Genomic DNA, 57,671 nt, shown 5'->3' on the forward strand with positions numbered 1-57,671 from the left:
CCCCGATACTGGTGGTATCGGGGCGATCCCGACAACGCCGCGAGGGTGCGTGCCAGGCGTCGCCAGGCAGACGGGACTTTCACAACACGCCCTAGGCGCTTTCGACCTGCGTGGACGCGCCGGGCCACCCCTCGCCCACTGCCTGCGAGAGGCGTGGCGATGAGGTGCCGGGCGGCCGTCCTGCGCGCGGCCGACGCCCCGTTCACGGTCGAGGACGTGGTCCTGAGCAGTGAGCCGGCCCCCGGCGAGCTCCTGGTCGAGATCGCGGGCTGCGGGATGTGCCGGACAGATCTCGCCGTCCGGCGGTCCGGCGGCCGCAGCCCGTTGCCGGCCGTCCTCGGGCACGAGGGCGCCGGGGTCGTGGTGGGGGCGGGGAGCGGCCCTGACGGCGCGATCGAGGTGGGCGACCATGTCGTGCTGAGCTTCGACTCCTGCGGGCACTGCCCCAACTGCCGGGGCGCGGCCCCCGCCTACTGCGACTCCTTCGCCTCCCTCAACCTCTTCGGGGGGCGCGAGGAGCGACCGCCGCGGCTGACCGACGCGGCCGGTGCGGCGCTGGCCCCCCGCTGGTTCGGGCAGTCCTCGTTCGCCCAGTACGCGCTCGTCGCGGCTCGCAACGCCGTCCGGGTCGACCCCGCGCTGCCGCTCGAACTGCTCGGGCCCCTCGGCTGCGGCTTCCTCACGGGCGCCGGAGCCGTCATGAACACCTTCGGCGCGGGTCCCGGCGACACCCTCGTCGTCCTCGGCGCGGGGGCGGTGGGCCTGGCCGCGGTGCTGGCGGCCACCGCCGCCGGCGCGCTGACCGTGGCCGTCGACCGGCGGCCCGGGCGGCTGGCCCTGGCCGAACGGTTCGGCGCGGTCCCGCTGCCCGCCGCGACGGCCGCGCTGCCCGAACGGATCCGCCGGCTGACCGACGGCGGCGCGCGGTACGCCCTGGACACCACGGCCTCGGGCCCGCTCATCAACGCCGCGCTGCACGCGCTGCGCCCCACCGGCAGCCTCGGCCTGGTGGCACGCCTGCACACCCCCCTGACCCTCGAACCGGGCACGCTCGACCGGGGCCGCAGCGTCCGCCACATCTGCGAGGGGGACGCCGTGCCCGCGCTGTTGATCCCGCGGCTGACCGGCATGTGGCGGGCCGGTCGCTTCCCCTTCGACCAGCTGATCCGCACCTACCCGCTGTCCGACATCAACGAGGCCGAACGCGACTGCGACGCGGGCCGCGTGGTCAAGCCCGTCCTCCTCCCGGAGGGGACGCGATGAGGCACGGCACGCGGAACCACGGCTTCCCCTCATCGCACGCACAGACACCCCAGCCCTCACTCCCGCCAACGGAGGAACCATGGCCGGCACGGCGCCGCAGCGGACCGACGCGGAAGGTGTGGACGGAGGTGTGGGTCTGACCGCCCTCCTGGTCGCCGCCGTACGGGCGATCGAGACCCACCGCCACGACAGCCTCGCCCAGGACCCCTACGCGGAGCACTTCGTGCGTGCCGCCGCCGCCTGTGCGCGCTGGCCGGTGCGCATCGAGCAGGTGCCCGAGGGGGACGGCGACCCGCTGTGGGGGCGGTTCGCCCGCTACTTCGGCCTGCGCACCAGGGTCCTCGACGACTTCCTCCTGCGGTCGGCCCGTGCGGACGCCCGCCAGGTGGTCCTGCTGGGGGCCGGGTTGGACACCCGGGCCTTCCGGCTGGACCTGCCGTCCGACCGCGTCGTGTTCGAGATCGACCGGGCGGGCGTCCTCGCCTTCAAGCAGCGGGTGCTCACGGACCTGTCGGCCGCCCCGAGGGTCAAGCGCGTCCCCGTACCGGCCGACCTGCGCGCGGACTGGGTCAGCGCCCTGACCGCCGCCGGCTTCGACCCCGCCGCACCGAGCGTCTGGCTGGCCGAGGGCCTCCTCTTCTACCTGCCGGGCCCCACCGAGACGCACCTCGTCGACACGGTGGACGGGCTCACCACCCCGGGCAGTGCTCTGGCCTTCGAGGCCAAGCTGGAGAAGGACCTGCTGGCGTACCGCGACAGCCCGATCTATGTGGCGACGCGCGAGCAGATCGGCATCGATCTGCTGTGCCTCTTCGACAAGGGGCCGCGGCCCGACTCCGCGGGCGAGCTGACGGGCAGGGGCTGGTCCACCTCGATGCACACGCCGTTCGAATTCACCCGACGGCACCGGCGTGGCCCCCTCCCCGAGCCGAACGACGCGCTGGAGGGGAACCGGTGGGTGTTCGCGCACAAGCGGCGGCCGAGCCGCTGACGGACCGCGTCAGACGTTCCGGGCGGCCATCAGGCGGTCGCCCGGGATCCCGGCCCGGTCCGGCGCGTAGTAGTCCTCGATGCCGTCGGCCCAGGTCGCGACGGTGATGCGGTCCTCGGCGTCCGGGCCGAAGGCGTCGAAGAGGGCGTGGATGTTCGCCTCCTCGAAGCCGATCGCCCTCATCAGCGACACGAAGAGCGGGCGCTCGATGAGACCGTCGCCGTCCGGGTCGCCGAGTGCGGAGAGCGCCGTGGCGAACTCGGTGACCGTGGGGCCGAAGCGCTCGGGGTCGAGCACGAACGGGCGGAATTCGTCCACGGTGATCACGCCGTCGCCGTCGGCGTCCAGCTCCGTGGCCAGCGACGTCCAGTAGCGGCGGAACGCGGCGCGGATGGCCGCTTTGGCGCTCTCGTCCGACGCGGTGGCCGCCGCCAGGACGCGGTCCGTCATGAGGTCGAAGTCGTGGGAGTCGATCACTCCGTTGCCGTTGGCGTCGAAGAGGGAGAAGACCAGCTCGATGCGCTGGGCGGCTTCCGTTCGCATGTCCGTCACCTGATTTCCGCGGCCGGTCGGTTCCCGGGTCCCGCTGATTGACTGCTCCCACGTAACCGTGCGGGAGGGCGGGCGCGCGGGTGAGGCGCTTTTCATCACCGGAACAGGTGAGTTCACGGGCCGGGCGTCGACGGGCCGAGGCCCTTGCTGCGGGTGGCCGTCACCGCGGCGAGGGCGACCAGGGCGGGGAAGACCAGCATGGCCGGTGTCGGGCTGAAACGGGCCAGGAGGACGCCGGCCAGGGCGGGGGCGAGCGCGGCGGCGGAGCCCGCGGCGAACAGCACGCCGCTGACCACGCGCCCTTGCAGGTGGTCCGGTGTGACGGCGGCCTGGTGGGCGAAGAGCGCCGCGTTCGCGGTGGGCCCGAGGAAGACGGCGGCGGCCAGCGGGACGGCGGCCAGCACGCTGCCGGCCAGCAGGGTGCTCACCGCCATCAGCGCGGCGGTGGTCCAGCACAGCACCCGCAGCAGGACGGGCAGCCGCAACCGGCGTTGCAGCGCGGGGGCCACGAGGGCGCCGAGGAAGCCGCCCAGCGCGAAGATCGTGCCGGCGAGTCCGACCAGGGCCGGGGGGACGCCCGCGTCGAGCAGGGCGAGCGTCATCGCGAAGATCATGCCGGTGAAGGCCATGTTCAGCGGTGCGGCGATCACCAGCAGGGCGCGCAGGAAGGGATGGCCGAGGAGGAAGCGCAGGCCCTGCGCCGCGGAGACGGCGGCGGACGGGGCCGCCTCCTGCCGGGCCTCCTGGAGCGGCCGCCGGATGCAGGTGACGGCCACGAGGGAGAGCAGATGGCTCAGCGCGTTCCCGAGGAAGGGCAGGGCGCGGCCGAGCCCGAACAGCAGGCCGCCCAGCGGTGGACCGCTCAGCGAGACGGCGTACGCGCGCGCCTCGTTGCGGGCGACGGCGGCGGTGAGCTGGTCGGGGCGGACCAGATTGCGCACCGAGGCGTGCTCGGCGGTGCTGAAGACGGCCGTGGCCGCGGCGCCGGCGATCACCACCGCGACGATCACCGGCAGGCTCGCGGCGCCCGTGGCCACCGCCCAGCCGAGCAGCGCGTACCCCGCGAGCCGCAGCACATCGCAGATGATCATCAGGCGGCGCCGGTCGACGCGGTCGGCGAGGACACCGGCCGGCAGCCGGCACACCAGGGTGGTGACGAGACCGGCGGTGCCGACGAGCCCGGCCTGCGCGGGTGACCCGGTCTGCTGGAGCACCAGCAGCGGCAGCGCCAGTTCCACCATGGCGCCGCCCAGGTCGGACAGACACTGCCCGCTCCACAGCAGGTTGAAGTCGCGGTTGCGCCACAGCCCCGACGGCCGGTCGCCGGCCGCCGCCTCGACGGGGCCCTCGCCGACGGACGGTCGGCTCACACCGGGTCCCCGGCGGACGCGGTCCCGGGCGTCCCGGCGGCGCCCTCCGTGACCGGGATGACCATCATCTTCGTGACGGAGCCGTCGTCGCCGACGACGTCCCGGACGTGGCGGAAGCCCATGCGGCGGCACAGGGCGAGACTGGCGGTGTTCTCGGCGCCGACCATGCCGTACGCCTCGCTGAGCCCGAGGGTGTCGCCGGCGTACCGGAGCAGGCCCCGTACGGTCTCGCCGCCGAGGCCGCGTCCCCAGTAGGCGGGGGCGAGCGCGGTGATGAGTTCATGGCCGTCGACGTTGCCGGTGGGTTTCACCTCGGCGTGACCGACGTAGGCGTCCGCGAGCCACAGGCCCCACACGTCGAACCGGTGCTCGGGGTAGACATCGGTGAGGATGGCGCGGAACACCTCGCGCAGTTGCGGTTCGGGCGCGCGGTCCTGGCCCATCCAGCGGCACACCTCCTCGTCCCGCAGCAGCGCGACGAAGTGGTCCTCGTGTTCGGGTCGGTAGGGGACGAATTCCAGGCGTTCGGTACGCAGGACGGGGGTCATGGCGGCTCCTCGGGGGTGTTGCCGTGCGGTGGTGGGCCGAGGGCGGTGGGGCGCCGGAACGGCACTGGGTGGGGGCGGGCGCCGGGCCGGCGCGGGTGCGGCCGGCCCGGCGGGTGGAGCGAGGGGCGGTCAGGCGCCGGCGTTCTCCATGCGCTCGCGCAGGCTCTTGGGCCGCATGTCGGTCCAGACCTCGTCGACGTAGGCGGAGCACTCGGCCTCGGTGCCCTCCTTCCCGACGGGCCGCCAGCCCGCGGGCACCTCGATGTCGGCGGGCCAGAGCGAGTACTGCTCCTCGTCGTTGCGCAGCACCTGGTAGCGGGTGTTCTCGTCCATGTCGCCTTCTCTCATTGCCGGTTCGGGTGGTTGATGGGGTTCGGGCAGTCGGTCGGGGCGCGGGGTTCGCGAGGGCCGTGCCGGGCGGTGCGCCGGGGCGGTGCCTCGCGGGACCGGGGTGGGGTCACCGGCCTCCCCGGGCGTGCCGGGCGAGGTGGCGCAGGGCCTCGGCGAAGTCCTCGGCCGCCCGGCGCACGGCCGCCGTGTCGTGCAGGCCGGGCCGGTGGTGCCAGGTGAAGGCGAGCCGGCCGTGCTGCACCGCGCCCACCACCTCCACCGGGTGCGAGCCGGGGTCCCTGGGGTCGTGGTCCTGTCCGAAGGAGCCGTGTTCGGCGCGGACCAGGCCGCCGTCCGCCGTCTCGGGGCGCGCGTCCCACTGGCCGAGGTAGTTGAACACCACCTGGCTGTGGGCCTGGGCGCCGAGGCGTTCGCGGACCTCGGGCGGCCCGAAGGTGCGCAGGGCGCCGTAGCCGATGCCGTTGCCGGGCACGGCGCGCAGCTGGCGGCGGACCGCCTTGACCAGGGACCGCCAGTCGCGGTCGGGGCCGAGGTCGCCGGGGCCCGGCACCTGGATGGCGACCGGGTAGACGGTGGTGAACCAGCCGACGGTGCGCGAGAGGTCGACGCCGTCGAGCAGGTCCTCCCGGCCGTGGCCCTCCAGGTCCAGGCGGACCCGGTCCTGGCCGGTCCAGCGGGCCAGCGCGAGGGCGAGCGCGGCCAGCAGGACGTCGTTGACGCGGGTGCGGTAGGCGGTGGGCGCCGAGCGCAGCAGCGCCGTGGTGTCGTCCTCGTCGAGTTCCACGCTCACCGTGGCGGCCGGCCCGCCTCCGCTCGCCGTGGCCGGGTCCGCCGGGGCGGGCTCGGCGCCCACCGTCTGCTCCCAGTGCGGCAGTTCGCTGTCCAGGCCGCCCTCGGCGACGTGCGCGGCCAGGCGCCGGGACCACTCGCGGAAGCTGGTGCCGCGCTCGCCGAGCGCGACCGGGTCGCCCTGGCGGGCCTGTCGGTAGGCACTCTCCAGGTCGTCGCGCAGGACGCGCCAGGAGACGGCGTCCACCACCAGGTGGTGGGCGACGAGGAGGAGGTAGGCGGGCCGCTCCGGGTCCCCGGTGAACAGGGCCGCCCGCAGCTGCGGGCCGCCGGCCAGGTCGAAGCCCGCGTGGAGTTCGTCGGCGGCCTTGGCCATCGCCGCGTCGGCGTCCTCGGTGGACAGACCGGTCAGGTCGTGGCGTACGAGGATCTCGGCGCCCGCGGCGGGCGGCGGGTTGAACTGCCGCCAGCCGTGCTCGTCCCGGGTGAAGCGCATGCGCAGGGCGTCGTGGTGTTCGAGGAGGGCGTCGAGCACGGCGCGCAGCGCCCGGGGGTCGGGGGGACCGTCGAGTTCGAGGAGCGCCGACTGGTTGAAGTGGTGGTGGGCCGCGCGGGGTGTGGTCAGGAACCACTCCTGGATCGGGGTGAGCGGCACCTCGCCGGTGACCGGGCCGTCCGCCGAGGGCCGGGGCGCGGCGCGGACCACGGTGGCGAGTTCGGCGACGGTCTGGTGCGTGAACAGGTCCCGGGTCGCGACGTGCAGTCCGTCGCGGCGCATCCGGGAGACGACCTGCATGCTGAGGATGGAGTCGCCGCCGAGCGCGAAGAAGTTGCCGTCGGCGCCGACCTCCTCGATGCCGAGCACGTCGGCCCAGATGCGGGCGATGCGGCGTTCGGTGTCGGTGCGCGGCGCGGTCCGCGGGCCGTCCACGGCCTGGGCGGGCCCGGGTGCGGGCAGCGCCCGCCGGTCGGTCTTGCCGCTCGGGGTGAGCGGCAGCCGATCGAGCGGCACGAAGACGGAGGGCACCATGTGCGGGGGCAGCGTCCCGCCCAGGTGCAGCCGCAGTTCCCCGACGGGCAGCGCGGTCCCGGCCGCTCCGGTGGCCGAGGGGGCGGCGGCGGACGGTCCGGGGTCGGCGGGGGGGGTCGGCGGGGCCGGTACGACGTAGGCGACGAGCCGGGCCGGTGCGCCGGGCCCGTCCCCGGCGCGGACGACCACGGCCGCGTCCCGCACCAGCGGGCTGCGTCGCAGCGCGCTCTCCACCTCCCCGGGTTCGATCCGGAAGCCGCGCAGTTTGACCTGGTCGTCGGCGCGGCCGGCGAACCGCAGTCGCCCGTCGGCGGTCCAGCGCACCAGGTCCCCGGTGCGGTACATCCGCTCCCCCGGCGTGCCGAACGGGTCGGGCAGGAACCGCTGGGCGGTGAGTCCCGGCCGGCCCAGGTAGCCGCGGGCGAGGCCGGGTCCGGCGAGGTACAGCTCGCCGGTGACGCCGGGCGGTACGGGACGCAGAGCGGCGTCGAGCACGTACACGCGGGTGGCGCCGGACGGGCGGCCGATGGTCGGCGTGCCGGTGCCCGGGGTCAGCGGGCCGGTCCAGGTGGCGACCACGGTGGCCTCGGTGGGGCCGTAGGAGTTGACCATGCGGCGGCCGGCCGCCCAGGTGTCGACCAGGTCGGCCGGGCAGGCCTCGGCGCCGACGATGAGGGTGCGCAGGTGGGGCAGGTCGGCGGCGGTCTCCGGCGCCAGGGTGGCCAGCGCCGCCGGTGGAATCAGCGTGTGGCTGATCCGCCGGTCGGCGAGCACCTGCGCCAGCCGCTCGCCGACCAGGGGGCCTTCCTCGCCCGTGACCAGCGCGGCCCCGCTGAGCAGGGAGACGCACAGTTCCAGTACGGAGGCGTCGAAGCTCGGGGAGGCGAACTGGAGCACCCGGTCGCCGGGTCCCGCGGCGTACTGTTCGGCGGCCGCCGCGGCGAAGGAGGCGAGGCCCCGGTGGGTGACCACGACGCCCTTGGGTGTGCCCGTCGAGCCGGAGGTGTAGATGACGTACGCGGGGTGGGCGGCGGTGAGCGCGGCGGTGCGGTCGGCGTCGGTGAGCGGTGTGTCCGGCCCCTCGGTGGACCACACCTCGGCCGGGTCGTCGACGACCAGGTGGGCGCCCGCGTCCCGGATCATGAACTCCCGCCGCTGCGGCGGGTAGTCGGGGTCCACGGGCAGGAAGGCCCCGCCGGCCTTGGCGACGGCGAGCTGCGCCACCACGGCGGCCGCCGAGCGCGGCAGGGCGAGGGCGACCACGCGCTCGGGTCCGACGCCGTCCCGGACGAGGCGGTGGGCCAGCCGGTCGGCGGCCCGGTCCACGTCGGCGTAGGTCATCTCCCGGTCGCCGTCGATCAGTGCCGGGGCGTGCGGGGTGCGTGCCGCCTGCTGGGCGAACAGGGCGGCCAGGGTGGTCTCGGGCACCGGGCGGAAGGTGCCCCGGCCCTGGGCCGGCAGGTTCGCTCGTTCGTCGTCGGAGGCGAGCGGGAGCGCGCCGAGCGGGCGGCGGGGGTCCTCGGCGACGGCGTGCAGCAGGACGCCGAGCTGTCCGGCCATGCGGTCCGCCGTGGCCGCGTCGAACAGGTCGGTGTTGTAGGTGAGCAGGGCGTGCAGGTCGCCCGATGCGGTCTCGGCGAACTCCAGGGTGAGGTCGAACGCGGTCTGCTCCGAGTCCGGTTCGACGTCGGCGACGTCCAGGCCGGGCAGGTCGAGGGCGGCGGCCGGGGTGTTCTGGAGGACGACCATGACCTGGAAGAGCGGGCTGCGGCTGGTGTCGCGGACGGGCTGCACCTCGTCCACGACGCGTTCGAACGGTACGTCCTGGTGGGCGAAGGCGTCCTGGACGGTCTGCCGTACGTCGCCGAGGAACGCGGTGAAGGGCCGGTCGGCCTCGGCCCGGGAGCGCAGCACGAGGGTGTTGACGAAGAAGCCGACGAGGGCCTGTGTCTCGGGCCGGTCGCGGCCGGCGTTGACGGTGCCGACGGTGATGTCCTCGGCGCCGGACAGCCGGGCGAGGTAGGTCTGGGCGGCGGCCACGAGTGTGGTGAACAGGGTGGTGCCGTGGTCCCGGGCGAGGCGGGTGAGCCGTCGGGCGGTGGTGGCGGGCACCACCAGGCGGGCGGTCGCGCCGGCGCTGGTGCGTACCGCGGGCCGGGGCCGGTCGGTGGGCAGCTCCAGCGGCGCGGTGTCGGCCAGTTGTCCCTTCCAGTAGGCGAGATGCTCGGCGGTCTCGGTGTCGCCGGCGGTGCGCTGCCAGTGGGCGTAGTCGGCGTACTGCACCGGCAGCGGCGCCAACTCGCTCTGTGTCACGCCGAGTTCGGCGCGGTAGAAGTGCGCGAGGTCGCCGAGCAGGACGGAGGTGGACCAGCCGTCGGTGACGATGTGGTGCAGGGTGAGGGCGAGGACGTGCTCGTGCTCGGCGAGCCGGAGCAGGCCGGCGCGCAGCAGCGGTCCCTCGCGCAGGTCGAAGGGGTTCAGCCGTTCCTCGTTGAGCAGGCGGCGCAGGGCCGCTTCCCGCTCCCCCGCACCGAGCCGGGTCAGGTCCCGCAGGGGCAGGGGTACGTCGTGGGGCGGGTGGACGCGCTGGATGCCGTGTCCGTCGACGCTGTCGAAGGTGGTGCGCAGCGACTCGTGCCGGGCAACCACGGCGCCGAGGGCGGCGCGCAGCGCCCCGGCGTCCAGGGTGCCGCGCAGGCGCAGGGCGAGTGTGGTGACGTACTCGGCGCCGTCGGGCTCGAACTCGTGCAGGAACCACAGGCGTTGCTGGGCGTGGGACATCGGGGCGACGGCGTCGCGGGCGACCGGGACGAGCCCCGGGCGGCCGGTGCCGCGCCGCTCGCCGAGCAGGCCGGCCAGGGCGGCCGGTGTCGGGTGCGTGAAGACGGCGCGCGGGGTGACGTCGGCGTCGAAGGCCTCGGCGAGGCGGGAGGCGAGCCGGATGCTGAGGATCGAGTCGCCGCCGAGCTGGAAGAAGTCGTCCTCCACGCCCGGCGGTTCACTGCCGAGGACCTCGCCGAAGACGTCCGCCGTGCGGCGTTCGGCCTCGGTGCGGGGCTCGACCCGTTCGCGGCCCGGCACGGCGTCCGGGGCGGGCAGGGCGGCCCGGTCGACCTTGCCGTTGCGGCTGAGCGGCAGTGCGGCGAGCGGGACGACGGTGGTGGGCACGAGGTAGTCGGGCAGGCTGCGGGCGGCGAACGCCCGCAGCTGCTCGGCGTCCTCGCCGGCCCCTCCGACGACGTAGGCGACGAGCCGCTTGGCGCCGGGGCGGTCCTCGCGGGCCAGGACGGCCACGTCGACGACGTCCGGGTGGGCGGCGAGCGCGGCCTCCACCTCGCCGGGCTCCACCCGGAAGCCGCGGATCTTGACCTGGTCGTCGGCGCGGCCGAGGAACTCGACGGTGCCGTCCGGGCGCCGCCTGGCCAGGTCGCCGGTGCGGTACATGCGGGCGCCGGGCGGGCCGAGCGGGTCGGCGAGGAAGCGGGCGGCGGTGTCGCCGGGGCGGCCGAGGTAGCCCCGGGCGACGCCCTCGCCCGCCAGGTACAGCTCGCCCGGGCAGCCCGGCGGTACGGGCCGCAGCCGGGTGTCGAGGACGAGTACCCGCATGTCGTCCAGCGGCCGCCCGACGGGGATCGTGTCGGGCACCGCCGCCGGGTCGCCGAGGGCGTGGGAGGTCGCGAAGGTGGTGGTCTCGGTGGGGCCGTAGCCGTCGACGACGGTCAGGCCGGGGCAGGCGTCGAGGACGCGGCGCACGGCCTGTGCCGGTACGACGTCACCGCCGGTCCACACCTGGGCGAGGCCGCGGAAGCAGTCGGGCGCGTCCTGGGCGAGCAGCCGGAAGAGACCGGCGGTCAGCCACAGCGCGGTCGGTGCGCCGTCGGCGGCGGCGAGCCGGCGCAGCGTGGCCGCGTCGACGGTGTCGCCCGGGGCCACGACCACGCAGCCGCCGTTGAGGAGGGGCGCCCACACCTCGAAGGTCGCGGCGTCGAACGCCACCGGTGAGTGCAGCAGCACGCGGTCGCACACCCCGCCGGCGAACCGGCTGTCGGTGGCCAGCGCCGCCACGTCCCGGTGCCGTACCGCGACCGCCTTGGGCAGTCCGGTGGAGCCGGAGGTGAACATCACGTACGCCAACTGGTCGGGATCGGCGGCCGGCAAGGGGCCCGTCCCGCCGTCGTGCGGTTCCGTGGGGGCGGGGCGGGCCGCCGCCACTTCCGGGGCGGTCAGCCGACGGGTGGCGCCCGCCTGGGTGAGCAGGGTGCGGCGGCGTTCCTCGGGGGCGCGGGTGTCGACGGGGACGTAGGCGCCGCCGGCCAGGAGTACCGCGAGCTGGGCGACGACCAGTTCGGCGGAGCGGTCGAGCAGGAGGGCCACCCGGTCCTCGGGGGCCAGTCCGTCGGCCCGCAGGCGGTCGGCCAGTGCGCCTGCCCAGTCGTGGAGTTGATGGTAGGTCAGGCGGTGTTCGCCGTCGTGGACCGCGGGCGCGTCCGGGGTGCGTCGGGCCTGTTCGGTGAAGAGGTCGACGGGGCTGTGCGGCACGGTCCGGCGGGCGGTGGTGTTCCAGGCGGCCAGCAGTTGGCGGTCGGCCGGGGCGAGTACGTCCAGGTCGCTCAGGTCGGTGTCGAATCCGTCGGCGAGGGCGGTGAGCAGTCCGGCGAGCCGGTCCGCGGCGCGTTCGGCGGTGGCGGCGTCGAACAGCTCGGGGTCGTAGGACAGGTCGAAGCCGAGCCGTTCGGCCAGGTGGGCGCGGAGGCACCAGGGGAAGGTGGTGGCGTCGTCGGCGCGCACTTCCTCGACGCGGACGCCCGTGCGGGCCGTCGCCGACTCGTCGACGGGGTAGTTCTCGAACACCAGCATGCTGTCGAACAAGGCCTCGCCGGGCGGAACTTCGCTCACGGACTGGATGCGGGGCAGGGCGAGGAAGTCGAAGCGGCGGGCGTCGCTCTGCCGTTCCTGGAGGTCGCGCAGCCAGGGCAGCACCGGCCCGGCGGGTATGCGGACCCGGGTCGGCACGGTGTTGATGAACATGCCGATCATGCCCTCGACGCCGGGCAGTTCGGCCGGGCGGCCGGAGACGGTGGTGCCGAAGACCACGTCGTCGCGTCCGCCGGAGCGGGCGAGGAGCAGCGCCCAGGCGCCCTCCACCACCGTGTTCACGGTGAGTCCGGCGCGGGCGGCGCTCTCCCGCAGGCGCCGCGAGAGACCGTCGTCCAGTTCGTGGTGGACGGCCGCCGCGGAACGGGCGCGGTGGGCCTCGGCGGGCGTGCGGTCGTAGGGCAGCGGGGTGCGGGCGGTGAACCCGGCGAGGGCCTCGGCCCAGTGCCGCTCGGCCGCCGTCTCGTCCTGCTCCCGCAGCCAGTGCAGGAAGTCCGCGAAGGGCCGCCGCAGCGGGGGTGCCTGGTCCGGGCCGCCGGTGAGCGCGGCGTAGCGCTCGCAGACCTCGGTCAGCAGCTGGCCGGTGCTCCAGCCGTCGAGGACGATGTGGTGGGTGGACCACACCAGGAGCACCTCGTCGCCGGGCAGGGCGGCCAGGGCGAGCCGGGTGAGCGGTGCCGTGCCGAGGTCCATGCCGGCGGCGCGGTCCTCGGCGAGCAGCCGCTCCGTGGCCGCGGTGCGCTCGGCGGGGGTGAGCGCGCGCCAGTCGAGGTGGCGGACGGGCAGTTCCGCGTGGCGGTGGACCACCTGGACGGGGTGCGGCAGGCCGTGCCAGTGGACGCTGGTGCGCAGTGCCGGGGTGCGGTCGGCGACCTGCTGCCAGGCGGTGGCGAAGGCGTCCGGATCGGCCACGCCGGACAGTCGTACGGCCGTGCGGTCGAAGTAGGCGTGCTCGGTGTCCACGAGGCCGTGGAAGAGCATGCCGGACTGGAGCGGGGTGAGCGGCAGGACGTCCTCGGCGTGCGGGCCGGTGCCCAGGAGCCGGTCGAGCTGCTCCTGGCCGAGGCCGGCGAGGGGGAAGTCGGAGGGGGTGCGGCCGCCCGCCTCGGGGCGGGCGCAGTGCGCCACGATCTCCCGCAGGGCCGCGAGGGTGTCCTGGGCGAGGCGGTGGACGGTGGCCCGGTCGTAGACGGCCGCGGGGTAGGTCCAGCCCAGTTCGAGCCGGCCCCGCTGGACCACGCCGGTGATGTCCAGGAGGTAGGGGCGGGGTTCGTCCGGGTCGGTGTCCTGGCCGGCCGGGGGCAGGGCGCCGCGGAACAGGCCTTCGGCGGTGTCCGTGTCCCACTGGCCGTGGTAGTTGAAGCCGATCTGCGGGGCGGGGGCCGCGGCGAGCGGGCTGTCCGGCACGAGGTGGCGCAGGGCGCCGTGGCTCAGGCCGTGCAGCGGTATCGCGCGCAGCTGTTCCTTGACCGAGCGGAGCGTGTCGTGCCAGCCGGCGTCCGGGGCGACGCGCAGGGCGAGCGGGAACTCGGCGGTGAACCAGCCGACGGTCCGCGACAGGTCCACGTCCGCGAACAGCTCCTCCCGGCCGTGGCCCTCGACGCCCAGCAGGACGGTGTCGCGTGCGCACCAGCGGGCCAGGGTGCGGCCGAGGGCGCTGAGCAGGACGTCGTTGACCTGGGTGCGGTAGGCCCGGGGGACCTCGCGCAGCAGGGCTTCGGTGGTCCGCGTGTCCAGGGTGACGGTGAGGGTGGCGGCCGTGCCGTGGGTGTTGGGGCCGGGACGGCCGGCGGGCAGGGCGGCCGGCGCCGTGCCGGTGCGCGTCCAGTACGGCAGGTCGGCGTCGAGCGCCCCGGAGCGGGTGTGCCGGTCGAGGCGGGTGGCCCAGCGGCCGTACGACGTGCCGGTGGGGGGCAGTTCCACGGGCCGACCGAGCGCCGCGGCCCGCTGGGCGGCCTCCAGGTCCGCGAGCAGGATGCGCCAGGAGACGCCGTCGATGACCAGGTGGTGGGCGGTGACGACCAGTTGGCCGGGCCGGCCGGGACCCCGGTCGAAGAACAGGACGCGGACGACCCGTCCGTCGGCGGGGCTCAGGGCGGCCTGCGCCTCGTCCGTCAGCCGCTGCACCTCGGCCTCCAGGGCCGGGTCGGCCAGGCCGGCCATTTCGTGCCGGGTGAAGACGCCGTCCGGTGCCTCGGCCAGGACGTCCTGGCGCCAGCCGTCGATGGTGTGGCGGAACCGGGTGCGCAGGGCGGCGTGGTGGCGTACGAAGGCGTCGGTGGCGGCCCGAAGTGTCGTCGCGGGGGTGTCCGGGGCGAGTTCGAGGCGCTGGGTCATGGTGAACCGGAGCCGCTGCCCCGGGTCGCGGCCGTCCAGGTACCAGTGCTGGATCGGGGTGAGCGGCGCCTCGGCCGGCTCCTCGACGGCTTCCCGTTCCGGGGCCGACTCCGTAACGCGCAGGGCGAGTTCGGCGACCGTCTGGTGGCGGAAGACGTCCTTGGTGGCGAGGGTGAGTCCGGCCTGCCGGGCGCGGGAGACGATCTGGATGCTCAGGATGGAGTCGCCGCCGAGGGTGAAGAAGTTGTCGCGGGCGCCGACGCGTTCGACGCCGAGCACCTGCGCCCAGATGGCGGCCAGGCGTTCCTCCGTGCCGGCCCGGGGAGCGACGTAGGGCGTGTCGCTGTCGGGCTGCGCGGGCGGGGCGGGCAGGGCGCGGCGGTCGGTCTTGCCACTGGTGGTGCGCGGGATGCGGGCCAGCGGGACGAACGCGGCGGGCACCATGTGGTCGGGCAGGGTGCGGCGCAGCGCGAGGCGCAGGGCGTCCGGGGCTGGGACGCGGTCGGTGGCGGGTACGACGTAGCCGACGAGCATGAGGCGGCCGGCGTTCTCGCGGGCGGCGACGGCGGCGTCGGCGATGTCCGGGTGGTCCAGGAGGGCGGCCTCCACCTCGCCGGGTTCGATGCGGAACCCGCGGATCTTGACCTGCTCGTCCACCCGGCCGAGGAACTCCAGGAGCCCGTCCCGGTCCCAGCGGGCCCGGTCGCCGGTGCGGTACATCCGCTCGCCGGGCGCCGCGAACGGATCGGCGAGGAAGCGGGCGGCGGTGAGGCCGGGCCGGTGCAGATAGCCGCGGGCCACCTGCGCCCCGGCCAGGTACAGCTCGCCGGGGGTGCCGGGCGGCACCGGGTTCAGGGCGGCGTCGAGGACGTAGGCCCGCAGATTGCCGCCGGGGCGGCCGATGACCGGGCGGTCCGGTCGGTCGGCGCAGCGGCCGTAGACGGCGTCGACGGTGGTCTCGGTGGGCCCGTACATGTTGTACACGGCGATGCCCAGGTCGCGTTCGGCGCGCACGAGGTCGCGCCAGCCGGCCGGGGTGACGGCCTCGCCGCCGACGAGGAGCAGGCGCGGGTGGTGGCGGTCGGCGGCGAGCAGCCCGGCGGCGGTGAGTTCGCGCAGGTAGGACGGGGTGACGTTGACCAGGTCGAGGCGGTGTTCGGCGACCTGGTCGCAGAACGCGCGCGGGTCCAGGCGTACGTCCTCGTCGATGAGGTGGACCTCGTGGCCGAGGGCGAGGAGCAGCGGTCCTTCCCAGGAGGTGTCGAAGGAGAAGGAGGCGCTGAGCGCGGCCCGCAGCCGTCGCTCGTCGGCGGTGTGCGGGGCGAGCAGGCCGGCGCGGTGGTCGTGGCAGAGGTTGACGAGGTTGCGGTGTTCGACGGCGACGCCCTTGGGACGGCCGGTGGAGCCCGAGGTGTAGATGAGGTAGGCGGTGTTCTCGGGCCGCAGGGGCCGGACGCGGTCGGCGTCGGTCGGGTCGTGGGCGGGCAGCCGGTCCCACGGCACCGTGTCGAGGCCGGTCAGGAGGGTGTGCGGGCGGGCGTCGGCGAGGAGGAAGTCCTGCCGTTCGGCGGGGAGTGCGGGGTCCAGGCAGAGCAGGGTGGCGCCCGCCTTGAGGACGGCGAGCACCGCCACCACCAGGTCGGAGGTGCGGGGCAGCCGGACGGCGACCACGTCCTCCGGTCCCGCGCCCTGGGCGATGAGGTGGTGGGCGAGCCGGTTGGCGCGCTGGTTGAGGGCGGCGAGGTCCAGCGTGGCGTCGCGGGCGACCAGGGCGGTGTGCTCCGGCGTGCGGGCGGCCTGTGCCTCGAAGAGGGCGGGGAAGGTGGTGTCCGGCTCGGGCAGGTGGATGCCCTCCCCGTGGCGCAGTACGCGGTGCCGCTCGTCGTCGGTCATCAGCGGCAGCCGGTCCACGCTCTGTCCGGGGTCTGCCGCGACGGCCTCCAGCAGGACGCGCAGCCGGGCGGCGAGGCGTTCGGCGGTGTCGGGGTCGAAAAGTCCGGTGTTGTACTCCAGGTGCCCGGTCAGGCCCTCCTCGCTCTCCACGAAGTCGAAGGCGAGGTCGTAGGTGGCGACGCGCACCGGCGGTGTCACGGGCTCCGCCGTCAGGCCGGGCAGGCGCAGCGGCTCGGCGCCGAGGTTGTGCAGGGCGACCATGACCTGGAACAGCGGGGTGCGGCTGGTGTCCCGTTCGGGCTGGAGGGCGTCCACCACCCGCTCGAAGGGCACCTCCTGGTGGGCGAACGCCTCCAGGGCGGTGTCGCGCACCTCGGCGAGCAGGTCCCGGAAGGGCACACCGGGGCGGACCCGGGCGCGCAGCACCAGGGTGTTGACGAACATGCCGACCAGGTCGTGCAGTTCGGCGCGTTCGCGTCCGGCGGTGACGGTGCCGACGGTGACGTCCTCCTGGCCCGCCCAGCGGGCGAGCAGCGTCTGGCAGGCCGTCACCAGGGTCATGTAGAGGGTGGCGTCGGTCTCCCTGGCCCGTTCGCGCAGCCGCTCGGTGAGCGCGGGGGGCAGGGTGAAGGTCAGCAGGGCGCCGTCGCGGCCGCGGACGGCCGGGCGCGGCCGGTCGGTGGGCAGCTCCAGCGGGCTCACGCCGTTCAGCGCCCGGCGCCAGTAGGCGAGTTCGGCGTCGGCGCGGTCGGCGCGGGAACGCTGCCAGGACGCGTAGTCGGCGTAGCGGACGGGGAGCGCGGGCAGCCGCGGGCGGCGGTCCTCCAGGGCGGCCGCGTACAGCTCGCCCAGGTCCCGGGCGAGCACACCGCTGGACCAGCCGTCGGTGACGATGTGGTGCACGGCCAGGACGAGGACGTGCTCGTCGGGGGCGGACCGGGCCAGGTGGGCGCGGAGCAGGGGGCCCGCGGCCAGGTCGAAGGGGGCGGCGGCGATCCGGTCCACGAGAGCGTCCAGGGCGGCGTCGTCCGGGAGGTCGACCACGGGCAGGTCCACGGGCCGGGGCGGGTGGACGAGCTGGCGGGCCTGGCCGTCGTGCTCGGTGAACGTGGTGCGCAGCGTCTCGTGCCGGGCGACCAGGCCGTCCAGGGCGGTGCGCAGGGCGGCCTGGTCCAGCGAGCCGCGCAGCCGCAGCACGGACAGGGTCGTGAACTCCGTGCCGCCCGGCTCGAACCGGTCGAGGAACCACAGGCGCTGCTGGGCGTACGACAGGGGCGCCGGGGCGTCCGGGGCGGTGGCCGAGATGGCGTCGGCGGTGTCCGCGCCGCCCGGCTCGCCCAGGGCGGCGGCGAGGTCGCGGAGCGTGGAGTGGGTGAACAGCATGCGGGGCGAGACGTCCGTGCCGAAAGCGGCGCGCAGCCGGGAGGTGACGCGGACGGCGAGGATGGAGTCGCCGCCGAGGGCGAAGAAGTCGTCGTCGGCGCCGGCCTCCTCGATGTCCAGTACGTCCGTCCAGGCGGCGGCGACGAGCCGTTCGGCCGGGGTGCGCGGCGAGGTCCGCGTGCCCTCGGCGGCGAAGCCGTCGGGGCCGGGCGCGGGCAGGGCGCGCCGGTCGAGCTTGCCGTTGGCGGTGAGCGGCAGCGCGGCCATCGGCACGTAGGCGGCGGGCACCATGTGCGCGGGCAGCAGCCCTTCGAGGTGGGCGCGGAGTTCGGCGGCGGCCGGCGCGGTGGCGGGCTCCCCGGTGCCGGTGCCGCTGCCCGTACCGGTTCGGGTGCCGACGACGTGGGCGACCAGGCGGCGGGTCCCCGCGCTGTCCTCGTACACGCCGACGGCGGCCGCGCCGACGCCGGGGTGGGCGTGCAGGGCGGCCTCGATCTCGCCGGGTTCGATGCGGTAGCCGCGGATCTTGACCTGCTGGTCGGCGCGGCCCAGGTACTCCAGGGTGCCGTCGGCCCGCCAGCGGGCCCGGTCACCGGTGCGGTACATGCGGGTGCCCGGCCGGCCGAAGGGGTCGGCGAGGAAGCGGGTCGCGGTCAGTCCTGGCCGGTTCAGGTAGCCGCGCGCCAACCCCTCGCCGGCGACGAAGAGTTCGCCCACGGCGCCCGGGGGCACCGGCTGGAGCGTGTCGTCGAGGACGTAGAGCCGCAGGTCGGGGATGCCGGTGCCGATGGGGCTCGCGGCGCCGGGGCGGGCGGCCGCGCGGTCGAGGCCGGCGTAGGTGACGTGCACGGTGGTCTCGGTGATGCCGTACATGTTCACCAGGCGGGGCGCGGTGTCCGGGTGGCGGGCGTACCAGTCGGCGAGGCGGCCCACGTCCAGTGCCTCGCCGCCGAAGACGACCGTGCGCAGGGCGAGGCGGTCGGCCACGTCGGGGAGTTCGGCGTCGGCGCGGATCAGCGGGTAGAACGCGGACGGCGTCTGGTTGAGGACGGTGACCCGCTCGTCGGCGAGCAGGCGCAGGAAGTCCTCCGGGGAGCGGGCGGTGTCCTCGGGGACGATCACGAGGCGGCCGCCGTGCAGCAGCGGCCCCCACAGCTCCCACACCGAGAAGTCGAACGCGTAGGAGTGGAAGAGGGTCCACACGTCGTCGGCCCCGAAGCCGAACCAGTGCCGGGTGCGGGTGAAGAGCCGCACCACGTTGGCGTGCGGGACGACGACGCCCTTGGGGCGGCCGGTGGAGCCGGAGGTGTAGATGGCGTAGGCGGGGCTCTCGGGCAGCGCGCGGCCCGCGAGGCCCGCGGCCGGGCGGCGGGCCAGGTCGGCGCGCACCTGCGGGTCGTCGAGCAGCAGCCGGGGTACGTCCGGGCCGGCCGCCGGGCTCTGCCGGGTGGTGACCAGCGTGACCGGCGCGGCGTCGGCGAGCAGGTGCCGCACGCGCTCCGCGGGCAGCCGGGGGTCGATGGGCAGGTAGGCGGCGCCGGTCTTGAGGACGGCGAGGACGGCCACGACGAGATCGGTGGAGCGGGGCAGCGCGAGGGCGACGAACGTCTCGGGCCCGGCGCCGAGTTCGGCGAGGCGGTGGGCGAGACGGCTCGCCCGTGCGTCCAGGCCGGCATAGTCGAGCCGTTCGTCGCCGCAGGTGAGGGCCTCGGCGTCGGGGGTGCGGGCGGCCTGGGCGGCGAACAGCGCGTCCAGGGTGTCGGCGGGGCGGCCCTCCTCGGTGCCGTTCCAGTCGGCGAGGAGGCGCCGCCGTTCCTCGGCGGTGGTCCAGGCCAGGGAGCGCACGGGCCGCTCCGGGTCCTCGGCCAGCTCCGTGAGCAGCAGGCAGAGCCGGTCGGCGAGGGAGGTCACGGTCGTGGCGTCGAACAGCTGAGGGTCGTGGGCGAGGTCGAAGCCGAACCGCTCGCCCTGGTAGGCGCGCAGCACCAGGGGGAAGTTGGTGGCGTCCCGGGAGGAGACGTCGGCCAGGCGTATCCCGGTCGTGGCCGAACGCGCCTCGTCGAAGGGGTAGTTCTCGAAGGCCACCATGCTGTCGAAGAGGGGGCTGCCGGCCGGTACGTCGCTCAGCGAGGTCAGCTCGGCGAGGGAGACCGCCGCGAACCGCCGCGCCTGCGCCTGCTCCTCCTGGAGGTCCCTGAGCCAGGCGGCGGCGGTGCGGTCGCCGTCGACACGGACGCGGGTGGGCAGGGTGTTGATGAACATGCCCACCATCGACTCGGCGCCGGGCAGGTCGTCGGGCCGTCCGGAGACGGTGGTCCCGAACAGCACGTCCCGTTCGGCGCTGTAGCGGGACAGGAGCAGCGCCCAGGCGCCCTGCACCACGGTGCCGAGGGTGAGTCCGGCCGTCCGCGCGGTGTGGGCAAGGCGGGCGGAGACCTCGTCGGACAGCGTGGCCGTGTGCACGCCGGCGGACCGGGTCTCGTGGCCGGGGCGCCGGGCGCGGTCGACGGGCAGCGGGGTGGGGGTGGCGAACCCGTCGAGGACGGTGCGCCAGTGGGCGTGGGCGGCCTCGGTGTCCCGGTCGGCCAGCCAGCGCACGTAGTCGCCGAACGGCCTGCGGGCCGGCGGCCGGGGCTCGGCGCCGGTGGTGAGCGCCGCGTACTCCTCGGACACGTCGGTGAGCACCTGGGCGAGGCTCCAGCCGTCCAGGATCAGGTGGTGGGAGGTCCACAGGAGGTGCAGCCGGGCGTCGGGGAGCCGGACGAGGGTGAGCCGCATCAGGGGGGCCGTGCCGAGGTCGAGGCCGCGGGCGAGGTCGTCGGCGCGCAGCCGGTCGAGCCGCTCCTCCCGCTGCGCCGCGTCCAGCTCGCGCCAGTCCAGGCGCACTACGGGGACCTCGACGCGGCGGTGCACGACCTGGAGCGGCACCGGGACGCCCTCCCACACCACCGAGGTGCGCAGGGCGGGCGTGCGGTCGGTCACCCGCTGCCAGGCCAGGGCGAGGGCGTCCGGGTCGCTCACGCCTTCGAGCAGCAGCGCGGCCTGGTCGACGTACACGTCGTCGGCGCCGCCGACCAGCCGGTGGAAGAGCATGCCTTCCTGGAGCGGGGTGAGCGGCAGCAGGTCCTCGACGTCGCGGCCGTCGCCGGCGAGCCGGTCCACTCCCGCCTGGTCCAGGCGGGCCAGCGGGAAGTCGGAGGGCGTGCGCCCGCCCGCGCCGGGGCGGGCGCAGTGCTCGGCGATGGCGGTGAGCGCCCGTGCCATGCCCGCGGCAAGCTCCCGCACGGTGTCCTCGCGGTGCACCTGGTCGCTGTAGTGCCAGGTGATCTCCAGCTCGCCGTCGGTCACCAGGGCGGACACGTCGAGGAGGTGGTCCAGCGGCGCGCCGGGGTCCATGTCCCGGCCGGGTACGTCGGCGGTGGGCGCGAAGTCGCCGCCGGCGGCCGCCTCCCACTGCCCGTGGTAGGTGAAGCACACGTCGGGCAGCGGCAGTCGGCCGAGCGCGCGGGCCTCGGGCCGGGGTGAGCCGAGGTGGCCGAGGGCCTGGTAGCCGAGGCCGCGGCGGGGCACGGCCCGCAGCTGTTCCTTGACGGACTTCAGGGTGGCCGCCCAGTCGTCGTCTCCGGCCGGGGCCAGCGTGACCGGGTACTGGGTGGTGAACCAGCCGACCGTGCGGGACAGGTCGGCGCCCTCGTCCAGTTCCTCCTCCCGGCCGTGGCCCTCCAGGGCGACGGTCACCCGGTCGGCGCCCGTCCAGTCGGCGAGGACCCGGCCGAGCGCGCTCAGGAGCACGTCGTTGACCTGGGTGCGGTACGCGCCCGGCACCCGCCGCAGCAGTGCCTCGGTGGTGTCCCGGTCCACGCGCGTACGGACGGTGCGCACGGACCCGGCGAGGGGGGTGCCGGGCAGGTCGACGGGGAGCGGGGTGCGGGGCTGAGCCGCTTCCCGCGTCCAGTGGGGCAGGTCGGCGTCGAGGTCGCCGGCGCGGACCCGTTCGGTCAGGGTCCGCGCCCAGTCGGCGAACGGGGTCTGCTCGGGCTCCGGCCGGGGTTCCTCGCCGGCCGCCGCCTGCCGGTAGGCGTGTTCGAGGTCGGCGAGCAGGATCCGCCAGGAGACGCTGTCGACCGCCAGGTGGTGGGCGGTGAGGAACAGTTGGGGCCGCTCCCCGCCGGTCAGCAGGGCCGCGCGCAGCAGGGCGCCGGTCGCCGGGTCCAGGGCCGCGCGGGCCGCTGCCGCGGCCTCGGCGGGCGAGGTGGCGGGGTCGTGCCGGGTGAGCAGTCCGCTCGCCGGGCCGGTGCCGGGGTGCTGCCGCCAGGCGCCGTCGGTCTGAGCGAAGCGGGTGCGCAGCGCCGGGTGGCGGGCCACCACGGCGTGCAGGGCCCGGTCCAGGGCCCGCTCGTCGAGGTCGTACGGGAGGTCGAGCAGCATCGACATGGCGAAGTGCCGCAGCGGTCCGTGCGTGGCGAGGAACCACTCCTGTACGGGGGTGAGCGGGGCGGGGCCGTCCTGGTGCGGGCGGCGGGGCGCGGGCACGGCGGCGGTGCGGCGGGCCGCGGCGGCGGCCAGGTCGGCGACCGTCTGGTGGCGGAAGACGTCCTGCGAGGCGATGTGCAGGCCTGCGGCGCGGGCGCGGGAGACGGCCTGGATGCTCAGGATCGAGTCGCCGCCCAGCTCGAAGAAGTTGTCCGTGACCCCCACCCGAGCCGCGCCGAGCACCTCGGCCCAGATGCCGGCCAGGGTCTCCTCGTCGGGGGTGCGCGGGGCGACGAACTCCCGTTCCTCCGCGGTGTTTTCCGGCGCCGGCAGGGCGCGGCGGTCCAGCTTGCCGCTGGTGGTCAGCGGCAGCGCGTCCAGCGAGGTGAAGGAGGACGGCACCAGGGCGTCGGGCAGCACCTCGCGCAGGGCCGTGCGCAGGTCGGCGGGGGCGGGCCGGGGCGCGCCGGGCGCGGGGACGACGTAGGCGGCGAGACGGGTGTGGCCCCGCGGGTCGGGCACGGCGACGACCGCGGCGGCGGCCACGGCGGGCAGCGCGAGCAGGGCGGCCTCGATCTCGCCGGGCTCGATGCGGTGGCCGCGCACCTTGACCTGGTCGTCGGCGCGCCCGAGGTAGTCGAGGCGGCCGTCGGCGGTCCAGCGGGCCAGGTCGCCGGTGCGGTACATCCGCTCCCCCGGCCCGCCGAACGGGTCGGGCAGGAAGCGGGCCGCGGTCAGTCCGGGCCGGCCGGCGTAGCCCCGGGCGAGCTGGCCGCCGGCGAGGTACAGCTCGCCGCCGACGCCGGGCGGCACCGGGCGGAGCCGGCCGTCCAGGACGTAGGCCCGCACGCCGGGCAGGGGGCGGCCCACCAGCGGGCGGTCGCCGCCGTCGATAGGGCAGGACAGCGCGTCGACCGTGCACTCGGTGGGGCCGTAGAAGTTGTGGGCGGTCACATCCGGGTGGGCGGCCAGTTCGCGCCAGAGCGCGGGGCCGACCGCCTCGCCGCCGAGCATGAGGACCCGGGGGTGGTGCCGGGGGTCGGTGAGCAGTCCGGCGGGCAGCAGTTGCCGCAGGTAGGACGGGGTGACGTCGAGGAAGTCGACGCGGTGTGCGACGACGTACTCCACCAGCGCGGCCGGGTCCATCCGGGTGGTCTCGTCGACCAGGTGCAGCGGGTGGCCGTCGGCCATCAGGAGCACGCCTTCGAGGGAGGTGTCGAAGGAGAAGGACGCGGTGAGCGCGACCCGCAGCGGGCCGCCGCCCGCCTCGGCGACGAAGCCGGCCCGGTGGGCGGCCAGGAGGTGCGCCGCCGCGCGGTGGGTCACGGCGACGCCCTTGGGGCGGCCGGTGGAGCCGGAGGTGTAGATGACGTACGCGGTGTTGTCCGCCGTCAGCGGGGCGCGCCGGTCGGCGTCGGTGGGGTCGGTGTCACGGGTGGTCGCGGGCACGGCGCGCAGGGCCGGTTCGTCGAGGACCAGGGCCGGGCGGGCGTCGTCCAGGAGGAACCGGACGCGCTCCTCGGGCAGGGCCGGGTCCAGGGGGAGGTAGCCGGCGCCGGACTTCCAGACGGCGAGGATCGCCACGATCATGTCGGCGGTGCGCGGCAGTCGCAGGGCGACCAGCCGTTCGGGGCCGGCGCCGCGGGCGATGAGGTGGTGGGCGAGCCGGTTGGCGCGGGCGTTGAGCGTGGCGTAGTCCAGCCGTTCGCCGCCCGCGACGAGCGCGAGGGCGTCGGGGTCCTGGGCCGCCCGGCGCTCGAACAGCTCGGGGTGGATGGTGTCCGTGGCGGGGAGCGGGGCGGGGTTCCAGTCGTGGACGAGGCGCCGGGTCTCCTCCTCGGAGAGCAGGGGCAGGCTGCCGAGCGCCCGGTCCGGAGCGGCGCAGGCGCCTTCGAGCAGGCGGATGAGCTGTCCGGTCATCCGCTCGGCCGTGGCCGCGTCGAACAGGTCGGTGCGGTATTCCAGGAGGCCGGTCAGGCCGTCCTCGCCGGGCACGAACTCGATGCTCAGGTCGAAGGTGGCCGCGTGCCGGGGCACGGTGACCGGGGTGGTGGCCAGGCCGTTCGGGGCGGTCGCGGCGGGCGGGGCGGGGTGCAGCAGGACCAGCACGTCGAACAGCGGGTTGCGGCCGGCCTCGCGGGGCGCGCCCACCGCCTCCACGATCCGCTCGAACGGGGTGTCGCCGTGGGCGAAGGCGTCGCCCACCGTCTCGGCCGCCCGGGCGAGGAGGTCGCGGAAGGACCCGGCCGCGTCCACCGGGGTGCGCAGCACGACGGTGTTCACGAAGAAGCCGACGCTTCGTTCCAGATCGGTGCGGGAGCGGCCGGGCGTCAGGGAGCCGACGGTGATGTCGTCCTGCCCGGACCAGCGGGCGAGGAGCGCCTGGGCGGCGGCGACCAGGGCGGTGTGCAGGGTGGTGTGCTGCTCTCTCGCGAGGTCGCGCAGGCGCGCGGTCAGCCGGGCCGGGACGGCGAAGGCGCTGACGGCGCCCTCGCCCGCCTCCTCGCCGCGCCGCGGCCGGTCCAGGGGCAGGCCGGGTGTCACCGCACCGGCCAACCGCTGCTTCCAGTGGGTGAGTTCGCCTTCGAGGCGGGTGCCCGAGAGCCGCTCGCGCTGCCACACCGCGAAGTCCGGGTACTGCGTGGCCACCGGCGGCAGGGCGAGCGCGGCGCCCCGCGCGAGGGCGTCGTAGGCGGTGCACAGCTCGTCCAGGACGATGCCCATCGACCAGCCGTCCGTAATGATGTGATGGGCTGTCAGCACCAGGACGTGGGAGGTCGCGGACTCGCGCAGCAGCAGGGCGCGCAGCAGGGGGCCGTTGCGCAGGTCGAAGGGCCGGGAGTACTCCGCCAGGAGGTCCTTGTCCAGGTCGCCGGCGTCCCGGACCGGCAAGGGCACCGGCCCCGCCGGGTGGACGCGCTGCACGGGGCGGCCGTCGGTCTCCTCGAAGGTCGTGCGCAGCGCCTCGTGCCGGGTCACGACGGCGGTCAGGGCCGCGGCGAGCGCCCGCTGGTCCGGCGCGCCGGTGAGGCGCAGCGCGACCGCGCTGTTGTAGCGGGCGTCGCCGGGCCGCAGCTGGTCCAGGAACCACAGCCGCTGCTGGGCGAAGGACAGCGGCAGCGGGTGGTCCCGGTCGGCCCGCGGGATGCCCTGCCGGGCGGCCGGGGCGGAGCCGCCGCCGGCCGCCCGGCCGGCGAGCCGCCGCCGCAGCGCCTCCCGCATCTCCTCGGGCAGGGCCTCGGCCCGGTCCCGCCGGGAGGGGCGGGAGGGACGCGACGACGCGGCGGAGTCGGCGGGGTCCGACGAGGGGTTGCCCGAAGCGGAGTTACCCGAAGCCGAGTTGCCCGAAGCGGAGTTGCTGGAAGAAGGGGTCGAAGACGTCATGGTCGTCGGGTCCTCACCGTTCGTGATCGTGATCGTGGTCGTGGCCGCCGGACGCGGCGTCTTCGTCGTAGGCGCTCTGTTCGAGTTCGCTCAGCACGAGGTCCTCCACCAGCTCCGCCAGGGCGGCGACGGTGCGGGAGACCAGGACGTCGCGGGGGGTGAGCGTGACGGCGAACGCGTCGTTGGCGCGGGAGGCGATGAGCAGGGCCCGCAGCGAGTCCCCGCCGAGCGAGAAGTAGTCGTCCTCGGCGCCCACGGCCGTCTGGAGGGTCTCCTCCCAGATGGCCGCCACCGCCTCTTCGGTGGGGGTGCGGGGCGCCACGTACTCGGGCCGTGCCCGCTCCTCGGCCGGTGCCGGGGCGGGCAGGGCGGCCCGGTCGGTCTTGCCGTTCTCGGTGAGCGGGAAGCGGTCGAGTACCACGAACGCGGTCGGCACCATGTACTCCGGCAGCGAGCATGCGGCCAGCTCCCGCAGTTCCGCCGGGCCGGGCGGTTCGGCGTCGGGGGCCGTGAGCAGGTGGGCGACCAGGCGAGGCAGGCCCGGTTCGTCCTCGCGTACGGTCACCACGGCGTCCAGCACGGCCTGGTGGGCGACCAGTGTCGCCTCGACCTCGCCCGCCTCGATGCGGTGGCCGCGCAGCTTGAGCTGGTGGTCCGTGCGGCCCAGGTAGTGCAGTTCGCCCGCGCTGTCGCGGCGCACCAGGTCGCCGGTGCGGTACATGCGGGTGCCGGGCGGGCCGAACGGGTCGGCGGTGAAGCGGGCCGCGGTCAGCCCGGGCCGGCCGAGGTAGCCGCGGGCCAGGGCCGGTCCGCTGAGCCACAGTTCGCCGGTGACGCCGGCGGGGACCGGGCGCAGCCGGGCGTCCAGGACGTAGGCGCCGGTGGCGGGCAGCGGGCGGCCGATGGGCGGTGCGCCGCCGTCCGCCGTGAGCGGCGCCGACCAGGTGGCGACGACGGTGGCCTCGGTGGGGCCGTAGGAGTTGACCATGCGGTGGTGCGGCGCCCAGCGGGCGACGAGGTCGGGTCCGCACGCGTCGGCGCCGACGATCAGGGTCTTGAGGTCCGGCAGCGTGCCGGGGGTGTCGGGCGGCAGCGTGGCGAGCGCGGCCGGCGGGAGCAGGGTGTGCGTGATGCGCCCGGCGCGCAGGACGTCGGCGAGTTCGGCGCCGAGCAGCGGTCCCGGCCGGGGCACGACGAGCCCGGCGCCGTGCGGCAGGGACGCGCACAGCTCCAGCACGCAGGCGTCGAAGCTCGGCGTGGCGAAGGCGAGGACGCGGTCCCCCGGGGCGACGTGGTAGTGGGCCGCCTCCGCGGCGCTGAACGCGGCGAGCCCGCGGTGGGTGACGACGACACCCTTGGGCGTACCGGTGGAGCCGGAGGTGTAGATGACGTAGGCCGGGTCGTCCAGGTCGAGCGGGCGGGTCCGGTCGGCGTCGGTGGGCCGGTGTCCGGCCGTGCCGTCCGCGGTGGCGGCGAGCAGGTCGGCGACCTCCTGGGCGTCGAGAGTGAGGGTGGGGGCGGCGTCGCGCAGCATCAGCGCGATCCGCTCCTTCGGGTAGGCCGGGTCGACGGGCAGGAACGCGGCGCCCGCCTTCGTCACCGCCAGTTGGGCGAGGACCATGTCCGTCGAGCGGGGCAGCAGCAGTGCGACGAGGTCGCCGGGTCCGGTGCCCCGGGCGATGAGCCGGTGCGCCAGCCGGTTGGCGCGGGCCTCCGCCTCCGCGAAGCTCAGCGGCGCGCCGCCCGCGGTGCCTGTGCCGGAAGCGTCGAGCGTGTCGAGCGCGGTCGCGGTCGGCCATCGGTCGACGGCCGCCTCGACGAGGGCGGGCAGGGTGGCGGCGGGCACGGGGCCGCTCGCGGGCCGGGCGGGGCCGCGCAGCAGCAGCTCGCGCTGGGCGGGCGGCAGGACGTCGATGTCGGCCAGGCGGGCGGTGCCGTCCGAGGCGGCCAGCGCGTCCAGGGTGTGCAGCAGCTGCCCGGCCAGCGATCGCGCGCCGGCCTCCGCGAAGTACCGGGGGTCGTAGCCGAGTTCGACGGTCAGTCGCTCGCCGGGCGAGACGACCACGGTGAGCGGGTAGTTGGTGGCCTCCCGGGCGTCCAGGTCCCACAGGGCGAGTCCCTGCGCGCCCGCGGTGGCGTCGCCGACGGGGTAGTTCTCGAAGACCACCAGACTGTCGAACAGGGCGGTGCCCGGCGGCAGTTCGCCCAGGGCGTGCAGGGCGGTGAGGGGCAGATGGTCGTGGCGGCGGTCCTCGGCGCGGGCCTCCTGGAAGGCGCGCAGCCAGGTGCCGCAGCCGGCGTCGCCGTCGACCTCGGTGCGGGCGGGCAGGGTGGTGATGAACAGGCCGGTGATGGTGTCGGCGCCGGGCAGGTCGGCGGGCCGTCCGGAGACGGTGGTGCCGAAGCAGACCTCCGCTTCCCCGCTCCAGCGCGCGAGCAGCAGCGCCCAGGCGCCCTGCACCACGGTGTTGAGGGTGAGGCGGTGCCGGCGGGCGAACTCCTGGAGCCGGCTGGTGCGTGCGGTGTCCAGCCGCTGGGACAGCCACGTACCGGAGCGGGCGGTGGTGTTGGGGGCGGGCCGCCGGTCGTACGGCAGCGGGGTGGGGCCGTTCAGGCCGGCCAGGGCGGCGCGCCAGTGCTCCTGCGCCTGGCGGGTGTCCTGGGCGGCGAGCCAGCCGGCGTAGTCCGCGAACGGCCGGCGTTCGGGCAGGTGGGGCCGCTCGCCGCGGGTGAGGGCGGCGTGCGCGGCCGTGACGTCGGACAGGACGTGGAAGACGCTCCAGCCGTCCAGCAGGACGTGGTGGAAGGTCCACACGACGCGGACCGCGTCCGGGCCGACCCTGACCAGGGCGAGCCGCATCAGCGGGGCACGGTCCAGGGCGATGCCCCGGGCCCGCTCGTCGGCGAGCAGCCGCTCCAGCTCCGCGTCGTGCCGGTCCTGCGGGAGCGCGCTCCAGTCGTGCTCGGTGATCGGCAGGGTCACGTTCCGGTGGACCACCTGGAGCGGCACGGGTACGCCGCGCAGCGCGACGGAGGTGCGCAGGACGGGGGTGCGGTCGACGACGTGCTGCCAGGCGGCGGCCAGGGTCCGCGGGTCGCGGGCGCCGTCCGCCACGAAGGTGATCTGCTCGACGTACAGGCCGTGTTCCGCCTCGTCCAGGCCGTGCATCACCATGCCGGTCTGGGTGGGTGTGAGCGGATAGACGTCCGCCACGTCCCTTCCGTCGCCCACCAGCCGGTCGACGCCCGCCTGGTCCAGCGGGGCGAGCGGGAAGTCGGCGGGGGTGCGGCCGCCGGCGCCGGGCTCGGCGCAGTGCCGGACGATCGCGCGCAGCTCGTCGGCCACCTCGCCGGCCAGCCGCTCGACGGTCTCCCGGTCGTGCACCTCGCGGGAGTACGACCAGGTGAACTCCAGCCGCTCTTCGCTGACTTGACCGAGTACATCTAGGAGGTACGGCCGCCGTGCCGAGCGGTCCATGTTGCCGGACAGGGCGCCGTGGGGCTTGTGCAGCAGGCCGCCCGGTGTGCCGGTGCGGTCCTGGCGGCCCAGGTAGTTGAAGCAGACCGGCGGCAGGGCGGGCAGCTCGCGGCCGGCCGTGGGGTGCAGGTGGCGCAGCGCGCCGTAGCCGAGTCCGCCGTGCGGGACGGCCCGCAGGTTCTCCTTGACGGCCTTCAGGACGGTGCCGGTGTCCGCGTCCCGGGGCACGTCCAGGGCGACGGGGTACATGGCCGTGAACCAGCCGACCGTCCGGGCGAGGTCGATGTCCGCGAACAGCTCCTCGCGGCCGTGTCCCTCCAGGGTCACCGCCACCCGGTCCTGTCCGCTCCAGCGGGCCAGGACCCGGCCGAGCGCGCACAGCAGGACGTCGTTGACGCGGGTGCGGTACACCTCCGGCACGTCCTGGAGCAACCTGCGGGTCTCCTCGGCGTCGAGGCCGGCGCTCACGCTCTCCTCGTCGGCCACGGTGTTGGCGCCGCCGGGGCGGTCGGCGGGCAGCGCGGTGGCGGCGTCGAGACCGCGCCAGTAATCGAGTTCGCCGCCGAAACCGCCCGTCTCGGTGTGCTCGGCGAGTCGCCGCGCCCAGGCCCGCAGCGAGGTGCTCTTGGGGGCGAGGGCGGGCCGTGCACCGTCCCGCAGCGCCTCGTAGGCGGCTTCCAGGTCCTCCAGGATCAGGCGCCAGGAGACGGCGTCCACGACGAGGTGGTGGGCGGCGAGCAGCAGCACCGGCCGCCCGCCGTCGCCCGGCCGGCACAGCGCGGCCCGCAGCAGCGGTCCGCCGGCCAGGTCGAAGCCGGCGCCCAGGGCGTCGGCCACCGCTTCGGGGGCCGTCCGGTCGTGCACCTCCAGATGGATGTCACGGGGGTCGCCGGGCGGGGTGCCGTACTGCCGCCGGTTTCCGTCGTCGAGCGGTTCGTAGCGCATCCGCAGCGCGTCGTGGTGTGCCAGTACGGCGGACAGGGCGGCGCGCAGCAGTGCCTCGTCGGGGTCGGTGGCCAGCTCGTAGGAGACGGTCTGGCTGAAGTGGGCGGGGTCGCCCGTGAGGGTGTCCAGGAGCCAGTGCTGTACGGGGGTGAGCGGGACGTCGCCGGTCACCGGCCCCTGTTCGGCGGCGGCCGTGGCGGTGTCGGGCGCCCGCTCGGCCACGGCGGCGAGTTCGGCGAGCGTCTGGTGGGTGAACAGGTGCCGGGGGGTCAGGGCGTAGCCGGCCCGGCGGGCGGCGGAGACGATCTGTATGCCGAGGACGGAGTCGCCGCCGAGCGTGAAGTAGTTGTCTTCCGCGCCGACTTCGGGTACGCCGAGCACCTCGCGCCAGACGCCCGCGAGGATCTGCTCGGCCTCGGTACGCGGTGGCCGGCCTCCCGTGCCGACGGTCGGCGCCCCCCACTCGGGCACGGGCAGCGCTCGCCGGTCGAGCTTGCCGGTGGCACCAAGGGGCAGCCGTTCCAGCGGGACCACGAGGGCGGGCAGCAGATGGTCGGGAAGACTCCGGGCGAGGAAGGCACGGAGTTCCCCGGTGTCGGGCAGAGCGACGAGGCCGTCCTTCGCGGTACCGCTGAGGACGGACTGGCCCACCGGGCGGTCGTCCGCCTCACCACCGGCAACCGACCGGGCCCGCGAGTCGTCGGCCGGGCCAACTCCCCCGGCCCCGGCGGACAGAGGCAGGACCGTCGTACCGCCGGTCACACCGGCATCCCCGGCCGGGGCAGGCAGCGCTGCCCCGTGCGGCACCACGTACCCGATCAGGCGGCGGTGCCCGGCGTGTTCGACGACGCGGGCCGCTGCCGCCGCCACCGCCGGGTGGCGGGCCAACGCCGCTTCGACCTCGCCGAGTTCGATGCGGAAGCCGCGCACCTTGACCTGGTCGTCGCCGCGTCCGAGGTAGACGAGGTCGCCGTCGGCCGTCCAGCGGACCAGGTCGCCGGTGCGGTACATGCGGCTGCCCGGCGGGCCGAACGGGTCGGGCAGGAAGCGGGCGGCGGTCAGGCCGGGGCGGCGCAGGTAGCCGCGGGCGACTCCGGTTCCGGCGAGGAACAGCTCGCCGGGCGCGCCCGCGGGCACCGGCCGCATCCGCTCGTCGAGGACGTGCGCGCGGGCGCCGCCGAGCGGCCTGCCGATCGGCGGGTCGCGGTCGGGGTCGGCGGGGTCGCAGGTGAAGGCGGTGGCGTAGACGGTGGCCTCGGTGGGCCCGTAGATGTTGTGCACCTGGCCACCGGCCACGGCCGCGCGGACCCGGCCGACGGTCCGGGCCGGCAGCCCCTCCCCCGCGAGGACGACGGTGTCCGCGGTGAGGTGGACGGCGTCCTCGGCGAGCAGCCGGTCGAGGGCCGAGGGCACCGCGCTGAGCAGTCCGGCCCGCCAGGGCCCCGGACGTTCGGCGAGGGCGAGCAGGTCGCGGACGATCTCCACACAGCCGCCGGACAGGAGCGGCGAGAAGATCTCGAACACCGACACGTCGAAGTTGAGCGAGGTGGACGCCACCACGTGCTCCAGGCCGTGCCCGGCGAACTCCGCCGCCGCCCAGTCGGTCAGGGCGCGCACGGAGGCGTGGCTGACGACCACTCCCTTGGGACGGCCGGTCGAGCCGGAGGTGTGGATGACGTAGGCCGGGTGGGCGGGCAGGAGGGGGGCGTGGCGTTCGGCGTCGCCGACGGGGGTGTCGGGCAGGTCGGCGCCGGGCTCCTCGTCCAGGGAGTCCAGGAGGATCCTGGTGTACGGCCCCTCGGGCAGCCGGCCGGCGGTCTCGGCGGCGGTGATCACGGCGTGCGGCCGTACGTCCTCGAAGAGGAACGCGACGCGCTCGGCGGGGTACTGCGGATCGACCGGCAGATATCCGGCGCCGCTCTTCAGCACCGCGAGGAGCGCCACGATCAGGTCGGCGGTGCGGGGCAGGCAGAGCGCGACGAAGCCCTCGGGTCCGGCACCGGCGGCGATGAGCAGCCGGGCCAGCCGGTTGGAGCGGGCGTCGAGTTCGCGGTAGTCGAGGCAGGTGTCGCCGTAGCGGACCGCCGGGGCGTCGGGGGTGCGCTCGGCCTGGCGGCGGAACGCCTCGGGCAGAGTGTCGTGCGGTGCCTCGGCCATCCGTCCGCCGAACCGGGTCACCAGGTCGCGGGCCTCGGCGGGGCCGAGGAGGGCCAGGTCGCCCAGGCGGCGGTCGGGTGCGTCGGCCATGCCGGTCAGCAGGGTGCGCAGGCTCTCGCCGAGCGCGTGCACCGTGCCGGCGTCGAAGGCGGCCGGGTCGTAGTCCAGGTTGACGGCCAGGCTGTCGCCGGGCGCGACGACCACGCTGAGCGGGTAGTTCGTCGGTTCCAGGTCCCGTTCCTGCTCCATGGCCAGGCCGTGCCGGGCCATGGCGCCCTCGTCGAAGGGGTAGTTCTCGAAGACCACGAGGGAGTCGAACAGGCTGGTGCCGCCGGGTACGTCGCTCCACGACTGCACCTGCGCCAGCGGGACGAAGTCGTGGCGCCGGGCCTCCGCCTGGGCGGCCTGCAGTTCACGCAGCCAGTCGAGCAGCGCGCGCCGCCCGTCGACGCGGACCCGGACGGGCAGGGTGTTGATGAACAGGCCGACCATCGAGGTGACGCCGGGCATGTCGGCGGGCCGGCCGGAGACGGTGGTGCCGAACACCACGTCCTCGCCGCCGCCGTAGCGGGACAGCAGCAGCGCCCACGCGCCCTGGACGACGGTGTTGAGGGTCAGTCCGGCCTGCTGGGCGGTCTCCCGCAGCCGGGCCGAGACGTCCGCGTCGAGGGCCATCCGCACGGACGCGCAGGAGGAGGCGCGGTGGGCCTCGGCGGGGCGCCGGTCGCGGGGCAGTTCGGTGGGTGCCTGGAAGCCCGCGAGGGTGGTGCGCCAGTAGTGCTCGGCGCGGTCGGTGTCCTGCTCGGCCAGCCGGCGCAGGTAGTCGCCGAAGGGCCGCCGCTCGGGCAGCCGTAGCTGGTGCCCGGCGGTCAGGGCGGCATACCGCTCGCACACCTCTTCGAAGACCTGGGCGGCGCTCCAGCCGTCGAGCAGGACGTGGTGGAAGGTCCACACCAGCCGCACCCGGTCGGCCGTGAGGCGGATCAGGGTCAGCCGCATCAGGGGCGCGGTGCCCAGCTCGACGCCGGCCTCCCGGTCCTCGGCGAGCAGGCGGTCCAGTTCGCGTGCGCCGTGCTCGGCGGGCAGGCCGGACCAGTCGTGGTGGGTGACGGGCACGGTGGCCCGGTGCCGGACGACCTGGAGGGGTTCGGCGGTCTCCTGCCAGACCAGGTGGGTGCGCAGGACCGGGTTGGCGTCGGCGGTGTGCTGCCACGCGGTGGCCAGCGCGTGCGGATCGGTGACGCCGGACAGGACGAACTGCACCTGGTTGACGTACGTGCGGCTGTCGGCGTCGAGCAGGCTGTGGAAGAGCATGCCGGCCTGCATCGGCGTCAGCGGGTAGATGTCCGCGACGCCCCGGCCGTCCCCGGCGATCCGGTCCACGGCGGCCTGGTCGAGCCGGGCCAGCGGGAAGTCGGAGGGGGTGCGGCCGCCCGCGTCCGGCAGGGCGCAGTGCGCGACGATGTCGCCGAGCGCCCGCAGCATGGCGTCGGCCAGCGCGGTGACGGTCTCCTCGTGGTGCCGTCCGGTGCTGTAGTACCAGGTGATCTCCAGCTGGTCGTCCTCGACCCGGGCCACGACGTCCAGCAGGTGCGGGCGTTCGGTCTCCGGGGCCTCGGCTCCGCCCAGGCCGCCGGGCACCGCCGCGACCAGCGTGCCGGCGTCGGCGGACCAGTCGAAGCGGCCCAGGTAGTTGAAGCTGATGCCGGGTTCGGGCGTCCGGGCCAGCCGTTCGTCGCGGGCCAGGTGGCGCAGTACGCCGTAGCCGAGTCCGCGGTCGGGTACGGCGCGCAGCTGCTCCTTGACCGATTTCAGCGCGGTGCCCCAGGAGCCGGCCGGGACGGTCAGGGCGAGGGGGTGGAGCGAGGTGAACCAGCCGACCGTGCGGGACAGGTCGATGTCCTCGAACAGCTGGTCCTCGCGGCCGTGTCCCTCCAGGCCGACGGCGACGGTGTCGCGTCCGGTCCAGTCGCCGAGGACGCGGCCCAGCGCGGTGAGCAGCACGTCGTCGACGCGGGTGCGGTAGACGCCGGGGACGCGGCGCAGGAGGCCGTCGGTGTGCGCGCGGTCGAGGCGGACGGTGACCTCGCGGACGTCGGCCGTGGTGTTGGTCCCGTCGCGGTCCACGGGCAGCGGGTCGGCGCAGGCCCGGGCGGTGCGCTCCCAGTGGCCGAGCCGCGCGGCGAAGCGGTCGTCGGCGCGCAGCCGGGCGGCCCATTCGCGTACGGAGGTGGTGCGGGCGGGCAGCCGTACGGGGTCGCCGGCGGCGGCCTGCCGGTAGGCGCTCTCCAGGTCCTCCAGGAGGATCCGCCAGGAGACGCCGTCGACCACCAGGTGGTGGGCGACGAGCAGCAGCCGGGCGGGCCGGGTGCCGTCGGTGAACAGCCGGGCGGTGAACAGCGGGCCGTGGTCGAGGCTCAGTCCGGTGTGCGCCGCCGCGGTGGCGCGTTCCTCGTCCGCCGGGTCGTGGACCTGGAGCAGCTCGGGCACCGGGCCGTCGGCGGCGATCTCCTGCCGCCAGGCGCCCTCGTCGTCGCGGAGGAACCGGGCGCGCAGCGCGTCGTGCTGCGTCCACAGCGCGGTGAGGGCGGTGCGCAGGGCGTCCTGGTCGACGGTGCCGGCCGGCTCGATGACGACGGACTGGTTGAAGAAGGCGGGGTGCGCCGGCCGCGGGTCGAGGAACCAGTGCTGGATCGGCAGGAGGTCCACCGCTCCGGTGACGGGCTCGGTGCCGGCGACGGCGGACGCGGCGCCGCCGGTGGCGGCGGCCAGTTCGCCGATGGTGGGGTGGCGGAAGAGGTCGCGGGGGGTGAGGGCGAGTCCCGCGGCGCGGGCGCGGGAGACCACCTGGATGCTGAGGATGGAGTCGCCGCCCAGCATGAAGAAGTTGTCGTCCACGCCGACCCGTGCCACACCGAGCAGCTCGGCCCAGATCCCGGCGAGGACGCGTTCGGCCTCGGTGCGCGGGGCGCGGTGGGCCTGCTCGCTTCCCGCCGCCCAGTCGGGTGCGGGCAGCCGCCGCCGGTCGACCTTGCCGTTGGCCGTCAGGGGCAGCTCGGGCACGGTGACGAACGCGGCGGGCAGCATGTAGTCGGGCAGCCCGGCCGCCAGGTGGGCGCGGAGCGCGGCGGCGGCGGGCGGTTCGGCGGCGGGGGACGGCACGAGGTGGGCGGCGAGGCGCTTGCGTCCGCCGTCCTGGTACAGGGAGACGACGGCCTCGGCGACGGCCGGGTGGGCGGTGAGCCGGGCCTCGATCTCGGCGGGTTCGACGCGGAAGCCGCGGATCTTGATCTGGTCGTCCGCGCGGCCGACGAAGTGCAGTTCGCCGTCGGCGCTCCAGCGCACGATGTCGCCGGTGCGGTACATGCGGGTGCCGGGCGGGCCGTAGGGGTCGGCGAGGTAGCGGGCGGCGGTCGCGCCGGGCCGCCCCGCGTAGCCCCGGGCCAGGCCCGCGCCGGCGATGTACAGCTCGCCGGGGATGCCCGGCGGCTGCGGGTCGAGGGCGCTGTCCAGGACGTAGACGCGGGTGTTGTCGAGCGGGCGTCCGATGGGCAGCACGGCGGGCAGCGCGTCACCGGCGCGGAAGACGCGGCGGGTGGCGAAGGTGGTGGTCTCGGTGGGGCCGTAGCCGTCGACGACGGTCAGGCCGGGGCAGGCGTCCAGGACCCGGCGCACCACGGCGCCCGGCACGGCCTCGCCGCCCGTCCACACCTCGCGGGCGCCGCGCAGGCAGCCGGGGTCCTCCTGGGCGAGCAGGCGGAACAGGCCGGCGGTCAGCCACAGGCAGCTCACGCGCCGCTCGGTGACGGCGTGGCGGACCTGGGCGGCGTCCAGGTCGGTGGGCGGGGCGAGGACGGCGGTGCCGCCGCGCAGCAGCGGCACCCACACCTCGTAGGTGGCGGCGTCGAAGGCGTGCGGCGAGTGGACGAGGACCCGGTCGTGCCCGGCGAAGGCGCGGTCGAGGGCGAGGGCGGCGACGTCCCGCTGGCGTACGGCGACGCCCTTGGGCGTGCCGGTGGAGCCCGAGGTGAACATCAGGTACTGGACGTTGTCGGGGTGCACGGCCTGGTCCGGCGCGGGGCCGGTGGGGTCGGCCGGACCGGTGGACCCAGAGGTGTGGTCGGCGCGCAGGACGGCGTCGTCCGGCAGCACCTCGCGGGCCGTCGCCTCCCAGGCGGCGTCGGTGAGCAGCAGGCCGGCCCCGGCCTCGGCCAGGGTCCGGCGCAGCCGCTCGGCCGGTGCCCGGCCGTCCAGCGGCACGTACACGCCGCCGGTGCGCACGAGCGCCAGCTGGGTGACGATCAGGTCGACGGAGCGGTCCATGAGGACGCCGACCGGGTGTTCCGGACGTACCCCTGCCGCGGCCAGCCGGGCCGCCGACCGGGCGGCGCGGGCGTCGAGTTCGCGGTAGGTGAGGTGCTCGTCCCCGGCCTCCAGGGCCACGGCGTCGGGGGTGCGGCGCACCTGGGCGGCGAAGAGGTCGGCGACGGTGCTGCCGGGCAGGTCGGTGGCGGTGTCGTTCCAGGTGCGCAGGACCTGTTCGCGGCGGTCCGCGCCGAGCAGCGGCAGCCGGGCGGGCGGCAGCGGCGAGCCGGTGGTCATGCCGGTGAGCAGCACGGTGAGGTACTCGGCCATGCGCCCGGCCGTTCCGGCGTCGAACAGCTCGGGGTCGTAGCCGAGGCGCAGGCCCAGCTCGTCGCCCGGGTAAGCGGTCAGGCTGAGCGGGTAGTTGGTGGTCTCGACGCCTTCCAGGCCGCTCAGCCGCAGCCCGTGGGCGGCGGCGAGGTCGTCGTCCACCGGATAGTTCTCGAAGACGACGATGCTGTCGAACAGACCGATCCGCTCGGGGAGTTCGGTGAACGTCTTCATCCGGGTGAGCGGCAGGTGCTCGAAGCGCCGGTCCTCGCTCTGGTCGTGCTGGAGCGCGCGCAGCCAGTCGAGCAGGGTGCCGTGGCCGGGGACGGTGACGCGGGTGGGCAGGGTGGTGATGAACAGGCCGGTCATGGCCTCGGCGCCGGGCAGTTCGGCCGGCCTGCCGGACACGGTGGTGCCGAACACCACGTCGTCGCGGCCCGCCTGGCGGGCCAGGAGCAGGGCCCAGGCGCCCTGTACGACGGTGTTGAGGGTGAGCCCCGAGGTGCGGGCCACCTCTTCCAGCGTCCGGGTGACGGCGGCGGGCAGTGCGGCGTGGACCGCGTGCGTGGACTCGGCGCGGTGGGCCTCTTGCGGCTCGCGGTCGTAGGGCAGCGGTGTCGCCTCGGTCAGGCCGGACAGGCGGCGCCGCCAGTGCCGTTCGGCCGCTTCCGGGTCGCGCCGCCGCAGCCAGGACACGTACTCCCGGTAGGGCGGGCGGTGCGGGAGGGCGGCGGCGTCGGGCCCGGCGTGGTGGGCGAAGACGTCCGAGAGGACCTGGAACATGCTCCAGCCGTCGAGCAGCAGGTGGTGGAAGGACCACACCACGCGCACGGCGGTCTCGGAGACGCGGGCGAGCAGGAGGCGCTGGAGCGGGGCCCGCCCGAGGTCGATGCCGTCGGCGCGGTCTTCGACCAGCAGGTCGTCCAGGCGGGTGCGGCGCTCGTCCGCCGTCAGGTCGCGCCAGTCGACGTGGGTGACGGGGACGGCCGCGTGGCGCTCCACGACCAGCAGCGGTTCGGGGACGTCCTGCCAGAGCACCCGGCCGCGCAGCACGTCGGTGCGGTCGGTGACGTGCTGCCAGGCCGCGGCGAGGGCCGCCGGGTCGGGGACGCCGTCCAGGACGAACGTCAGCTGCTGGACGTAGACGCCGCGGTCGTCCTGGGACAGGCCGTGGAAGAGCATGCCCGCCTGGGTGGGCGTGAGCGGCAGGACGTCGGCCACGGCGGCCGGGTCCGCGCCGGTGATCCGGTCCACGGCGGCCTGGTCGAGCCGGGCCAGCGGGAAGTCGGACGGGGTGCGGCCCGCGGCGCCCGGCAGTGCGGCGTGCCGGGCCAGGTCGGTGAGCGCGTCACCGAAGCGCCCGGCGAGGTCGGCGACCGCGCTCTCGCGGCCCGGGAGGTCGGCGTAGAACCAGGTGAACTCCAGCGTGTCGCCCACGAGTTGACCGACGACCTCAACGGCGTGCGGGCGCTCGGCCGCCGGGTCGGCGTCCAGTTCCAGCGGGCGTACGGTGCCCCGGTAGAGGCTGTCCGGGTCCTCCGGCGTGTCCATGCGGCCCAGGTAGTTGAAGCTGATCCGCGCGTCGGCGCGCGGCGGCGCCCCGGGGCCGGCCTGGCGGAGCAGGACGTCGTGGCCGAGGCCGTTGCGAGGTACGGCGCGCAGCTGCTCCTTGACCTGTTTGAGCACGGTGTCCCAGTCGGCGTCCTCGGGGACGGCGAGGGCGACGGGGTGCCGGGTGGTGAACCAGCCGACCGTGCGGCCGATGTCCAGCTCGTCGAAGAGTTCCTCGCGGCCGTGCCCCTCCACGTCGACCACGACGCGCCCCTGGCCGCTCCAGCCGCACAGGGCCCGGCCGAGCGCGCCGAGCAGGACGTCGTTGGCCCGGGTGCGGTAGGTGTCGGGCAGGGTGCGCAGCAGGGCCGAGGTCGCCTCGGCGTCCAACCGCACGGTGAGCGACCTTTGTTCGGCGTAGGTGCCGGGGCCGCCCGTCAGTTCGGCGGGCAGAGCGGGCCCGGTGGCCGGGACCGCCTCGGCCCAGTACGCGCGCTCGTCGTCGAAGCCGCCGGCCTTGGCGTGGGCGTTCAGCCTGCGGGCCCACTGCCGCAGCGGCGAGGACTTCGCGGGCAGCGCCGCGGCGCCGTCCCGGCCCGCGCGGCGGGCCCGGTAGGCGCGGTCCAGGTCTTCCAGGAGCAGCCGCCAGGAGACCCCGTCGACCACCAGGTGGTGCACGGCGAGGTGCAGGACGCGGGGCGCGCCGGCGCCGGTGTCGTGCAGGACGGCACGCAGCAGCGGTGGCCGGGCGAGGTCGAACGGGCCGAGGTGCGGGGTGTCCGTCTGCGGACCGGTGTGGCGGGCCAGCAGGAGGCGCGGCGCCCGCTCCTCGATGTGCCAGCCGGCCGGCTCGCCGGGAGTGAAGCGGGAGCGCAGGGCGTCGTGGTGGGCGACCAGGTCGTTCAGCGCGTCCTCCAGCGCCGCCGCGTCCAGGTCGGCGGGCATCCGCAGGGACAGCGCCTGGGAGAAGTGCCCGGCGCGTTCGCCGACGGCGTCGAACAGCCACTGCTGGATGGGGGTCAGGGGGGCCGTGCCGGTGGGTGCCTGCGGTACGGGCGCGGCCTCGCGCGGGCCGGCCGCCGCGTCCGCGCAGTGCGCGAGGGCGGCCACGGTCTGGCGTTGGTAGAGGTCCCGGGAGGTGAGCGGCAGGCCCTCCTGCCGGGCGCGGGCCACCACCTGGATGCTGAGGATGGAGTCGCCGCCGAGTTCGAAGAAGTTGTCGTCGACGCCGACGCGTTCCTCCCGCAGCACCTCCGCCCAGATCCGGGCGAGGGTGTGCTCGGTGGGCGTGCGGGGTGCGACGTGGCGGACCGCGCGCACGGCGGGGCCGGGGCTGGGGAGCCGGCCGCGGTCGAGTTTGCCGTTGGGGTTGAGCGGCAGGGCGTCCAGTACGAGGACGGTCGAGGGGACCATGTAGTCGGGCAGCGTACGGCCGAGGTCCCGGCGCACCGCCTCGGGCTCGGTGCGCTGTCCGGCGGCCGGTACGACGTAGCCGACCAGGCGCCGGTTGCCGTCGGCGTCGGTGGCGGCGACGGCGGCCGCCTCGGCCACGCCGGCGCAGCCGCGCAGCGCCTCCTCCACCTCGCCCAGTTCGATGCGGAAGCCGCGCACCTTGACCTGCTGGTCCGTGCGGCCCAGGTATTCGAGTCCGCCGTCGGCGCGCCGGCGCACCAGGTCACCGGTGCGGTACATGCGCTCGCCCGGCGCGCCGAACGGGTCGGCGACGAACCGGGCGGCGGTCAGTCCGGGCCGGTTCAGGTAGCCGCGGGCCAGGCCGCCGCCCCCCAGGTACAGCTCGCCGGGGACGCCGATGGGCTGCGGCCGCAGGGCGGTGTCCAGGACGTAGGCGCGGGTGAGCGCCACCGGGTGGCCGATGGGCGGGGCCTGTTCGGGCAGCCGGTCACCGGCGAACCAGGCGGTGGCGTACACGGTGGCCTCGGTGGGCCCGTAGACGTTGGCGATCCGGCAGCCGGGCATGGCGGCCCGCAGGTCCTGCGTGGTCTGCGCGGGCAGCGCCTCGCCCGCGAGGACGACGGTGCCGGCGGTCAGGGGCGCCGTGCCGCCCGCGACGAGCCGGGAGACGACGGACGGCACACCGCTGAGCAGCGTGGCGCGTCGGGGTCCGGTGCCGTCGGCGAGGGCGGTCAGGTCGGCGACCACCTCGACGGTGCCGCCGGCCGTCAGGGGGCAGATCAGTTCGAACACCGAGACGTCGAAGTTGAGGGAGGTGGAGGCGATCACATGGGCCAGGCCCTCGGGCCCGAACCGCTCCCCCGCCCACGCGGCCAGCGCGGCGGCACCGCGGTGTCCGACCACGACACCCTTGGGGCGGCCGGTGGAACCCGAGGTGTAGATGACGTACGCGGGATGGTCGGGCAGCAGCGGCCGGAGCCGGTCGGCGTCGGTCAGCGCGGTGTCGGGCGCGTCCGGCGCGGCGCAGTCCTCCAGGAGCAGCGGTACGCACTCCGGGGGCAGCGCGGAGGCGGTCTCGCGGGTGGCGAGGACGAGGCCGGGCCGGGCGTCCTCCAGCATGAACCGGACCCGGTCGGCGGGGTAGGCCGGGTCGACCGGGAGGTAGCCGGCGCCCGAGGCGAGCACCGCCCACAGGACCGGCACGAGGTCGGCGGTGCGCGGCAGGCACAGGGCGACCAGGGTCTCGGGCCCGGCGCCGCGCGCGACGAGCAGCCGGGCCAGCCGGGAGGCGCGCCGGGCCGCTTCGGCGTAGTCCAGCCGGACCTCGCCGCAGACGACGGCGGTACGGTCCGGGGTCCTCGCCGCCTGGGCGTACAGCAGGGCGGGCAGCGTGCCGCAGCCGTTGTCCCGCACCGCGTGGGCGGGCGGGTTCCAGTCGTCCACCAGCGTACGCAGCTCATCGGCCGCGAGCATGGGCAGTTCGGCCAGCGTGCGGCCCGGGCCCTGCGCCATGCCCTCCAGGAGCCGATGCAGGTGGGTGGTCATCCGGGTCACGGTCGCCGCGTCGAACAGGTCCTTGTTGAACTCCACGGTCAGCACGCAGTCGCCGTCCGCGTCGGCGTCCGCCGTGAACTCCAGGACCAGGTCGAAGCGGGCGGCGGGGCGGGGCAGCGGGTGCTCGGTGACGCGCAGCCCGCCGGCGGGCGGCAGCGCGGGTGAGGCGGTCTGCTGCACGACGAGCACCTGCACCAGCGGGGTGCGGCTCGGGTCGCGGCGCGGGGCCAGCTCCTCCACCACCCGGTCGAACGGGGCCCCGTCGTGGGCGAAGGCGTCCAGCACCGTCGTACGCATCGTCTCCACGAACCGGTCCACGGTCGCCCGTTCGTCCACCTCGCCGCGGAGCACCACGGTGTTGGCGAAGAAGCCCGGCACGTCCTCCAGGTCCCGGCGGCCGCGCCCGTTGGTGACGGTGCCGAACGCGATGTCCCGCTGTCCCGAGTAGCGGGCGAACAGCAGCGCGGCGGCGCCCGCGAACAGGGTGAACGCCGTGGTGCCGCGGCCCGCGGCCAGTTGCCGCAGCCGGGACGTCAACTCCGCGGGCAGCACGTGCCGGTGACTCGCGCCGACACTGGTGCGCACGGCGGGGCGCGGCCGGTCCGTGGGCAGCTCCAGGTGCTGGAGGCCCGCCAGGTGCCGCTTCCAGTAGGCCAGGTCGGCGGTGTCCGCGTCACCGGCCCGCTGCCGGCGCTCCCAGAGCGCGAAGTCCGGGTACTGGAGGGCGGGTCGCGTCAGTCCGTCCGGCTCGCCGGTGGTCTCCGCCCGGTAGAGGGCGACGAGTTCGCGGGTGAGGATGCCGATCGACCAGCCGTCGGTGACGATGTGGTGCTGGGCCAGGAGCAGCAGGTGCTCCTCGGGGGCGAACCGGACGAGCAGCGCCCGGGTGAGGGGCCCGACCGCCAGGTCGAACGGGCGGCGGAGTTCCTCGGTGAGCAGTTCCTCGGCGGCCTCGGCGCGGTGCGCGTCGGGCACGCCCGTGAGATCGGCCGTCCGCAAAGGTACGTCCGGCTCCGGTGCGACACACTGGACGCCCTGGCCGTCGACCGTGGGGAACGTGGTGCGCAGGGAGTCGTGCCGGGCCGCGAGCCGGAGCAGGGAGCGGTGCAGCGCCTCCGCGTCCAGAGGGCCGTGCAGCCTGAGCGAGACACCGGTGTTGTACTCGGTGCCGCCCTCGGTGAGGTCGTCCATGTACCACAGACGGCGCTGAGCACTGGACAGCGGCAGTACGCCTTCGCGGGGGGCCGGCGGTATCCGCTCCGGCGGCGCGGCGGCCGAGGGGTCGGCGAGCAGGGGCGCGAGCGCGGCGATCGTCCGCGCGGTGAACACGTCGCGCACGGTCAGCCGGACGCCCAGGTCGTCCCGGACGCGGGCGAGGACGCGGGCGGCGAGGATCGACTCACCGCCCAGGTCGAAGAAGTCGTCGTCGGCCCCGATTCCGTCGACGCCGAGAACGTCCGCCCAGATCCCGGCCAGGGCCCGCTCCTCGTCGGACCGCGGCGGCACATGCCCGGCCGCCACCGAGCGCTCGGGCGCGGGCAGGGCCCGCCGGTCGATCTTGTGCTGCGGGGTGAGCGGCATCCGGTCCAGCACCACGATGGCGGACGGCACCATGTGCCCCGGCAGCACGGCCCCGAGGGCGGCACGCAGCGCGGCCGGCTGGGGGACGACAGCGGGGAGGGCACCGGAAACGACCGGGGCGGCCGGGGTCACGCTGGGGTCAGCGGCGGCGTCGGCGGGGTCGCTGGGGGCGCCGGGTGACGGCTGGTCAGCCAAGCCGCTGAGGCCACCGGGCGAAGGCTGGTCAGCGGAGCCACTGGGACCGCCAGAGGCGCCGGGAACACCGGGGCCGCCAGGCGAAGGCTGATCGGCGGAGCCGCTGAAGGCGCCGGGGGCGCCGGGGGCGCCGGGGGCGCCAGGCGAAGGCTGGTCAGCGGAACCGCTGGAGCCGCTAGAGGCACCGGGGACGCCGGGCGCCCCGGGGACGCCGGCCGAAGGCTGGTCGGCTGCGGTGACATAGGCGACCAGGCGCCGATGGCCCGGTACGTCCTCGCGTACCACGACCACGGCCTCGCCGATCGCGCCGCCGCCCGCCCGGCGCAACGCCGCCTCGATCTCGCCCGGTTCGATCCGGAAGCCGCGGATCTTCACCTGCCGGTCCAGGCGGCCCAGGAACTCCAGCTCGCCCTCCGCGGTCCACCGCACCCGGTCACCGGTGCGGTACAGACGCGCTCCCGGCGCGCCGAAGGGGTCGGCGACGAACCGCGCCGCCGTCAGCCCGGGGCGGCCCAGGTAGCCGCGGGCCACCGCGTCACCGCCCACGAACAACTCGCCGTCGACGCCGGGCGGTACGGGCCGCATCGCGGGGTCCAGGACGTGCACCCGGGTGTGCGGCAGAGCGCCGCCGATCGTCGGCGTACCGCTGCCCGCGGTGAGCGGCCCGGTCCAGGTGGCGACGATGGTGGTCTCGGTCGGGCCGTAGGAGTTGATCATCCGGCGGCCGGGTGCCCAGCGGTCCACGAGCCCGGCCGGGCAGGCCTCCGCGCCCACGATCAGCGTGCGCAGGTGGCGGGCGGTGCCGCGCGCGGGGTCGGGCAGAGAGGCCAGCGCGGCGGGCGGGATGAGGGCGTGGGTGATGCGGTGCTCGTCCAGGACGCCGGCGAGTTCGTCGCCGAGCCAGGGCCCGTGCGGCGGTACGACGAGCGTGGCACCGGACAGGACGGAGATGAACAGCTCCAGGACGGAGGCGTCGAAGCTCGGCGAGGAGAACTGGAGCACTCTGTCGCCGGGGCCCACCGCGTACCGCTCGGTGGCGGCCGCGGTGAAGCCGCCGATGCCGCGGTGCGTCACCGTCACTCCCTTGGGGGTGCCGGTGGAACCGGAGGTGTAGATGACGTAGGCCGCGTGCTCGGCTTCCACGTCGGCGCCGACCTCGGCCAAGTACCCCTCGGCACCTTCGACTTCGAGGAGTTCACCCACCGCGCGCGGGTCGTCCAGGGTGATCGCGGGCGCGGCGTCGGCGAGCATCAGCGCTCGGCGCTCGGCCGGATAGGCGGGGTCCACGGGCAGGAAGGCGGCGCCCGCCCGGGCGACGGCCAGTTCCGCCGCGATCAGCTCCATGGAGCGTGGCAGGACCAGGGCCACCACTCGGTCGGGGCCCGCTCCCCGGCCCACCAGGTGCGCGGCCAACCGGTCGGTCCGCTCCGCCAGTTCCCGGTAGCTCCAGGTCCGCCGCCCGTCGGTGAGGGCCGGCGCGTCCGGCGTCCGGGCCACCCAGGCGGTGAACAGCTCGCCGAGCGTCGGAGACGCCGGAGCCACCTCGTTCCCCGGTGCGGCGGTGAGGCCGCCCTGCGGCAGGGAGGACGCCGGTGCGGGCTTGTCGTGCAGGTCCGTCATGGGTGAAGTCCTTTTGGGGAGCGGAGCGATGCGGCGCGGGCCGAGCGGACGGACCGGCCCCGCCTGGTGGGCGGAGCACTGGACCGGACGTGACACACCGGGTGTGTGCGGCGGTGCGACGGAACGGGGTGGTGACCTGGTGCGGGTGCGGACGGAATGCGGCGAGGTGGTGCGGCAGCCGACGGGCATGGGCCGGTGACGGAGCCCTGGCGTGGCCCCGACGGACGACTCACCGGCCCCGGTGGGGGCCGGGGCGTCCGGCGACGGCACCCTGAGCGCACGGGGCCTGTCGGTGCCCCGGCCCGGTGGCCGAACCGCCGAGCCCGGTGAGGTGTGGCCCCGACGGACGACTCCTCGGTCCCCGTGGTGGTGTCCGTGGTCCAGCGACGGCGCCCTGCCCATCCGGACCGGCCACGCCGAACCGCCGCCACCGGAACCGGTGCCGTACGCCACGGCGGCCCCGCGCACCGGCCTCCGGACGGCGGACACCGGCCCGCCGACCGGCCCCGAGGGGACCGGAACCGGTCTCAGCCGTCGACGACGCGGCGCGCGGTGCGCCCGGATATCTGTACCCGGTCGATCGTTCCGGTGGCCGGATCCCGGTGGAACCGGCCACCGGGTTCGATGCGGCCGGTGGCCGGATCGCGCAGATCGCAGGACAGGTCGGCGTAGCAGACCAGCGGAAGGCGCAGGTCTCCGTCGATGGACAGGGCCGGCGCACCGTCCGGTCCGGGCGCGACGCGGTAAGTCGTGGCGCCGTTGCGGTAGGTCCCCGCGCAGTCGGGCAGGCCGACGGGGAGGCCCCGGTCCACGGCGAGCGTCTTGGCGGGCACCCGGATGCCGGTGAGAGCGGCCAGGTCGTCGGCGAGCTCGTGCCACAGCGCGGTGGCGCCCCCGGCGTTGCCCGTGAAGGCCACCACGACGCCGCTCTCCGGCTCGGCCCGCAGATGGCAGGAGGTGCCCTGGGCGTTGCCGTCGTGGCCGCACCACATGCGGCCGTCCCGCTGGTACAGGGCGAGTCCGGCGCTCCAGCCGTCGGCGAGCGTGCCCGGGTCGGCGGCGGTCTCGGCCCGGCGCATCTCCTTGGCGACGGCGGGCGGCAGCAGATCGGAGCGGCCGGTCAGCGCGTTGCCGAACACGGCCAGGTCCAGGGCGCTCGCGAGCAGCGCGCCGGCCGGCGCCTCCAGTGGGGCCAGGTTCTGCCGGGCGGCGACGGCCTGCCCGGTGGCGGTGTTGACGGCGTGTCCCGCGGCGACCGGACGCTGGGGCGCGGTGTCGGAGACGAACGCGGGCAGGACACCGAGGGGTTCGAGCAGCAGCGCCCGTACGGCCTCGGGCCACGGCATGCCGGTGACTCTCTCCACGAGCCGTCCGGCGGCGACGTAGCCGGCGTTGGAGTAGGAGAAGTCGCTCCCGGGTGTGAACAGCAGGTCGTCGGCGGTGCAGACGGCCGCCAGGTAGCGCGCGGGGTTGGTCGCGGCGGCGGTGTCCGAGTCGGGGCCGGTGGGCAGGCCCCCGGTGTGGCTGAGGAGTTGACGAGGCGTCACCTCGGGTATGCCGGCCAGTTCGGGCAGGTGGTCGGCGGCCGGCTCGTCGAGGTCGAGGTCGCCGTCGTCGGCCAGGAGCATGACGAGCGCGGCGGTGAACGGCTTGGTCAGCGAGCCCAGCGGAACGGCGGTGTCCGCGGTGAAGGGACTGCCGGTGGTGACGTCGGCGGTGCCGGTGTGCACGGCGACCACGTCGCTGCCGGTGTCCAGGACCAGTTGGGCGCCGGGCACCCGGTGGGCGCGGGCCAGGTCGTCAAGACGTTCCTGCAGCTCGCGGCTCAAGGAGGACGGTGCCCCGAGGGCGACCGGAGCGGTGGGGATGGTGTACGGCATGAGAAGAGGACTCCCGTTGGGTGGGTCTCATGTGCGGGTGTGCCGATCCGGCCCGGGAACGAGCGGTGCGGGCCGACCGGGGCGCTGCGGGCGCCGGCGACTACGGTCTGCCGACCTCTACGGGCAGATGTCGTACGCCGATGATGACGGCCGGGTTCTGGTAGACGATGTCCTCGTAGGAGGGGATCACCAGTTTGCGGAATCGTTCATGCAACATGTGAAGAGCGATCCGCGCTTCCAGCCGGGCCAGGGGGGCGCCGAAACAGAAGTGGATGCCGTGCCCGAAGGTCAAGTGGGGGTTGGGGCTTCGGGTCGCGTCGAAGACGTCGGGGAGGGGGAAGCGGGCGGGGTCCCGGTTGGCGACGCCGAGATGGGCCATCAGCATGGTGTCGGCCGGGATCTCGTGGCCGCCGAGGACCACGGGCCGGGTGACCCTGCGGCCCAGTTCGGGGAAGGGCGGCAGCCAGCGCAGGACCTCTTCGACGGCGGTGGGGATGCGCGTGGGGTCGGCGCGCAGCGCGGCATCCGTGTCGGGGTCGCCGTCGAAGGTGACGATGGCGTTGCCCAGCAGCGCGGTCGTGGTGATGTGCCCGGCCACGAGCAGCAGGGCCACGAAGCCGACCATCTCCTGGTCGCCGAGGCGGACTCCGTCCACTTCGGCGGCTATGAGTCTGCTGGTGAGGTCGTCGCCGGGGGCGGCGCGGCGAGCGCGGATGTGCTCCAGCATGTAGCCGTTCATCTCGCGCACGGTGGGGGCGATGGCCTCCAGCGCCCGCTCCAGGTCGGCCATGTCGGGCGCCTCGCCGAGCTGGTCGCCGCCGAACAGGACACTCGCCCACTCCTGGAACAGCCGGTGCTCTTCCGCGGGAATGCCGAGGAGTTCGGCGATCACGATGATCGGCAACGGGTAGGCCAGCGCGTCGACCAGGTCGAACCGGTCGCGGTCGGCCACGGCGTCGAGGAGACGGGCGCAGACGGCCTCGATGCGGGGTTCGAGCCCTTGGACGACACGCGGGGTGAACGCCTGGCTCACCAGGGTGCGGAGTTTGCGGTGTTCCGGCGGGTCCATGCCGACGAAGTTGCCCTGGGTGAAGGTCTCGAAGTCGGACTGGGTGGGCGCGAGGGTGGAGAGCTCCGAGGAGTACGTCGCCGGGTCGGCGAGGACGGCGGAGACACTCTCGTGGTCGAGCACCTGCCAGACGCGCTGGGTCTCGTCGTACCGCACCGGCCCGGTCGCGCGTAAGCCCCGCCAGCGGTCGGGTAACTCCTCCAAGAGGGGTCGCTCGCCGGTCGGTTGCTTGCTGATCACCTTGTCTCCCTTGCTGGCGGCTGGCGCGTGCGGGCACGGTGGAGTCACGCGCACAGGGCTGGGGTGGACCGGGCCGGCCAGGATGGGGCGGGCCCGGGCACGACTGTGTCCATGCCGCCCGGCCCGGGACCTGAACCCGGGCGAGGACGGCACGTGCCCCGCGGGGCTCTCGTGCGGCGGGACAGTCGATCGGCGTCAGTCGCGACGCCGAGGGCGACACCGGGGTGGGCTGCCGGACCTCAACACATGCGGTACGGGATGTCGTGACGGCAGCGCCGGTCACGGCCTCGCAGTCGGCCCAGTCGTGCGGCGCGCCAACCCGACATAACCCCATCCCCCTCGGCGATACCTCCCGCGCACCGGATGCGCGGGACCCTCCCTGCTCCTGGACGGCCAGTGGCCCCCCAGGCCCGGCCGTGCGAAACGGATGTGAGAGTACGCAATCGCAGCGCGTTTCGTGCCACGATTGGCATGATGCGCCCCTCGGAACACCTTCGTTTCGATGGAACTCGGCCACAGTCTTCACGGCGAGTCACCTGCAAGCAACCCCCTGAGGTTGAACGGAGAGTGCCTTGTCGGTGCTTTTGCGTCACCACTCGGCCACTTCGGCCGGTCGACCACACCTCGAGGCCCGACCGTCGAAAGTCGCACCGCCGCGTGTGCCCAGGCAGCTCAACGGCAAACCGGACTGTGCGGAAAAGAACGCGGCCAGGGTGCGGACGGGCGCGTTGAACGCCACTGGGCGTGGCCGGATGGATGCCCTGTCGCGCCGTCGGCAACTCGGCCGAGAACCCCCCTGATCTGGGGTGATGATTGAGCCAGCGGACACATCGGGCTCCGCCGAGGGGACGATGGCGCGACACGCGGTGGACCTCCGCGATCCGTCACCGGCACGCCCCGCTCGACCACTCGCCACCGCCGCCCGGCTTCCCCACTTCACAAGCGGATGGACCCCTACCGCACTCTCACCGCAAAGATTCGGCCAATTGGCATGTGTCCGAACAACCATCCGCCGATACATCGAACGAACATGTGAGAGTCGCACACGTTCTTCTCTCGACCACCCGGTGCGAGGGTGGCGGACGCGAACCGGATCAGCTCAGCGACGGCGGGGTCCAGGCGTGGTGACGCAGGATCATCTGGAGGGCGACCCGGGACGGCGTCAGTCGCATCGCCGTGTTCCGCAGGGTGACGGCCAGCGGGTGGGACAGTTGCTGACCCATTCTCCCGGCCTGCCGGGCGGCCACCGCGACGGCCTGGCTCCGCGGCCGGCGTTCGGCGTCGTAGCGGGCGAGCGCGGCCTCGACGGTGGTCTCGGCGTCGAGGGCGGCGCCCAGGGTGACCGCGTCCTCCAGGGCCTGGCAGGCGCCCTGCCCCAGGTTGGGGGTCATCGCATGGGCCGCGTCACCGAGCAGCGCGATCCGGCCGACCACGTAGGAAGGCAGAGGCGTGCGGAGTTCGTTCACGTCGTGGTGCAACACCGCCTCGGGCCGGGTCGCGTCGAGCAGCGCGGGGATCGGGGCGTGCCAGGCGTGGAATCGTCGGCGCAGTTCGCTCAGCGGGTCGGCGAACCGCGTACCGGCGGGGAGGCTGAGGACGGCGTGCCACTCGGCCCTCCCGTCCAGGAGGGCGATGTGTCCGAACTCCGCGCCCCGGCCCCAGGTCAGCTCGAAGTCGGTGCGCGGGTCGACCGCGTGCCCGGTGATCGCCCGCAGCACCGTCGAGCCGCTGTGGACCGGACCGGGGTGCTCCGGGAAGAGTCGGCCGCGGACCGTGCTGCCGATGCCGTCGGCCGCCACCACGAGATCGGCCTGCAGGACCGTGGTGCCGCAGCCGACGTGAACCGTCTCCGGGCCGACCTGCTCGACCGTCGCCGCCTCGGCGCCGATCGCCAGCGCCCCGGCGGGCAGTGCCCCGCGCAGCAGTCGGTGCAAGGTGGACCGGGGGATGCTCATGATCGGCGCGCCCACCGCCTTCTCCAGTGCCGAGCCGTCCATCCGGGCCAGCCAGCGACCCCGGGGCGTGCGGGTGCCGCCGCTGTACTGGCCTCGCGACGCGTCCCGAACCGCCCCGCCGACCCCGAGTTCGTCCAGGGCCCGCAGGCCGTTCGCGGCCAAGGAAATGCCCGCCCCCGCGTCCTCGGGCAGGGACGAACGCTCAAGGACCGTCACGTCCCAGCCGATGCGGTGCAGGCCGATCGCGGCGGCCAGTCCGCCGATTCCCCCTCCGACCACCACTGCCGTGTTACCCATGACGGAACCCCCTTCTTCTACATCTGTAGAAGCGGACTCTATCCCCGAGCCTCTACGGGTGTAGAAAGGGGTCATGGCTTCGGATCGGCGCACCCTTCTCGCAGACGCGGCTCTCGACGTCCTGGCCGAGGAAGGGATGCGCGGTCTGACCCACCGTGCGGTCGACCGCGGAGCGGCCATGCCGCCCGGCACCACCTCGGCCTACTTCCGCACCCGCGCCGCTCTGCTGACCGCACTCGTCGTCCGCCTGGTCCAGCTCGACCAGGCGGAACTGGAGACGACGGCCGCCGGGCTCGCGCCCCTGCGTACCGCCGAGGACCTGGTGGACGCCATGGTGGCGCTCACCCGACAGCGACTCACCGGCGAGGGCCGCCGGCGCTCGCTCGCCCGCCACGCGTGCGCCGTCGAAAGCGTGCGCGACAAAGAGCTGCGCGAGATCCTCCTGCCCCGGGAGAACGCCGGGCGCGAGGCCGTCCGGCTGTTCCTCGTCGAGCACGGCGTGCCCGACGTCGAGAACCGCACGCACACTCTGCTGACCTGCGTCGACGGGCTCATCTTCGACCGACTGGTGAACGGCGGCGACGTACCGCGCGAAGCCCTCGAAGGACTGGTCGCCGCCGCGCTGCGTCCGGCCGGCCAAGCCCTCGCTCAAGAGGTGGTCCGCAGGCGGCCGCTCGGCCGAGGTGTGAAGCCGTAACCGGCTCGCCCCACGAGCGGGGGTGCGCCGAGCGTCGGAGAAGACTCCGTTCGGGTGCCCGGGCGGGCCATTGGGCCGTATCAGGCGGGCTTCCGTCCGCTCCGTCCTCAACTCTGGGGGCCATGCCCGCGCCGTCCGGCGTGGCCGAGGAGATGGGACGCGATGGCTACAGACCACATCGACACCGGACTGCTGAAAGAACTGACCGAGCAGTCGCAGGACCTGAACAGCGACGCGTTGCGGGTGACGCATGCTTCCCTGGCCGATTTCGAGGAGGCCGCGGAGCCCGCGGACCGGCGCTGGTGGCAGCGCCGCGCCACGGCCCTGGGGGCGGCGGGAGCAGTGACATGGCTGGGGGCCGGCCGCGCGGCGGCCGCTTCCCGCAACGACATCATGGCGCTGCAGACCGCCGCGTCGCTGGAGAACCTGGCGGTGAGCGTCTACGAGACCGCCGCCGGGCTGCCCTTCATCAAGAACGGCAACAAGACGGTGCGGGCCTTCATCGAGAAGACGACCGCGCAGCACACCGCGCACGGCAAGGCGTTCAACGCCGCCGCGCGCAAGGCGGGCGGCAAGGCGCAGAACGGTCCGGACCCCAAGTACGCCGCCATCGTCAAGAAGCGGCTGCCGTCGATCAAGACCTCGGCGGACGTGGTCAAACTGGCCATCACGCTGGAGGACGTGGCCGCGCAGACCTACACCAAGAACATCGGCCAGGTCGAGGACAAGAACCTGCGGCAGCTGTTCGCCTCCGTGGCCCCCGTGGAGGCACAGCACCGGGCGACGCTGCTGGCCGTGCAGGCGCTGCTGGCCGGGGACCTGCCCGACCTCATCGCGATCCCCACCGATGTCGCCAAGCTCCCCGCCGCCGCGGGCAAGGTCGGTTTCCCCGACGCCTTCTACCCCACCAAGGACGCCTCGCCGGTCAGTGAAGGGGCCGTGAAATGACCACGAGCAAGCGCGGCTCCTGGGAGCTGCCGATCAGCGAGAGCGAACTGGCCCGTCTCACCAAGGAGATGGACCAGGCCCACCAGGAGACCCTGCCCGTCATGGCCGCGTCCGCCCGCGACCTCACGCAGGAGATCCACGACCTGCGCGCCGCGGAACCCGACACCGGCCCGCGGCAGCGCGTGCACGTCGCGCGCCGCCGGTTCCTGATCGGGGCCGGCGCGTCCGCCGCCGCGCTGGCGCTGGCCGCGTGCGGCGGCGACTCCGACGGAAGCACCGGCACCCCCTCGAAGTCGCCGTCGGGCAGCGGCGGCACCTACACCGGAGACCTGAAGGTGGTCGCCCTGGCGGCCGCTCTGGAGAACCAGGCCGTCGGCGCCTACCAGGCCGCTCTCAAGGCGGCCAAGGACGGCAAACTGGGCAAGGTGCCCCCGGTGTTCGCGACGTTCGCGCAGACCGCGATGGACCAGCACAAGGACCACGCCGACGCGTGGAACGCGATCCTGGCCTCCGCGGACAAACCGAAGATCACCGGGACCCCGCTGTCCAACCACGACGACGTCACCAAAGCGCTCGGCAAGGTCAAGGACGTCCCCGGCGTGGCCAAACTCGCCCTCCGGCTGGAGGACCAGGCCACCCAGACGTATGTGTTCGCGGCGTCCAACGTCAAGAGCAAGGGCGGGATCGAGACGGCCGCGACCATCGCCCCGGTCGAGGCCATGCACTCGGCGATCCTGCACTACGTGCTCGGCCAGTACCCGGTGCCCGACGACTTCATCGGCACCGTCAAGGCCGCCAGCCCCAGCCTGCTGACCGTCTGATCGGTCCCGGGGGCCAGGGGCGGCGACGCCCGCGCCCGGCCCCCGGACCGGCACGCCACGAACCCCCGGAGAAACGATGCCCCTGCGCCCCCGCAGACCGCACACGGCCATCACCGCCGTCGTCGCACTCCTGTGCATGCTGACGACCGTCGCGGGATGCTCGGACGGCGAAGACTCCGACTCCTCCTCGCCGCCCTCCACTTCCGCGTCGTCGTCCGGGCGTTCCGCCTCGCCGTCGGGCGGCAAGGGCGCCAAGATCACGATCAAGGACTTCGCGTTCGAACCCGCCGATCTGACGGTCGCCCCGGGTACGAAGGTCACCGTCGTCAACGAGGACTCGGCCCCCCACACGGTGACGGCCGGCGGCGACAAGCCGTTCGACACCGGCAGCATCGCCGCGGGCGAGCGGGCCACCTTCACCGCGCCGTCCCGGGCAGGGAAGTACGCGTACATCTGCACCATCCACCAGTACATGAAGGGCTCGCTCACGGTCCGCTGACCCCGGACGCCCGCACACCTCCACCGCCCGTACCCAGCTCGGGCCGGGAAGGGAGACGCATGTCCTTCGAACCCCCGCCGTCCGCCCGCCCGGAACACCGGCTGCTCCGGGGCGCGGCCCGTGTCCTGGCCGCCGCCGGGCTCGCGGTGGACGCCTACGTGCACGCGCACCTGGCGGACCGGTACGACGCCGTCAAGGACACCATCAGCCAGGGCACCCTCTTCCGGATCGAAGCCGCTCTGGCGGCGCTCGCCGCCCTGCTCGTCCTGGTGTGGCGCCGCCGGCCGGCCGACGCCTTCGCCTGGCTGGTCGCCGCGGGAGGACTGGCCGCCCTGCTCCTCTACCAGTACGTGGACGTGGGGGCCATCGGACCGCTCCCCAACATGTACGAGCCCGTCTGGTCCGGCGACAAGAAGCTCACCGCGGTCGCCCAAGCCGTCACCGTCGTGTGCGCCACGCTGCTCCTCGTCCTGTCCCTCGGCCGGCGCCGGCGCCGACGCCGATTCGAGTGAAACCGTCTCGCCCGGCGCTAGAGTTCCCGTATGAACAGGCGGGCCCCGACGCTGGAGGACGTGGCGCGGGAGGCGGGGGTCTCCCGCGCGACCGTGTCGCGGGTCGTGAACGGCGTGCGCAACGTCGATCCCGGCATCCAGGCCATGGTGCGCCACGCGATCGAACGGACGGGCTACGCGCCGAACCGCGCCGCCAGGGCCCTGGTCACCCGGCGCTCCGGCACCGTGGCCCTCGTCATCTCCGGCGCGGGTCACGCCTTCGCCGGCCGCGTGTTCACCGACCCGTTCTTCGGCCGCGTCGTCAGCGGAGTCCTGGAGTTTCTGCGGGCGCGCGCGATGCAACCGGTGCTGCTGTTCGCCGAGTCGGAGGCGGCCAGGGAGCAGGTGGTGGACTACGTGCGGCAGGGCAGCGCGGACGGGGCGCTGGTGGTGTCGGTACAACCGGACGACCCCCTGCCGCACATGCTCCTCGCCGCCCGCGTGCCCACCGTGCTGTTCGCGCGTCCCGCCGGAGACGCGCCGGTCGCCCACGTCGACCTGAACCATCACGCGGGGGGTCGTCTGGCCGCGGAGCACCTCCTGGCCCGTGGCTGCCGCCGTACCGCGGTGATCAGTGCTCCGTCCGATCTCCCGGCCGGGCGGGAGCGCCTCGCCGGATTCCGCGCCGCCCTGGCGCGCGCGGGCCACGACGGCCCTTCCGTCGTCGAGGGCGCCTTCACCCTCAACAGCGGCGCCACGGCCATGACCTGGCTGCTCCGGGAGCGACCCGACGTGGACGGCGTGTTCGCGGCCAACGACCTGATGGCGCAGGGCGCCTGCCAGGTCCTGCGCGAACAGGGCAGGCGCATACCGCAGGACGTCGCCGTCGTCGGGTTCGACGACTCGAGCGTCGCCGTGACGTGTCGGCCGCCGTTGACCAGCGTGCGCCAGCCCGTGGAGGACATGGCCGCGGCGATGGCCGGGCTGTTGGGCGAGCTGACGCACGGCCCCGGCACCACTCCGCGCGCGCTCGTCTTCGAACCGGAACTGGTCGTGCGCGAGTCCGCCTGACGCGGTGTCGTGCGGTCAGGCGTGGGACTCCCGGTGGGCCCGGATGATCTCCGCGTACCGCAGGCCGCTCGTCTTGAGGGTCCGGGCCTGGGTGGCGTAGTCGACGTGGACGAGGCCGAACCGCTTGTCGTAGCCGTAGGCCCACTCGAAGTTGTCGAGCAGGGACCAGGCGTAGTAGCCGGCCAGCGGCACGCCCTTGCGGATCGCCCGGGCACACGCGCCCACGTGCTCCTCCAGGTAGCGGGCCCGGTCGGGGTCGTGGACGGTGCCGTCGGGCGCGACGGTGTCCGGGAACGCCGAGCCGTTCTCGGTGACGTACAGCTCGCGCACCCCGTAGTCGTCGGTCAGGCGCAGCAGCAGGGCTTCCAGGCCGCCGCCGTCGATCTGCCAGTCCATGCCGGTGCGCGGCACGTCGGGCAGCCGGACCTCGCGGGCGTACGGGACGGGGCCCTCGGGGTCGTCGGTGACGGTCGCCGGGAAGTAGTAGTTGAGGCCGTGCCAGTCGAGCGGGGCGGCGATCGTCTCCAGGTCCCCGGGGCGTTCGGGCAGGGGCACGCCGTACAGCTCGCGCATGTCGGCGGGGAATCCCCGGCCGTGGACGGGGTCGAGCCACCAGCGGTTGGTGTGGCCGTCCATGCGGGTGGCGGCCGCGACGTCCTGGGGGCGGGTGGAGGCGGCCTCGACGGTGGAGTGGTTGGTGACCAGGCCGATCCGCGCGCCGGGGGCCGCCGCGCGGACCGCGTGGGTGGCCAGGCCGTGGGCGAGCAGCAGGTGGTACGAGGCGCGCACGGCGGCGGTCAGGTCGCTCAGGCCGGGTGCCATCCGGCCTTCCAGGTGTCCGATCCAGCCGGAGCACAGGGGTTCGTTCAGGGTGGCCCACCGGGTGACACGGTCGCCGAGCCGGCCGGCCACGACGGAGGCGTACTCGGCGAGGTGTCCGGCGGTGTCCCGTACGGTCCAGCCGCCGCGGTCCTGGAGGGCCTGGGGCAGGTCCCAGTGGTAGAGGGTGACGTTGGGGGTGATGCCGGCGTCGAGAAGGGCGTCGACGAGGCGGTCGTAGAAGTCGAGTCCGGCCGGGTTGACCGGCCCGTCGCCCGCGGGCATGACGCGGGGCCAGGCGACGGACATGCGGTAGGCGTCGGTGCCGAGCCGCTTCATCAGGGCGATGTCCTCGGGCCAGCGGTGGTAGTGGTCGCAGGCCACGTCGCCGTGGTCGCCGCCGTCGACCTTGCCCGGGGTGTGGGAGAACGTGTCCCAGATCGACGGCGCCCTGCCGTCCTCGGCGACGGCGCCCTCGATCTGGTAGGCGGAGGTGGCCGTGCCCCAGGTGAAGTCGGCGGGGAAGGCGGCGAGGTCAAGCGGTTCGGACACAGAGGGCCTCTCTGAGGGGGGCGACGGTGGTGCCCCGACGGTTACTTGACGGCGCCCGCGGTGAGGCCGGCGACGAGGTAGCGCTGGAGGAGGAGGAAGCCGGCGACGACGGGCAGGCTGACGACGAGTGAGGCGGCCATGACCTGGTTCCAGTACACCTCGTTCTGGGTGGAGTAGCCCTGGAGGCCGACGGCGAGGGTGCGGGTGGTGTCGTTGGTCATGACCGAGGCGAAGAGCACCTCTCCCCAGGCGGTCATGAAGGCGTAGACGGTGACCGCGACGATGCCGGGGATCGCGGCGGGCACGATGATCCGGAACAGCGCGCCGAGCGCCCCGCAGCCGTCCACCTTGGCCGCCTCGTCGAGGTCTTTGGGCACCGAGTCGAAGTAGCCGATCAGCATCCAGATGGAGAAGGGCAGCGAGAAGGTGAGATAGGTGAGGATCAGGCCGGCGCGGGAACCGAACAGGGCGATGCCGGTGGCGTTGCCGATGTTGACGTAGATGAGGAACAGCGGCAGCAGGAACAGGATGCCGGGGAACATCTGGGTCGACAGCACGGTCACCGTGAAGACGCGTTTGCCGCGGAAGGAGTAGCGGCTGACCGCGTAGGCCGCGAACACGGCGACGGTGACGGAGCAGACGGTGGCCGCGCCCGCCACGATCAGCGAGTTCATGAAGTAGTCGGCCAGCGGGACCGTTTCCCAGATGTCGACGTACGGACGGACGGTGAGGCCCGAGGGGACCCACGCGAACTTCCCGGAGACGTCCTCCAGCGGCTTCAGCGAACTGGAGACCATCACGTACACCGGCAGCAGCACGAAGCCGGTGAGGAGGGTCAGGAAGATCCTGCGGCTCCACAGGAAGGACGGCGGGGCGGCCATCGGGGAGCGGGGCCGCCGGGCGGTGGGGCTAGGCATCGGTGGCCTTCCTTCCGCGGGAGGTGAACCAGAGGTGCAGGCCCGTCACGAGGAGCAGGAAGAGCAGCAGCAGGACCGACATCGCGGAGCCCGTCCCGAAGTTCCAGGTCTGGAACGAGGACTGGTAGATGTGGAGGGAGATCAGGTCCGCGGCCTCGGGCGCCGCCTTGCCGAACAGGACGAAGGGGGTGTTGAAGTCGTTGAACGTCCACAGGAACAGCACCAGGACGAGGACCTGGTTGACCGGGCGCAGCGCCGGCAGGGTGATGCGGCGGATCTGTTGCCGGACGCCCGCGCCGTCGAGCGCGGCGGCCTCGTAGATCTCCCGGGGTATGTTCTGCAGCCCGGCCATGAGGATGAGGAAGGCGAAGGGCCAGCCCTTCCACACCGAGACGACGAGCAGCGCGATGAAGCTGTTGTCGCCGATCAGCCAGAAGGGGGCGCTGTCGGTGAGCCCGAGCTGGTCGTGCAGGACGTGGTTCACCAGCCCGTTGTCCCGCTGGAACATGAACGCCCAGGTGATGACGGCGGCGTAGACGGGCAGCGCGTACGGCACGAGGAAGAGGGTGCGCAGCACGCCCCGGCCGCGGAACGACTCCTGCATGAAGATCGCCGCCGCCACTCCCAGCAGCCAGCACAGGCCGACCGACAGGACGGTGAACAGGCAGGTGGTGAGGAAGGACTTCAGCAGCGCCTCGCCGACGGGGGCGTCGAAGTCGACCGTCAGGGCGTAGTTGTCGAGGCCGGCCCAGGGCGCGGTGCCCCAGTCGCGGAGGTAGAACTGGGTCAGCTCCTTGAAGCTGACGACGATGCCGATCACCATCGGCACGAGGTGGACCAGCAGTTCGAGCAGCAGGGCGGGGAACAGCAGCAGGTACGGCAGTGCGATGCCGCGCAGCCGCCCGGGGCGGCGCCCGCGCGGCTCCTTGCCCGGGTCGTTCCTCCCTGCCGTCCGCTCGCCTGTGCTCAGGGCAGCGGTGGTGGTCATGGCGGTGTCCGCGCTCACTTCTTCGGCATCTGCTGCTGGGCCTTTTCGAGCTTCGCCCT

Annotated in this window: 21 protein-coding genes (1 of these 21 running past the window's edge); 8 read left to right on the plus strand and 13 right to left on the minus strand. The window is 74.8% G+C overall.

Annotated features, from left to right (window positions below):
- Positions 1–159: 159 nt before the first annotated feature.
- Positions 160–1,263 carry a zinc-binding dehydrogenase gene (locus ABZ385_RS00005; protein ID WP_358908746.1) on the plus strand — a complete coding sequence of 368 codons (1,104 nt, stop codon included), beginning with the start codon at positions 160–162 and terminating at the stop codon, positions 1,261–1,263.
- A 79-nt stretch (positions 1,264–1,342) separates the two neighbouring features.
- Positions 1,343–2,254: a class I SAM-dependent methyltransferase gene (locus tag ABZ385_RS00010; RefSeq protein ID WP_358908747.1), complete on the plus strand. Its 912-nt coding sequence runs from the start codon at positions 1,343–1,345 to the stop codon at positions 2,252–2,254.
- Between the two features lie 9 nt (positions 2,255–2,263).
- On the opposite strand, the gene ABZ385_RS00015 is transcribed toward ABZ385_RS00010, so the two are convergent.
- From ABZ385_RS00015 to ABZ385_RS00055, 9 genes are all read right to left on the minus strand, one after another.
- Positions 2,264–2,797 carry an EF-hand domain-containing protein gene (locus ABZ385_RS00015; protein ID WP_358590405.1) on the minus strand — a complete coding sequence of 178 codons (534 nt, stop codon included), beginning with the start codon at positions 2,795–2,797 and terminating at the stop codon, positions 2,264–2,266.
- Between the two features lie 122 nt (positions 2,798–2,919).
- Positions 2,920–4,176 (minus strand): MFS transporter, encoded by a 1,257-nt coding sequence (locus ABZ385_RS00020; RefSeq protein WP_358590403.1) that lies wholly within the window; start codon positions 4,174–4,176, stop codon positions 2,920–2,922.
- Positions 4,173–4,724, minus strand: a complete 552-nt coding sequence (locus ABZ385_RS00025; protein ID WP_358590401.1) for a GNAT family N-acetyltransferase — start codon at positions 4,722–4,724, stop codon at positions 4,173–4,175. Before ABZ385_RS00025 ends, ABZ385_RS00020 begins: the two co-directional genes overlap by 4 nt.
- A 129-nt stretch (positions 4,725–4,853) precedes the next feature.
- Positions 4,854–5,057, minus strand: a complete 204-nt coding sequence (locus ABZ385_RS00030; protein ID WP_275590039.1) for an MbtH family NRPS accessory protein — start codon at positions 5,055–5,057, stop codon at positions 4,854–4,856.
- Positions 5,058–5,181: 124 nt separating this feature from the next.
- Positions 5,182–25,239: a non-ribosomal peptide synthase/polyketide synthase gene (locus ABZ385_RS00035; RefSeq protein ID WP_358908749.1), complete on the minus strand. Its 20,058-nt coding sequence runs from the start codon at positions 25,237–25,239 to the stop codon at positions 5,182–5,184.
- Between the two features lie 13 nt (positions 25,240–25,252).
- On the minus strand, positions 25,253–44,368 hold the full coding sequence (locus ABZ385_RS00040; protein WP_358908750.1) for a non-ribosomal peptide synthase/polyketide synthase: 19,116 nt from the start codon (positions 44,366–44,368) through the stop codon (positions 25,253–25,255).
- A gap of 527 nt (positions 44,369–44,895) precedes the next feature.
- Positions 44,896–46,248 (minus strand): serine hydrolase domain-containing protein, encoded by a 1,353-nt coding sequence (locus tag ABZ385_RS00045; RefSeq protein WP_358580988.1) that lies wholly within the window; start codon positions 46,246–46,248, stop codon positions 44,896–44,898.
- Positions 46,249–46,348: 100 nt separating this feature from the next.
- Entirely contained in the window at positions 46,349–47,557 is a 1,209-nt protein-coding gene (locus tag ABZ385_RS00050; RefSeq protein ID WP_358580986.1) for a cytochrome P450, read from the minus strand.
- Positions 47,558–48,651: 1,094 nt separating this feature from the next.
- Positions 48,652–49,809, minus strand: coding sequence for an FAD-dependent monooxygenase (locus ABZ385_RS00055; RefSeq protein WP_358908752.1), 1,158 nt, complete (start codon positions 49,807–49,809; stop codon positions 48,652–48,654).
- Positions 49,810–49,882: 73 nt separating this feature from the next.
- Between ABZ385_RS00055 and ABZ385_RS00060 the strand changes: the two genes are divergently transcribed.
- The 6 genes from ABZ385_RS00060 (at position 49,883) to ABZ385_RS00085 (ending at position 54,336) form a co-directional block, all read left to right on the plus strand.
- A complete protein-coding gene (locus ABZ385_RS00060; protein ID WP_358908754.1) occupies positions 49,883–50,506 on the plus strand; it encodes a TetR family transcriptional regulator C-terminal domain-containing protein in 624 nt (207 codons plus the stop codon).
- Between the two features lie 162 nt (positions 50,507–50,668).
- Positions 50,669–51,454: a ferritin-like domain-containing protein gene (locus ABZ385_RS00065; RefSeq protein ID WP_358580978.1), complete on the plus strand. Its 786-nt coding sequence runs from the start codon at positions 50,669–50,671 to the stop codon at positions 51,452–51,454.
- Positions 51,451–52,275, plus strand: a complete 825-nt coding sequence (locus tag ABZ385_RS00070; protein WP_358908756.1) for a ferritin-like domain-containing protein — start codon at positions 51,451–51,453, stop codon at positions 52,273–52,275. Before ABZ385_RS00065 ends, ABZ385_RS00070 begins: the two co-directional genes overlap by 4 nt.
- Positions 52,276–52,351: 76 nt before the next feature.
- Positions 52,352–52,774, plus strand: a complete 423-nt coding sequence (locus ABZ385_RS00075; RefSeq protein WP_358580974.1) for a cupredoxin domain-containing protein — start codon at positions 52,352–52,354, stop codon at positions 52,772–52,774.
- 59 nt (positions 52,775–52,833) lie between these two features.
- Positions 52,834–53,286, plus strand: coding sequence for a hypothetical protein (locus ABZ385_RS00080; protein WP_358908758.1), 453 nt, complete (start codon positions 52,834–52,836; stop codon positions 53,284–53,286).
- Positions 53,287–53,316: 30 nt separating this feature from the next.
- The gene (locus ABZ385_RS00085) at positions 53,317–54,336 is read left to right on the plus strand and encodes a LacI family DNA-binding transcriptional regulator (protein WP_358580970.1); all 1,020 of its coding nucleotides are present in this window, start codon (positions 53,317–53,319) and stop codon (positions 54,334–54,336) included.
- Between the two features lie 15 nt (positions 54,337–54,351).
- On the opposite strand, the gene ABZ385_RS00090 is transcribed toward ABZ385_RS00085, so the two are convergent.
- The 4 genes in view from ABZ385_RS00090 to ABZ385_RS00105 are tightly spaced (at most 41 nt apart) and all read right to left on the minus strand, a layout consistent with a single transcriptional unit that may run on beyond the window.
- Positions 54,352–55,707, minus strand: a complete 1,356-nt coding sequence (locus ABZ385_RS00090; protein ID WP_358908760.1) for a GH1 family beta-glucosidase — start codon at positions 55,705–55,707, stop codon at positions 54,352–54,354.
- Between the two features lie 41 nt (positions 55,708–55,748).
- Positions 55,749–56,588: a carbohydrate ABC transporter permease gene (locus ABZ385_RS00095; protein ID WP_358580994.1), complete on the minus strand. Its 840-nt coding sequence runs from the start codon at positions 56,586–56,588 to the stop codon at positions 55,749–55,751.
- Positions 56,589–56,616: 28 nt separating this feature from the next.
- Positions 56,617–57,612 (minus strand): sugar ABC transporter permease, encoded by a 996-nt coding sequence (locus tag ABZ385_RS00100; protein WP_358908762.1) that lies wholly within the window; start codon positions 57,610–57,612, stop codon positions 56,617–56,619.
- A 14-nt stretch (positions 57,613–57,626) separates the two neighbouring features.
- Positions 57,627–57,671 carry the final stretch of a sugar ABC transporter substrate-binding protein gene (locus tag ABZ385_RS00105; RefSeq protein ID WP_358908764.1) on the minus strand. 1,266 nt of this gene lie beyond the right edge of the window, so the window shows 45 of its 1,311 coding nt (coding positions 1,267–1,311); its start codon lies off the right edge, out of view — the gene reads right to left on this strand; its stop codon occupies positions 57,627–57,629.

Source organism: Streptomyces sp. NPDC005898 (assembly GCF_040629635.1).
Classification (GTDB): domain Bacteria; phylum Actinomycetota; class Actinomycetes; order Streptomycetales; family Streptomycetaceae; genus Streptomyces.

Bases quoted from the DNA above. Each gene is read 5' to 3' on its own strand.
- ABZ385_RS00005 (WP_358908746.1), top strand. From the start codon at position 160: ATGAGGTGCCGGGCGGCCGTCCTGCGCGCGGCCGACGCCCCGTTCACG.
- ABZ385_RS00010 (WP_358908747.1), top strand. From the start codon at position 1,343: ATGGCCGGCACGGCGCCGCAGCGGACCGACGCGGAAGGTGTGGACGGA.
- ABZ385_RS00015 (WP_358590405.1), bottom strand. From the start codon at position 2,797: ATGCGAACGGAAGCCGCCCAGCGCATCGAGCTGGTCTTCTCCCTCTTC.
- ABZ385_RS00025 (WP_358590401.1), bottom strand. From the start codon at position 4,724: ATGACCCCCGTCCTGCGTACCGAACGCCTGGAATTCGTCCCCTACCGA.
- ABZ385_RS00030 (WP_275590039.1), bottom strand. From the start codon at position 5,057: ATGGACGAGAACACCCGCTACCAGGTGCTGCGCAACGACGAGGAGCAG.
- ABZ385_RS00035 (WP_358908749.1), bottom strand. From the start codon at position 25,239: ATGACGTCTTCGACCCCTTCTTCCAGCAACTCCGCTTCGGGCAACTCG.
- ABZ385_RS00040 (WP_358908750.1), bottom strand. From the start codon at position 44,368: ATGACGGACCTGCACGACAAGCCCGCACCGGCGTCCTCCCTGCCGCAG.
- ABZ385_RS00045 (WP_358580988.1), bottom strand. From the start codon at position 46,248: ATGCCGTACACCATCCCCACCGCTCCGGTCGCCCTCGGGGCACCGTCC.
- ABZ385_RS00055 (WP_358908752.1), bottom strand. From the start codon at position 49,809: ATGGGTAACACGGCAGTGGTGGTCGGAGGGGGAATCGGCGGACTGGCC.
- ABZ385_RS00060 (WP_358908754.1), top strand. From the start codon at position 49,883: ATGGCTTCGGATCGGCGCACCCTTCTCGCAGACGCGGCTCTCGACGTC.
- ABZ385_RS00065 (WP_358580978.1), top strand. From the start codon at position 50,669: ATGGCTACAGACCACATCGACACCGGACTGCTGAAAGAACTGACCGAG.
- ABZ385_RS00070 (WP_358908756.1), top strand. From the start codon at position 51,451: ATGACCACGAGCAAGCGCGGCTCCTGGGAGCTGCCGATCAGCGAGAGC.
- ABZ385_RS00075 (WP_358580974.1), top strand. From the start codon at position 52,352: ATGCCCCTGCGCCCCCGCAGACCGCACACGGCCATCACCGCCGTCGTC.
- ABZ385_RS00080 (WP_358908758.1), top strand. From the start codon at position 52,834: ATGTCCTTCGAACCCCCGCCGTCCGCCCGCCCGGAACACCGGCTGCTC.
- ABZ385_RS00085 (WP_358580970.1), top strand. From the start codon at position 53,317: ATGAACAGGCGGGCCCCGACGCTGGAGGACGTGGCGCGGGAGGCGGGG.
- ABZ385_RS00095 (WP_358580994.1), bottom strand. From the start codon at position 56,588: ATGGCCGCCCCGCCGTCCTTCCTGTGGAGCCGCAGGATCTTCCTGACC.
- ABZ385_RS00100 (WP_358908762.1), bottom strand. From the start codon at position 57,612: ATGACCACCACCGCTGCCCTGAGCACAGGCGAGCGGACGGCAGGGAGG.